Source organism: Steroidobacter sp., from assembly GCF_036402275.1.
Classification (GTDB): domain Bacteria; phylum Pseudomonadota; class Gammaproteobacteria; order Steroidobacterales; family Steroidobacteraceae; genus Steroidobacter.
Map to the genome: position 1 here is coordinate 1 of NZ_DASWTF010000009.1, position 57,671 is coordinate 57,671.

Consider the following 57,671-nt stretch of genomic DNA (forward strand, 5'->3'; position numbering starts at 1 on the left):
CAATGCCGCGACCGGTCGCGCCAGCGTGACCTGGGACAGCTCACAACTCGATCTTGCACAAGTCATGCGCACGATCGCGCAACTTGGATACGTGCCGCATCCGCTATCCGATGAAACGGTAAGCCGAGCCTTGCGTCAGGAACGGCACGACAGTCTGAAGCGACTCGCGGTCTCGGGCTTCGGCATGATGCAGGTCATGATGTTCGCAGTGGCCGTGTACTCGGCCGAGCTGGGGAACGAAATCATGGATCCGGCGATCCATGGCTACTTCCGCATCGTGAGCCTGCTCGTCGCCACTCCAGTGATGTTCTATGCAGGCGCACCGATTCTGCTGAGCGCATGGCGCAGCGTGCGCAGCCGCGCGGTCGGCATGGATGTGCCGGTGAGCATCGCGCTGCTGCTCGCTTACGCGGCCAGCGTCTGGAACACATTCACCGGTTCCGCCGGCGAGGTGTACTTCGATTCCGTCACGATGTTCATTTTCTTCCTCACGCTCGGCCGATTCGTGCAGATGAGCGTGCGTCAACACACGGCCGGCGTCACCGATGCGCTGGCAAGGCAACTGCCATCCATCGCGCATCGCATCCGCGCAGATGGCGTTGAGGACGTGCCGGTGACCTCGTTGCGCGTCGGCGATGTGATCCAGGTTCGCCGAGGCGAAGTGCTGCCGGCCGATGGCGAGCTACTCGACGCCGAGGCGCAGCTGGACGAAGCCATGCTCACCGGCGAGTCGCTGCCCGTACGAAGGCGCCGAGGCGAACGAATCGTTGCCGGCACGCTCAACGTCGATGAGCCCGTGCGCATGACGGTGAAGGCGCTCGGCGGCGATACGGCGCTATCTCACATCGTCTCACTCATGCAGCGTGCGCAAACGTACAAGCCTGCGCTGTCTCGCAATGCCGACGCGGCGGCCGCGCGATTTCTCAACTATGTGTTGCTTGGAGCGGGACTGACCTGCGCGCTGTGGCTGGCCATCGAACCATCGCGAGCGTTCGCTGCCACTCTCGCGGTGCTGGTGGTGGCATGTCCCTGCGCCTTTGCCATTGCGATGCCGGCTGCTCTCGCCGCAGCTACGGCGAACCTGGGACGCCATGGCATTCTGGTCACCGACGCAGACGCCCTCGAAAGTCTGGCAAAAGTCGATCACATCGTGTTCGACAAGACGGGAACGCTGACCCGAGGCGAACTGCGCGTTTCCAACTGTATTTCCTTGGCTGGCATGAGCGAAGCGCAGTGCCTGCGAACCGCGGCGCTGCTCGAACAATCGTCCGAGCATCCATTGGCGCGCGCCTTCGCGCCCTATCGCGAGAGAGGCGTCGTCGATGATATGCAGACCGTCGCCGGTCGCGGCGTGCAAGGCCGAGTCGAGGGCCGCTTGTTTCGTATCGGCAGCCCGGACTTCGTTGCCGAACTGCACAACCAACCCTCTCCTCCAACATCGCCGGCCGGACTGGTGGGCAGCGTCATCATGCTCGGAGACGAGCATGAGGCATTGGCCTGGTTCGAACTTGCCGATTCCCTGCGGCCGGCGGCCGCCGAGACGATCGATCAGTTGCGCTCGCTGAACATCGAGCCGCAGATCCTGAGCGGCGACGGCTACACCGCAGTGGCGAGTGTGGCGCGCCAGTGCGGCATCACGGAGCACTTCGCCAGCCGTACCGCCCAGCAAAAGCTCGCGCACGTACTGTGGTTACAGAATGAAGGCAAGCGCGTGGCCGTCGTTGGCGACGGGGTCAACGACGCTCCCGTGCTGGGCGCCGCGAATGTTTCTATCGCCATGGGACGAGGAGCCGCTTTGGCGCATGCAAGCGCCGAGCTGGTGCTGGTGAGCGACAATCTTTCGGCGCTGCCCGAAGCCGTCCTGCTTGCTCGGCGCACGCTCCGAATCGCGAAACAGAATCTGTTGTGGGCCGCCGTTTACAACCTCGCTTCGATTCCGTTGGCGGCGCTGGGCTTCATTCCACCCTGGCTCGCCGCGTTGGGCATGTCCATCAGCTCAGTCGCTGTGGTGCTGAATGCCACACGCCTCCTGCCTCGGGCGCCCGAGCAAATTCCTGCACCGATCGTGACCTCACTGCAACCACGGGAGTTAACGGCATGAACATTCTTTTCGTGCTGATTCCTCTGAGCCTGGCGCTGGTCGTGCTCGCGGGCTGGGGTTTTTTCTGGGCCGTCGGCGCGGGGCAGTTCGACGACCTCGAATCGCCCGGCTGGGATGCGCTCCGGGATGAATGATTCGACTGCCATCAGCCTTTCCGCCGCGTTCATCGCGGGTGTGGCGGGCAGTGCGCACTGCTTTGCCATGTGCGGTGGTCTGGCAGGAGCGCTCGGTATGCGGGCTCGCGTTACCGCGAACAGCGCCGGTGCAGCCTTCAGCAACGCCCTTTCCTATCACGTGGGCCGCCTGAGCGGGTACACCCTCGCCGGCGCGATCTGCGGCTTGATTGGCGCCACGCTGCAAACAGTGCTGGACCTGGCGCGTATCGGCGCGACGCTTCGCATCGCGAGCGGCGTATTGCTGTTGTCGATTGCGCTGCGAATGTTGTCGCCCTGGAATCCGCTACGATGGCTAGAAACATTGGGTGCAAAGTTCTGGCGCAGTCTGCAGCCATTTACTCTCAGCGCTGGCGCTCGTAGCGGAAGCGCCCACGCGATCGCGCTGGGTTTTCTGTGGGGCTGGCTGCCGTGCGGCCTGGTCTATTCGATGCTGCTGTTTGCCGCGCTCAGCGCCGATGCATGGAATGGATCCGCCATCCTGCTCGCGTTCGGCCTCGGCACGTTGCCGTCGATGCTGACCAGCAGCGTGCTCGCTGCGCAAATGCAGCGGCTGCTGAAAAATCGCTGGCCCCGCTATGCCAGCGCGGTGTTGTTGCTGACATTCGGCGCCTGGATGATCTGGGTGTCGTTACCGGCACGCGGTCATGCCCATTACCACTAAGCGGTCCCGCGGATTCATGCGGCAGCGCCGAAACAAACAAATCGGAATAGGTGTCAGTCCGTAGTGACGATCTGCTGCTCCTGCGGGACCCTCGGCCGACATATGCCACTGTCCGCTTCTCTAAGTGCAGCTACGGAATCTGGCGAGCGCGCACACGCACAACCCGGGGGGCAGTCGCCGCCGCGAACGTGGTACCGCCCGCTACTCCAAGCGTGCGCGCTACTAGCCAGGCCGTTCGTGGGCGGACTCAGAAATCGCGTCGAACAGCTGGAAGCGGAGCTCGACGTGCTGAACAGCTGCAGCATCGTTTCCAGCACCGACGCCAGCGGCCGCATCACTCAGGTGAACGAGCTGTTCTGTCGCATCAGTGGCTACACGCGCGAGGAGCTGATTGGCCGTAACCACAGCCTGATCAACTCCGGTCATCACGATCGCAAATTCTTCATGGATATGTATCGCACCATCGCCACCGGTCAGTCGTGGCGCGGTGAGATTCGTAACCGGGCCAAGGATGGCAGCTATTTCTGGCTGGACATCACCATTATTCCGACCACCGACAGCTCCGGCCGTGTGACGCGTTACACCTCCGCGTGCGTGGACATCACGGCTCGTAAGAGCGCCGAAGATATGCTGGCCAAGCTGCGAGAGCGTCATAAGCTCGCCATCGACGGCTCCGGCATCTGCCTGTGGGACTGGGATCTGGTGCGCGACGCCCTGCAGTTCGACGGTAACTGGGGCCCGATGCTCGGCCATGGCCGGGAGGAAGTCGGTCCCATGTCGCGCGCCGCGTTGAATCGCGCCGTACATCCCGACGATCTGGCGCATACGTTGCAACAAATCGAGCGGCACTGTCAGGGCGAGACGCCCTTCTTCGAAAGCGAAGCACGAATCCGCCACAAGGATGGGCACTGGGTATCGATGTTGTTTCGCGGCTCGGTCAACAAGCGCGATCAGAACGGCCTCGCGTTACGCATCTCCGGCACGGCCATCGAAATCTCCGAACTGAAACAGGCGATGCGCCTGGCCGAGCAATCCGAGGCGCTGCTGAAGACGGTCATCGACCTGCTGCCCCAGCGGGTGTTCTGGAAAGATCGCGACGGCCGCTTCCTCGGCGCGAACCGCAATTTCAAAATGGACGCGGGGGTGGAGGAAATCGTTGGCAAGACCGATAGCGACGTGCCCTGGGCAGGCAACCAGGTCGACGGCCTGGTCGACACGCTGGCCGACTCGGCCGTGGAACAACACATCATGGATAGCCGTCAGCCGGTGCTGAACCTGGTGCAGCAGTTCACGCAAGGCGAGCACACCGAGTGGCGCACGACCAGCAAAGTGCCATTGATCGACGCGCGCGGCGATGTGTGGGGCGTGCTCGGGACGTACCAGGACATCACGCCGTTCAAGCTGGTAGAAGCCGAACTGATCAAGGCGCGCAACGCCGCCGAGGGCGCCAGCAAGGCCAAGAGCGATTTCCTCGCGACCATGAGTCACGAGATTCGCACGCCCATGAACGGCGTCATCGGCTTCACCGATTTGTTGTTGGAAACATCGCTGACGCCCGAACAGCAGAGCATGGCCAGCACCATCCGCGACTCGGGTCGCGCGCTGATGACCATCATCGACGACATCCTGGATTTTTCGCGCATCGAAGCGGGCCGCGTGACCATCGAACGCGCGCGGGTCGACGCCAGAAAAATCGCGCATGACGTGCTGACGCTATTGCGGCCTCGCGCGGCGGAGAAAAAGCTGCACTTCGAAGTCCAGTGGCCCGACACGATATCGACCAGCACGATCGCCGACGCCGGCCGGCTGCGGCAGGTGCTGGTGAACCTCGCCTCGAACGCCATCAAGTTCACGGACCACGGCCGTGTGACGATTCGCGCCGCTTGCGAAAGCGAGGGCATGGTGCGTATCGAAGTCGAAGACACCGGCATCGGCATCACCCCCGAGCAACTGCCCCGCCTGTTCGCGAAGTTCACGCAGGCGGACTCGTCGACCACCCGCAAGTACGGCGGCACCGGGCTGGGCCTGGCGATTTCCAAACAGCTGGTCGAATTGATGAACGGTCAGATCGGCGGCGCCAGCGAGCCGGGGGTCGGTTCTAAGTTCTGGTTCACGCTGCCGCTTGCACAACGCAGCGAGACCACCGGCAGCCATCGTGTCCTCACGCTGGACGCTTCGCTGGCGCCCGCCAATCAGCAGTCGATCTCGGCAGCACACCCGCGCGTGCTGATCGTCGAAGACCATGCCGTCAATCGCATGCTCGCGACGCGCCTGCTGGCCAAGCTCGGTTGCGAAGTGGATCTGGCCGAGAACGGCCGGTTCGCTTGCGAACGCACGTCGCAGCAGGCTTACGATCTGATCTTCATGGACTGTCAGATGCCCGAGATGGATGGTTTCGAGGCCACGCGCGTCATCCGAGACCGCGAGCGATCAGGCGGCGGCGCGCACACTCCCATCGTCGCGCTCACCGCCAACGCCATGAGCCAGGATCGGGAGCGTTGCATCGAGGCAGGCATGGACGATTACATCACCAAGCCCTATTCCGGCGCGGATTTCGAGCGGGTTCTGCAGCGCTGGTGCCGACCTCAGGCGTTGCCAGCGGTCGGCATCGAGAAATAAACCGTCGCGCCGCGCCCTTCCACGCCCTCCGCCCACGTGCGGCCGCCATGACGCTGCACGATCCGCCGCACGTTCGCCAGGCCCACGCCAGTGCCTTCGAAGTCCTTGTCCGCGTGCAGCCGCTGAAACACGCCGAATAGACGATCGGCATACTGCATGTTGAAGCCGACGCCGTTGTCGCGCACGTAATAAACCACCTCTTCGTCGTTCACGTCGGCGCCGATCTCGATCTTCGCCGGATCGCGCGGGCGCGTGTACTTCACGGCATTCGCCAGCAGGTTGACCCAGACCTGTTTCATGAGCTGCGGATCGCCCACGATGTCCGGAATCGAATGCCGCTCCCAGTCGATGTGCCGGTCGTTGAGCTCCGGCTCCAGCTCCTGGAAAGTTTCGTCGATCAACTCGTCCATGCGAATGCGCTGGCGATGCATGGCGGCGCGGCCGATGCGCGAGAACGCCAGCAGGTCGTCGATCAACCGGGTCATGCGCATCGCCGCCTTCTGCACGGTCTGCACGTGACGCCGTTCTTCGTTATTGAGTTTGCTGCCGGCGGACACCTCGAGCATGGACACATACGAATGGATGTGACGCAGCGGCATGCGCAGATCGTGCGATACCGAGTGACAGAAAGATTCCAGATCCGCATTGGCCGCCAGGAGATCGTCATTCTTCTGACGCAGGGCCCGGTTCAATTCGCTGACCTGCTCGGCGATGCGCACCCGCTCGGCGATCTCCTGCTCCAGCTCGTAACGCGCTTTGTCCAGCTCGACGAACACCGCGACCTTGGCGCGCAAGACCTCGGGCTCCAGCGGCTTCATCAAATAATCGACCGCGCCGGCCGAATAGCCGCTGAAGACCATCTCGGCGGTGCGCATCATGCCCGTGAGAAAAATGATCGGCGTGGCGCGCGAACGCTCGCGCGCCCGGATCAGCGCCGCGGTCTCGATGCCGCTCATGCCCGGCATCTGCACGTCGAGCAGGATCACGGCGAAGTCGTGTTCCAGCACGCACCTGAGCGCCTGTTCGCCACGCGAGGCGGTGATCAGATTCTGACCCAAGCCCTCCAGCACCGCTTCCAACGCGTCCAGATTGGCCTGCTCGTCGTCGACCAGCAGGATGTTCGATTTGTGAGCTGTCTTGGTCGTCATGCGGGATCCTCCAACAACAACCTCGCCGCTAACCCACCTTGCGATACAGGCGCTGTCGCGGCGACAGCAACTCGTAATGCGACTCGTGCTGCGACAAATGCAGCGACTCGCTCTGGCCCAGCCCGAGAAATCCCAGCCGCACCAGGCTTTCGCTGAACAGCTGGTGCACGCGATCGCGCAGCGCTTCGTCGAAATACATGAGCACGTTGCGGCAGAAGATCACATGGAATTCGTTGAACGACGCGTCGCGCGCCAGGTCGTGCCGGAACACGGCGATACGGTTCAGCACCGCCGGATCGAGAACCGCCGACGACTCGCCGCGCGTGTAGTAATCGGACAGACTGCGGATGCCGCCGGCGATCCGATAGTTCTGCTCGTATTCGGCCAGCGAGGCCAGCGGCAGCGAGCCCGCCCGGGCCTGCTCCAGCACCGCCTCGTTGATGTCGGTGGCATAGATACGGCAGCGGTCGTACATCCCTTCTTCACGCAGCAGGATCGCCAGCGAAAAAGCTTCCTGTCCGGTGGAACAGCCGGCGACCCACAAGCGCGGATAGGGATAAGTCCGCAGCACCGGCACGACACGCTCGCGAAACAGACGGAAGAACGACGGGTCGCGAAACATGGTGGTGACCCGGAGCATGATCCGGTCGAGCACCTTGGCGAGAAAGCGCGGATCGCCGTGAATGCGATCGGTCAGCTCGCCCAGACCGGACAGGCCTTCGCCCTTGATCACGCTGCGCAAACGGCGTTGCAAGGCGCGCTTGCCGTAGCCGCTCAGGTCCACGCCGCTCAGATCGAACAGTTCATCCAGGAACTCTTGCAGGTCCGCCTCCCTGCCATGACCCTCGTCGACACCGTCGACGTGCGTGCTGCTTGGAAATTCGCCCGGAGTCATGCAGCTGCCCTGGCGTCGCCCGCTAGCGCTGCCTGTACAGCCAGACGCGCAACATGGAGCGCAGTTGATCCAGATCGACCGGTTTCGCCAGATAATCGGTCGCGCCACACTGCAAACATTCTTCGCGCGCCCGCGCCATTGCTTTTGCAGTGAGCACGATGATAGGAAGATTGGCGTGCCGCTCGATGCGCCGGATGCGACGGATGGCTTCGAAGCCGTCCATCTCGGGCATCATCACATCCATCAGCACCACGTCGAAATGTTCCGGCGACTGCAGGATCTCGATGGCAGCGGCCCCGCTCTCGGCGTAGCGCACGCGCATGTGATGACTTTCCAGGCCGGCGGTGATGGCGAAGATATTGCGGACATCGTCGTCGACCACCAGCACGCTGCGACCTCGCAGCGTGGGATCTTCCTTGCGGGCCCGCTCCAGCAACTGACGACGCGACTCGGGCATCCGTGAGGCCGGGTAATGCAGCAGCAGCGCCGTCTCGTCCAGCAAGCGCTCGGGAGAGCTGGCGTCCTTGATGATGATGGCCTCGGAAACGGCGCGCAGCTCGGTCTCTTCGGTGCGCGACAGAGGCTTACCGGTGTAGATGACTACCGGCGGCGCGTTCTTGCCATGGCGGCGTTGCATGGTGGCGATCAAATCCGCGCCGCTCATATCCGGCAGCACGAGATCCGCGATCATGCAGTGGAACCGGCCTTCGTCCAGCGCCTGCAGCGCCTCGGCCGCGCTGCCTCTGGCGACGATTTCCACATCGGTGGCGCTGAACAGATCGGTCACGGCGTCGCGTTGCCGCTTGTCGTCTTCGACGATCAACAGGCGGCGCGTGGGGTTGTCGAGCAGTTGCAGGGTTTCGCCGAGCACTGAGTCGAGGCTTTCGCGCGTGACCGGCTTGTGCAGAAATGTCAGCGCGCCCTGCATGAGCGCGCGCTCACGCTGATCCTCAACCGAAATGACGTGCACCGGCACATGCCGCAGCTCCGGATCGTGTTTCAAACGATCCAGCACCGCCCAGCCGTTGCTGTCCTTCAGCAGCAGGTCGAGAGTGATCGCACTGGGCTTGAAGCGGCGCGCGGCGCGAAGGCCTTCCTGCGCCGAACGCTCGATGATCACTTTGAAGCCTTTTTCGCGAGCGAAATCGGCGAGCACCGCGGAGAAGCTGCGATCGTCTTCGATGACCAGCAGGATACGATCGCCCGCCACCAGATTGGAACGATCGTCATCCGTCGGCCCCGACGCGTCTTCCAACAACGGGAGCTCCGCTGTTGTCTCTTGCTCCTCCACCGCACGCAGCGTTGCACGGGACATTTGCGGCGGCTCCGGCGCCCTCTGCACGGGAGTATCGGCACTCATTGCAGTAGGCAAATACAAAGTGAACGTGCTGCCGACGCCCGGTGTGCTGTCGAGCGTCAACGCGCCTTGTAACAAACGACTGAGCTCGCGACTGATGGACAGCCCCAACCCCGTCCCGCCGTAGCGCCGCGACGTGCCCGCGTCCGCTTGCCGGAATGCTTCGAACACGATCTCCTGTCGATCCGGCGCGACGCCGATGCCCGTATCGATCACACGAAAGGCGACAACTGCGCCGGCCGCTGCGAGTGTCGGAACATTGTTGCCCCACCCGGACGTGGCGCGCTCGATCTTCAAAGTCACGCCGCCTTTGGAGGTGAACTTGAATGCGTTCGACAGCAGGTTGCGCAGGATCTGTTGCAAGCGCCGGCCGTCGGTCACCAGCGTCGCGGGCACATCGGCCGCGACTTCGACGGTGAATCTCAAATGCGCATTCTCGGCCACATGATCGAAAGCCTGTCGCATCTGCTGCGTGACGTCGCTGACACGGACCTGCGCCACGTCGGCGGTGACCGTGCCCGACTCGATCTTCGCCAGGTCGAGGATATCGTTGATCAGATCGAGCAGATCGTTGCCTGCGCCGTGAATGGTGTTGGCGCGCTCGACCTGCTTGGCCGTCAGCGTGCCCTCGTTGTTCTCCGCCAGGATCTTGGACAGGATCAGCAGACTGTTGAGCGGCGTGCGCAGCTCGTGCGACATGTTGGCGAGGAATTCGGATTTGTACTTGGAGCTCTGCGCCAGCTGCTGGACCTTTTCTTCGAGCGCCCCGCGCGCCAGCTCCACTTCCTTGTTGGCGCGCTCCAGCGCTTCGCGCTGCTCCTGCAAAACCGTCGCGCGTTCCTCCATTTCGACGTTGCTCTGCTGCAGCTCCTCGTTGACCTGCTCCATCTCCGCGTTGGTCTGCTGCAGTTCGGCCTGCTGCTCGCGCAACTTATCCGACAAGTCAGTGGCCTCCGCCAGCAGCTCCTCGGTTTTTTTCGCAGCCTGCAACGCATGCAGCACCGTGCCGAAGCTGTCACAGAAGCGCTGGAGCAATGTCAGCTGCACCGGCGAGAAGCTCGTCAAGGTCGCCAGCTCGATCACCGCCTTGACCTTGCCTTCGAACGCAGCCGGCATCACCACGACCTGCGCGGCAGGCGCGCGACCGAGCGCGGAGCTGACGCGCAGATAGTCTTCCGGAACTTTATCGAGCACCACGCCGGTGCAGTCCCGATAACACTGACCGATCAGGCCCTGACCGCGAATGATCCGCTGCGGCGGATTGTCGGCGGCGTAGCTGGCTTGCAGCTCCAGCACGATGCCCTCTTCGCCAGTGGGCACATAGATGAGCGATTGCCTCGCGCCGACCAGCACCGCCAGCTCGCTCAGGATCTTCTCGGCGAGTTTGTTTGGATCGCGCGCGCCTTCCAGCAAACGCGACAGGCGCGCCAGGCTGGTGTTCAACCAATCCTGTTCCGCCAACGACTGCTCGCGTGCTGCGATCTGTGCGGCCATATTATTGAAGGCAGTCGCGAGGCGACCCAGCTCGTCGTTCCGGCCAACGGCGACCGCGAGCTGATAATCGCCTCGCGCGACCCGACTCGCGCCGGCCGCGAGCGCCGACACGGGTCGCAAGATGCTCCGAGTCACCAACCATCCCGCCAGAGCGATCAGCAACACCGCGACCACGGATCCATACGTGGTGAGCTGCCGGGTCACTGCTTCGGCGGCTTTCGCCCGCGCACGGCGTTCAGTGAGCAAACGATTGTCTTCACTATCGATGGCGCGGGTGAGTCGATCGATGCGGTCCATGATCGCTGTGCCGGCCAGCACCATGGCTTCCGCGTCCGTATGCTGCGGATCGAACAGCTGGCGCAGGTTATCGAATCGTTGTCTCACCACCGGCACCAACGTGCCCACCGCTTGTTGCTGCGTGGAATTATCGGCCGTCAGCGACCTGAGCTCGGCAAGGGTGCGTTCGGCATCGATGACGGTGGCGTCGAACTGTTCTCGAAATACGGGCGCTCCGGTCAATTTGAAGCCGCGCGCCGCGGCTTCGGCCTGCCTGACCAGGCGCAACGCATGCTCGTTCCTGCTCAGCACTCGCAACGAGTGCTGCACCCAGCCGCGTTCCTGCTGGCTGGCGCTCAGGCGGGAATTCACCCCCATGCTCAGCAGCGCCAGCAACAGCAATGCGACGCCGAAGCCGGCGCCGATGCGCACTCCGACGGAGAGCAGCGAACGACGGGTAGGTTCTGGTTGGGTGGCGGCCGCTGGCGCCAGCCCCTGATGGGCCCTGAAATGCTCGGACCCGAGAAGATCGGTCCTGAGAGCGGGGTCAGACAGCCCGGTCTGTCCTAGCGAGCTGGCGTGCATGATCCAGTAAATGTTTCAGCATCAGATCGGTGCGCATCGTTTGGACGCCGCGCGGCACGATAGATACGGAGGGTGCTGCTAGCAATCGGTAGTTAACGCGCCTACAGCACAGCCGCAATTTGTTGCCGCGCCAACGGTGGTGGGCAATCCGAACAGGCGCCAGATGCGTGGTTTTTTTCCAGGCGATGTACACTGCCGGGCAAGACTAAAACATCAGGGAGAGTGGGGATGAATAAAGTAGTGCAGCCGGTCGTCCATATATTGGATGACGACGAAGAAGTGCGAGACGTGCTCACGGCTTTGGTGCAAGCAGCCGGCCATGTCGTGGTTTCTTACAGCCGTCCGTCGCTGTTCCTGGAAAAACTCGATCACGCCACGCCCGGCGCCTTGATCCTGGACGTGCGCCTGCCTGAAATGAGCGGCCTGGAGCTGCAGCGCCATTTGAACCGCATCGGCTCCATCCTGCCGGTGATCCTGATCACCAACCACGCCGATATCCCGATGGTGGTCGAAGCCATGCGCGAAGGCGCCTTCGATTTCCTGGAAAAGCCGGTCAGGCAGCAGGATCTGCTCGATCGCGTCAGCACCGCTTTGAAAAAGGATGCAAACAATCGCGAGAGCATCCGCCGGCATGCCGACATCCGCGCGCGCTTCCTGACGCTGAGCGCTCGCGAGAAGGAAGTGTTGCAACTGGTGGTGGAAGGACGGGCCAATAAAGTGATCGCGCTCGATCTCGGCTTGAGCGAGCGCACCGTCGAGGTTCATCGCGGCAACATCATGGACAAAATGAGCGCACAGTCGCTGGCCCACCTGGTCCGTATGCACATGATCATACAATCCAGCGTAGGCGCGAACTGACCGACGCGGATGTTTCCGCACGCTCGCGACGCGCCTTTTGTTTGTTTTGTTGCGGGTCCAGGCAACGCCTGCGGAACGACCTTTCTTTGTGCGGAATAACATAAGCCAAGTCGTTGTACACAACGATGTGGCGACGCCTGTATTCGGACGTTTGTCCGATACCTTCCCTTAAGCGGAGGTGCGTATAGATGCGGACGCCGCCCCATGGGCGCGCGCTTAGACTGCTCGCAAAATCCAGGGTGCAGCGAAGCCGATCGGAAACGAGGCGCGCGACGAGGAGATCCCCTGAACAACAAACATTCCGAATCCTCCCTGACTCCGGCCCGCGTGACCGCGGCTAACGCGGGTCGGCCGCCGGCCTTCATGCCGTTTGCTCGCACCGTCGCGGTGGTCTGCATGGCGGTGGGCGGCACCGCGCTGGTGGGCTGGTGGCTGTCCAAACCTTTGTTCAACAGCGTGCTGCCCGGCCTGGGCACGATGAAGCCGAACACGGCGCTGTGCTTCGTGCTGAGTGGACTGTCGATCGCGGCGCTTGCACAGTCGCGACGCAATGACGTCATCGATCGCTCGCTGGCGCGGATCCAGCCCGTGGCGGCGCTGCTGTTACTGCTGGTCGCGAGCCTCACTCTGCTCAGCTACGTGCTGAACCTGGCCACCGGCATCGACAAGCTGCTGGTGGCAGATAGCACACCCAACAGCCTGCTCGTGTTTCCGTGGCGCATGTCACCGATCAGCGCCATCAGCTTCAGCTTGCTCGCGGTCGCGATGCTGCCGTGGCCGACGAGGCTCGCGCGACTGTGGCTGGCGATGGAGCTGCTGGTGCTGGTCACCGCCGTAGCCGCGTTCGTCATGTTGCTGGGTTATGCGTACCAGGCGTCCTCGTTGTACTCGCTGCCGGGCTTTTCCGTGGTCGCGTTGCATACAGCGCTGGGTCTGCTGTTACTGGCCGCGGCGCTGTTGACCGTGCACCCGCGCTTCTTATTGGCCGGACAGATCACGGCGACCGATCAGGCCGGCGCGGAAATGCGGCGATTGTTTCCCGCCGCGATTCTTCTGCCCTGTGTGGTCGGCTGGTTGTTGCTGCAAGGTCAGCGACGCGGCTGGTACGACCCCGAAATCGGCCTCGCCTGTTTCACGGCCGCCAACATCCTGATCTTCTCCATGCTGATCTGGTGGAACTCTCGGGCCGTTCGCCGCAGCGACAAAGCGCTGCGCGCCCACTTGCGCCGCGTCGAAGCCGTGGCCGAAATGGATCGCGCCATTCTCGGCATGCGCTCCACCAGGGAGATCGCCGAAAAGGCGCTGGATCATTTGCGTCGCATGGTGCCGTGCGCCTGCGCCAGTCTCATCGTGTTCGATCAAAACTCCGGCGCACGGCGTTTGCTGGCCGCCGGCGCGTTTGGAGATACGAACGTCCTGCCTCGGGCGCATTCCATCGGTAGTTACGAGCAGGCTTTGCGAGAAGCGGACGCTGGCGCAGCCATCCTGCTGGGCAACCTGAACGCCCTTCCCTCGGACTCAGAGCTGTTCGGCGACTTGCGTCGCGCTGGTGCGATGTCTTATGCGGCCCTGCCGCTGCGAGGCGAGCAGCACCTGCTCGGCATGCTGGAGCTGATCGATTCGCGGCCGCATTGTTTTTCCGCGGATCACATTCAAGCGGCGCACAGCATTGCCGACCAGCTAGCGATCGCGCTTCAGCAGGCCTTGCTGAGGGAGAATCTCGACCGGCATACCGCTTCGCTGGAACGTCGCGTGCAGGAACGGACCCGCGAGCTGCAGGTGATGAACCAGGAGCTGACTTTCGCCAATCGCGACCTCGAAGAGTTCACCGCCTCGGCCGCACATGACTTGCGCGCGCCGCTGAACGCCATGGCCGGTCACTGCGGCATGCTGCGCGATCTGATCAAACAATTGCCGGACGAGGAAGCGCGGCATCGCATGGAGCGCATCGATGCGTCCGTGCGACGGATGAACGACGTGATCGACGGCATGCTGGGGCTGGCTCAGCTCACCAAGATCGAGCTGGTGCGCAGGCCGGTGGATCTCAATGCCGTCGCCACCGAAGTGGTGCAGGAACTGCAGCAGCAGTTTCCCAACCATCGCGTGCACTACCGGATCGACGCAGGCCCTGCGCTATTCGCCGATCCGAGGCTGATCCGCAGTCTGTTGTTCAACCTGCTCGGTAACGCCTGGAAATATACAAAGCACGCCGAGCGCCCGTCGGTGGAACTGATCCGCGGCGAGGGCGATGCCGATCCGACCTTCGTGGTCCGCGACAACGGCGTCGGCTTCGATATGAATTTCGCGCAGCATTTGTTCGAGCCGTTCCGGCGCATGCACACGCTCGCAGAATTTCCCGGCGTGGGCATCGGTCTCGCCACATGTGCACGCATCGTGCAGCGATATGGCGGCCGCATCTGGGCCGAAAGCGCCGTCGGCAAGGGCGCCGCGTTTCATTTCACGCTGCCGGACGCTGCGGCATCGGCTGCCGACAGCGTCGCGGCGGTGAATGCTGAGTCCTAGAACTCGTGCCAGTCGCCGCCGCTGGCCTTCGCCATCGGAGCCGGGGCGACCGGCGTGCGAGTCGCTGCTGAAGGCTTCTTGTTAGGTTTGCTGGCAGGCTGCTTGAGCGGCTTGACCGACGCTATCGGCTTGACCGCGACGACCGGCGCGGCGACGTGAGAAGAAACATGGTCGGCGGTCCGGAACTGCCCCACCTGAGCCACCAGTCCCTGGCCCTGCTGCTCGAGCGACTTGCTGGCGGCCGAGGCTTCTTCGACGAGCGCGGCGTTCTGCTGCGTCATCGAATCCATCTGCGCCACGGCGTTGTTCACCTGATCGATGCCCTGCGCCTGCTCCTCGCTGGCCGCGGCAATCTCGGCCACGATGTCGCTGACTTTCTTCACGGCTTCCATGATGTCCGTCAGGGTGCGGCCCGACTCGTCCACCAGCTCGGTGCCGGCGCGCACCTTGCCGACTGAATCGTTGATGAGATCTTTGATCTCCTTCGCGGCGCTGGCGCTGCGCTGGGCGAGACTGCGCACTTCGGACGCGACCACGGCGAAGCCACGCCCCTGCTCACCCGCGCGTGCCGCCTCGACTGCTGCGTTCAACGCCAGCAGGTTGGTCTGGAATGCGATTTCGTCGATGACGCCGATGATGTCGGCGATCTTGCGGCTGGAGGCATTGATCTCTTCCATCGCGCCCACGGCCCGTTGCACGACCTGGCCGCCTTTCTCGGCATGCGACCGCGCGTTGCTGGAAAGCTGATTGGCCTGGCGCGCGTTGTCCGCGTTTTGTTTCACCGTCGCCGTCATTTCTTCCATGCTCGACGCCGTTTCTTCGAGCGCGGCCGCCTGTTCCTGCGTGCGCTGATTGAGATCGTCATTGCCGCGGGCAATCTGCAACGCGCCGCTGGACATCGACGCCGACAGAGACTTAGTGGTCGAGATGATCTGGTGCAACTTGCCGATGAAGCCGTTCAGCGAGCGCGCGATGTCGCCGAACTCGGCGTCCATTTGCGGCAACTGATAAGTGAGATCGCCGTCGCCGGCGCGCAAATCTTCAGTCGCGCGCAACACCTGACGCAACGGATTCACGATGCTGCGTGCGATGGCAATGGCGAGAACGATGGACAGGATCACGGCGATGGCGCCACCGCCGATCAACACCGTCGCAGCGAACTCTCTCGCTTCCTCGGCGGCTGCGGCGCGCTCTTTCAACAGGTCCTGCTCGATTTTATCGAGGTCGGCGAGCATGACACGCATGGCGTCCATGCCTTTCTTGCCGCGCGCTTCACGTTCCAACGCGACCACGTCCGACATCGTCGCGTCGCCGGTGGTCACTTCGCGCCTCAGACCGATCGCGGGCTCCACGGCGTGCGCCATCCAGTCCGCCTGCGCAGCGCGTATCGCTTGCAACTTCTCCAACACCTGCGAATCTTTGGTGGACTGCTCGATGTTCGCAGCGTGTGTTTCGAACTCCTGCCGCCCGTTGGTCAGCGGCTCGAGGAACGAATCGACGCCCGTCAGCAGGAAGCCGCGCGCGCCGGTCTCCATGTTGATGAGCGCATCGCCCAGACTGTTGACCTGTTCGATGATCTCGTAGGTCTCGACGTTTGCGCGCTCGGCCGCTTCCTGCTTGCCCTGGCTCACGGTGGCCACCGCGATCAATGCGATGAGAATGGCGACCACGACCGCGAAGGCCGCGATCAGTCGCGTATTGATGCTGAGTCTGGACAAGGCCACGACAACTCCCGAAGAAAATCAACAAAGGGCTGCAGCGGTTTATCGGTCAGGGGGTCGTCAGCTTGATCGACTGTCGAGGGATTCGGGGATTGGCCTAGGCGATCTCGCCGAATAACGCCAGGGTGGAGCGGCTCGCCAGGAATTTCTTACAGTCAGGGAACTTATTGCTTGACTTGCGCAATCCAGGCGTTCCGCGAATGTGACAGATTATCGGCGGCTGCCCAGCAAGCAGGCGCAAGTGACTGACGCCGCAGAAAAAGAATATCGGGCAACCGCACCAGAATGGCGCACGGACCTGGAAGTTGGCGGCTGGCGCCCCCACTACGGCTAACATGCGCGCGCCGATGAATATGTCTTCGAAAACACACCGGAGGGATCATGACCGTCTTGCGCAATAACGCAGGTGATCCGGCCAAACAGCAACAAGCCATCGAAGCTCTCGCCAAGGAGAGCGACGCCCCGGTCGAACATGTGCGCGAGCTGTACGAAATCGAACATGCGCGCCTGAATTCGCAAGCCCGTGTCAAGACGTTCGTGTCCGTGATCGCCACCCGCCTCGTGCGCAACGTGCTGCACGCGGAACGGACCAATCACAGCTGATGACCCCGCGCGGTCGGGCGGATCGTCATCAAGCGATCATCCAACCGCAACCTCGTTTGAACTTCGCCGGCGTATCAGTAGGCCGGTTCGCGACGCCTCATTAAGTAAATTGCAAGGCAGGCGGCGCCGAACCCCCTACTCATTCGCAGGAGAGTTCAATGCCCCATCCTTTGCAGTTGGCCGCGCCCGCGGCTTTGCTGGCCGCGCTCTGCTCCTTTGCCTCGTTGGCTGGCGACCACGGTCGCGACGACGGCCACGATAACCATCACGATGGCCGCGGCCCGCGCCACTCGGTGCAAGTCGGCGACCGTCCGTTTTATCTGGTCGACGGGCTCGACGACGGGCGCCTGAAAGACAAGCTGCAACGTTGCGAGAACGGTCCGTTCTACAAGACCGATTTCTCCATCGCTCACCGCGGCGCGCCCCTGCAGTTTCCCGAGCACACCAAGGAAGCCTACGAAGCCGGCGCGCGCCAGGGCGCGGGCATCGTCGAATGCGATGTGACTTTCACCAAGGACGGCGAACTGGTGTGTCGGCACGCCGAGTGCGATCTGCACACCACCACCAACATCGTCGACACCGAATTGAACGGCCAATGCACCAAGCCGTGGTCGGGCCCGGGCTCCAACCCCAAGTGCTGCGCCAGTGACATCACGCTCGCCCAGTTCAAGACGTTGAAGGGCAAGATGGACGCGTCCAATCCGAACGCGACCACCGCGAAGGGTTATCTCGGCGGCACCGCTTCCTGGCGCACCGATCTCTACACCGGCCGCGGCACTCTGCTCACGCTGCGCGAGAGCATCGAGCTCAACAAGAAGCTGGGCGTCAAGCACACGCCGGAGCTGAAGTCTGGCGATCCGCAGCGCCTGCAGACAGTGTTCGGCGGTCAGGAGAACTACGCGCAGAAAATGATCGACGAATTCAAAGCGGCGGGAGTGAATCCCAAAGATGTGTGGCCGCAGTCCTTCGACATTCGCGACGTGCTGTACTGGATCAAGAACGAGCCGCGCTTCGGTCAGCAGGCCGTGTATCTCGACGACGTCGATCCGTCGGCCAATCTGCCGCGCCTGTCGCTCGACGAGCTGAAGCAGCTCAAGAAACAAGGCGTGAAGATCATCGCTCCGCCGATGGGCGTGCTGCTGGCGGTGAACGACGCGAACGAGATCGTCCCGTCGCAGTATGCGGTCGATATCAAGAGCCTCGGCTTCGACATCATCACGTGGTCGTTCGAGCGGGCAGACCTGCGTAACGGCGGCGTCGGCGCGGGCTTCTACTACAGCTTCGATCCGACTGGCCGCGCGCTGAAGAAAGACAGCGACATGTACAAGGCGCTGGACGTGCTGGCGCGCAAGGTCGGCGTCATCGGCATCTTCTCCGACTGGCCGGCGACCGTGACTTACTATGCGAACTGCATGGGACTGAAATAGCCGATTGTCTGTGAGAGCCGGCGGCCATTGCGCCGCCGGCGCTCAAGTCGGAAAACGAACGTTTTTAGCCAACGCCTGCGCCTGCCGCGAATTCAACATCGAAACGAATGCCAGCTTGCCGCGCAGCTTTCGCCACCAACTAGCATCGCCGCCTTGACGTTGAGCCCGATGCAGCTCCGCCCTCAACAAACGCCGACGACGTCGCGACAATCCCATCTCTCGATTGACCACGACGCCGGTCACGAGCTGCGCGCCACGCTGAGTCATCACTCGAGTCTTTGCGTCGTTGAGCGCAAACCCCTCGGCGTGCACGATGCGCTGGCAGCTTCGAATCAGCTGGCGCGCTTTGTCGCTGTCGTCTCCGCTGAAGGTCAAATCATCTGCATAGCGCGTGTAAGTGAAGCCGAACTGTCTCGCCACGCCGGCGAGCCGGCGGTCGAGCGTGATCGCCAGTGCATTCGCGAGACCCGGACTGGTCGGCGCACCCTGCACGGCGTGGCGACCGCCGACCGGCGCATGGAATAGTTCTTCGCCCACTCGCACCGGCTGACGCACAGCTTCCGTCATCAAGGTCGCCAATGTCGCAGCGACCGGATAGCTGTACCCCAGAGCGATCAACAGGCCCCGCACCCGTCCGACATGCAGCGATGGAAAGAAATCCTTCAGATCCAGCCGCACCACCACTTTGCGACCGACATGAGCAGCGGCATGCGTGGCAATCGAACGGGCCTTGCGAAATCCGTGCGCGTATTCGGACACCGGCAACTTGGCGACCAACAGTTGATCGAGCTGACGCTGCAGTTTCTTCAGCTCGCGCTTCGGAGCCATGATGATGCGTTCGCCGCCACTGCGCTTGGGAATCGCAAAGCTCACGTAATGAGCAACGCGCTCCTTCTCGCGATGAATGCTGTAATGGCGCATGCGTGACACGCCGATGCCCAGCGCGCGGGCGACGTCTTCCTCCGACTTCCACAGCGGCAGCCCGTAACGTTCCAATTGATCTTCGTCGCTGCGCAGATCGCGCAGCTTACGATTCTTCGTCCGCAGCGTGCCGGCAAACAGCCGGGTCGCCTCGTCCATGGCCATGACTTTCGGCTTGGGCTTCGGCGGCCAGGTGTGAGCGCGCGGCTTCGGTTTTGGCAGCAGGCGGGCGTCGCGCAGAGCCAGGCGGCGATGTTTTTCTTTCAGCGGACCGCCGTCGACGTCCACTGTCTCCAGCACTTCCTCTTCGGCGGCCTCGTCGTCATCGGACTGGAGTCGGGACAAATCGCGCGTCGCGCGTTTCGGCCAGTACCTGTTGATCAGGTACCAGAGCGCATAGCCCACAAACATGATCAACAGGAGCCTCATGCGGCACCTTTTGCGATTGCGAGCTCGAGCGGAAGGGAAAGACCCGGCGGCGAGGCTACCTGCAAGGCTGTGGACTCATGGCTTCCCGCGTTACGTACGTGGGAACCGTGGCGAAGTAATACGCTCAAGGCGCCGCCCTGGCGAAACACCAGGGACAGATGGCTAGCTGCAGGCCGCCGGGCGAGGCGACTATCGGCGATGGTCGCGCGCGTTGTCAACGTACTGTGTCTCATTCGAGCACCCGCTGTGCCGCGCTGGCTTGATACAAGGCCAGCATGTGCGCGCAAGGACCGAAATTCATGACGTGTTCCTTGAAGAACTCGCAGCCGCACTGTCCGAAGATGATCCGCTCCTCGGCATTTACAACAATGCTCGTGCGCTCGCCCTCGCAGCTGCCGCCAATGCGCCACTGGCGAAACACGAGCTCGCGCTCCACCTTTTCGCCCGTATTCGGGTTGACGTAACGGCGCGCCTTGCGGGCGTCTTCGGCGGTGACCTCGATGTCACTCAGTCCTTGCGCCAGCAACCGATCGGCGGCTTCACGACGCGGGTCCGGCGGATAGAAACGAACCGGATCGATGGGCGGATCGAACAACTCACGATAGCGCCAACGCTGCGCTTCGAGGTCGTACATCGCTCGCCCTGCGTAGCTCAACGAAGTCAACGTTCTGGCGGCGTCAGCCACTGGAATGTTTGCACGCTGAGCGACTTCCGCCGTGCTCAGGTGGAAGGCCGGTGCAAGCGCGCTCAGCACGGCGGGAGCGTGTGAGTTGTCCTGTGTCGGCGTGGTGAGATCGAAACCGGAGGAGCCGCCGAATCCGCCTTCGCCTCCAAAGCTGCTCAGGCCCAACAGGAAGGTCATGCCCGGGAGCTTCACCGCATAGAAACTCGGCAACGCGCGGCCCTTGAGATAGATATCGACGCGCTCAGCGAACGGCAGCAGCGGCTCGATCAATCGTAGACGACGACGCCCCCAGGTGCGGATGACGCGTTTCTCCGTGTAGCCATGCGTCGCGCCTTCGAGCGGCACGACGTGATCCCAGGGCTCGATCACCAGCTGCGCGAATTTCTCCGGCTCCATCTCGTAACGCAGGGCGCGCGGACTGATCTTGGCCTTGTTGAAGCGCAGGAAACGAATCGCGGACAACAGATCCACGGCACGGACTGACAGGCGCGTGCCGGGCAACGCCATCGCGCCCTGCACTTGCAAGAAGCCGCGCACCCACGCGTCGGGAATATCGACCTTGCTTTCGAAGCGCCCGCCAGCCGAACTCGTACTCACTTCGAAGCCTTCCGCGCCGACTCGAAAGTGCGTGCGCCGGCTGGTGCGCATTTCATCCAGCGCGCCCCACAGCCATGCTGTGAAATCGATATTGGTGGTGCCGTAGCTCGGCGTTCCTTCCAGACGGAACGAATCCGGATCGACGATCAGCGCGGAGTACACGCTCATGTCTTGGCTGAAAGCCTCGAACCACAAACGATCCGGGTGGACGGTGATGACGGGATCGAGGATGCGCGAAACGAAATCCGCCTCGCTGTCCCAAACGTCCTCGGACCAGATGGCCGAGCCCAGCGCGCGCAAAGCAACCCGCAGCGTGAAACCGTTGCGAACGACCTCGCCGTGAAAGCTCACCGGCCGCGTCTGCGACGCCGCTATCGATAGATCCGCCCGCTCGCGCGTGGAGTTGAAAGCGCTGGGACTGGCGTAAGCGATGGAAGCAAACATGCTGAGTTACCCGGCGCGACGATAGATCACACGTTGCTCGCGAGGCCCGCCAAGCTCGGGATAGCGCGCCAGAATTTTCGCGATCACGCCGACCAGCTGCTCTTTGGGATAACGCTTGTCGGGCAAAGCGAAGGCCGCACGCGCCTTCTCCAATACGCGTCGCGCGCAATCCAGAGTCGTCGCGGCGTTGACGAGAGCGCCGAACGCCGCGAACCGGGTACGACGATGCAGCGGACGCAGCAGCGTGCCGATCAGAATATCCAGATTGTCGCGGGCCAACTCCTCTGCCCGCCGATCTTTGCTCGACAGAACTCGATACGCGAGCTGCTGGACGTGAACCTCGCCGCCCTCGACCAGGTCGCGCACGGCGGCGGGCGAGCTCAGAAAGCTCTTGATCGAGCGCTCGAACAGCAATCGAGCGAGCCGGTTCTCGCGCACCAGATGGTTGTAATTGAAGATCGAGTAAGCCGGCACCAGCGTCAGCACATTGGCCGCGCGGCGCGCGAAGTCCGTGTCCTCGAGCTTCAATGCCACGAACTTGTCGGCGACCAGCTCGTTGATGCTGTTCTTGGTGCGCTTGGAAAAATAGTTCCGCGTGACATAGCGACTGGCGAGATAGTCCGCCAGCTCCTCGTCGCCCTGTTCCCAGGCGCGTTCGAACAGCTCGAAATGACCGTCCGACCACGCGGGCGTCAGGTGCGCCTTGAACGTCTGGCGCAACATCGCCGGATAGCGCTCGTACAACTCCAGCGCATTGGGCTCGTCCAGCTGTTGCACCCTGGCGATGCCCCACCCCAATCCATTCCACTCGCTCGAAACGCCGGAGAGCAGCAACAAGCGCCGCACGCGCTCATCCTCTGGGAGCGAGCTGCTCTTGAGCACTTCACGGATGGCTTCGTTGTACTGCTTGGGCTGACCGCAGGTCACGATGACCGCGGCCCACAGATCCAGCCAGTCGCGCTGTTTGGCGAGCGCGACGATGTCGCCATAGGCATCGCTGCGGCCCCAACCGAAAATGCGCCGCAGGTGCTTGCGCACGTAAGGCATGACATCCCGGCCGCGCAACTCGAGCAGTTTGTAAAACTGTTTGCCGAGCCCGTCCCACGTGCCTTCGGGATGATGCTGTTCCAAAGCCGCCACGAGCGCGTCCGCATCGGGGATCTTCGCGCAAAGCTCCAGCGTGTCGCGCTGCCAGTCCGCCAGTGGGATCTGTGCCCGATAGAGCTTGAAATAGAAGTCCGTAGCGCCGCGCTGTCGGGCAAGGTCCGCCAGTTCGCGCCACAACTGCCGCTTGGTGTCCTCGCCATACCAGCGACGCGGCACGTGCTTGAGAATGAAAGGGCCGGCGAGATTGGCATCCGCTCGATACAAAGCAAGCGCGCTCGCCTCGTCGAGCTCCGCGTGCATATCGAATAACTGCAACACCTGCGATCGCTGCGCCGCTGAACTGTCGCTGAAGCGCTGGAGCAGATCCTTACGCCATTCCTCGGTATTCAATCCCCAGCCCTTGGCGTGGCGATGCTTCCATTCGTAAAGGCGGCGGAACAGGCGCGCCTCGCCGCGCTTCTCCAACTCACCCATCCAGGGATCGAGCGCCGCCGCGACTTCGCCGCTCCAGGCGATGGCGTGCCAGCGATTCTTGTCGGGATCGACGAAATGTTCGGCGAAATGCTGCTGGATGAACGGCAGGAACACGGCGCGATTGCGCCGGTACAGGGGCGGCGCCCAATACCAGCCCAGCGCCTTGAAGCGCAATGCCGCGGCCATGCCCTCCAGCCGGTCGCGCAGCGCGCGATCGTCGGTGACATTCGCCAGGTGCCAGTCAAATGATTCTCTGAGCTGCTTCGTTTCGGCAGCCTTGAGCCAGTCGGCCATGCCTATCCTCCCAGCGCGGCAGCGTAGCCGCACCGGCTGGCTGAATGGAAGCATGCCGCCCCAGCCGCCGACTGTGACGTGCTGCGCGAATCGGTGGGTGCGACCAGGCATCAGGCGTCATAGTCCCGTCACGACCGGCTGCGCAGAATTCGTCATCCCGGCTTGCATTTCGTGCAACACTGGTTCGAGGCCACGCTGCCCTGGAGCGGCGCCGGGTCTGTTATTCATGCCAGTGTTCCGAAATGTCGTGGATGTATCGATGAAGCCACTCGTCGCACTGCTGCTTGCCACCGTCCTGCCCTGCTCCACCGTCTACGCGTGGTCCCGTCCCGGCCACATGGTGAGCGCAGCCATTGCTTATGAGGAACTGAGCGCGCAGGAACCGCGGATCATCGACAAGATCGTGGCGCTCGCGGAGAAACATCCGGATCGCGGCGCATTCGAAGTCGCCATCGGCCGTGCCAAAGGCGAAGAACGCAGCCGTCGCCTCTTTCTCGAGCTGGCGCGCTGGCCCGACGATACTCGCGGCAGCATTCACGATCATCCGACGTGGCACTACTGGTCGCGGCCCATCGTGGATTCCTCGTCGCCCCCACCGAAGCTGCCGGAAGACCGGCCGGAAGGATCGTCGATGGAGGCGTTCGCGCTCAATCTGAGCGTTGCTTCGGACCCGCGCGCCTCGGCGGGCGAACGCGCGGTCGCGCTGTGCTGGATATTCCATCTGGTCGGCGACATGCACCAGCCGCTGCACAGCGTGTCGCAAGTTTCCAAACGATTTCCCGAAGGCGACCGCGGCGGAAGCTTGCAATTCGTGCTCGATCCCATCGATAGAGAGCCCATCAGCCTGCACTGGTTCTGGGACGATATCGTCAGCCGCGACGGCGAGCCCGAGATGGCAACGCGTCGCGCCAGCGATCTCACGCGTCGGTTGCCGCGCGCGCAGTTCAAGGAATTGCAGCCGTTCCAGAATCCGGCGGAGTTCTCTGCGTGGGCACAGGAGAGCCATCAGCTCGCCACGTCATTGGCGTATGGCCCCGATCTGCGCGCCAGCGATTCCGCGAAAAAGGCGCCAGAGCTGCCCAAGCGCTATCTAGATCAATCCATGCAGGTCGCGGAGCAACGGCTGACGCTGGCCGGTTATCGTCTCACCGAAGTGCTGCGCTGGGTGTTCCGCGCCGATCCGGAGCGCTGACCGATTCATCCAATTGCAACACAAGGGCTCGATGCTAGGTGGCTTCGCTGTCTGGCCCCCTCCCTTGCGCAGAAAAGCTCCACCGCTGGAATTCATCGAAGCCTTTGTCGCCGCCGCCCGCACCGGCAGTTTTCGCGCGGCCGCCGACAAGCTGGCGCTCAGCCCGTCCGCGTTCTCGCGGCGCATACGCAATCTCGAAGAGTTCCTGCACGCGCCCTTGTTCGATCGTAGCCAGTCGAGCGCGCGGCTGACTCCGGCCGGGCAGCAATATCTACAAGCCATCGAGCCGGCGATGGACGCGTTGTTTCGCGCCACGCTCGATTTTCGCGGCGAGCAACCCGCCGGCGTTCTTCGCATTCGCGCGCCGCATTCGTTTGCGATCAGTTGGCTGTTGCAACGGACCGCGACCTTCATGGCGCTCAATCCGGACATCGAAGTGGAAGTCACCATCGGCCGCGGTCTGGACGAACTGCGGGCCGGGAAAGTGGATGCGGTCATCGCTATCGGCCCGAACGAGCCGCACGGCTTTCCGCAGGATCGTTTGATCGAGCTGGAGGCCACGGTGGTCGCTGCGCCGACATTGTTGAGAGGCCGAACGCCGCCTCGTCATCCGCAGGAGCTTGTTGGGCATCATGTGCTTTGTGAGGAACATGCTCCCCGCCTCTGGTACACGTGGCTATCGGCCGCCGGACTCGACGCCACGGGCTCGTGGTCCTTCACTTGTCATGAAACATTACTGATGATGTACGAGGCGGCGGCCGCGGGTCTCGGTGTGACGCTCGGCCTGCCGCTGTTCATGGAGAAGTATTTTGACGATGGCCGGCTGCAGGCCTGCTTCTCGCTGAAACAGCCCATCGATTACTGGTACTCGATGGTCTATGCCAGCGAAGCCATCAGCCGACGGACCGACATGCGACGGTTTTCGCGTTGGCTGCACGGCGAGATCGCCCGCTCGCAGCAGCACTTCGCCGACGCGGTTGCCCGCGCCGGCGGTTTGGAACACGCAAATGTTCCGCCGGTGCATCTTCCCTCTACGCGCGTGGCTCAGAATCCTGCCCACAGGCGCGCGTAGTATTCACGCCCGTCGCTGCCCAGACCGCCTGCTTCCGAATATTGCAGACTGCCGCCTTGTAACAAAGCGCGCTGAGCGATCTTGTCGGGGTACTCGTCGTTCAGGTTCACTACCCCCACACTCAATCGCAGCGACGGTGTGATCTCGTAGTCGACGCCGAGATCGACGGTGGTGACCGCGCCGTACACCTGTTCTGCTACGACAGGCACGTTGCGGTACTCGCCGAACCGGGCCACGTCGACACGCAACTGCCATGCGCCCCATGACTGCATCGAACTGAATGTGAGTTTGTCCTCTGGCTGCGCCTCGGTCAGTAGATCGATGGAAGCCAGACCCAGCAGTGGAACGGAAGGAATGACCGGGTTGGTCTTCACGCGTTCCAGCTTCGTATCCGCAGACATGTAGCCCAACGTCAGCGCGCTGCGCACGGAGTCGAACCAAGTTCCTTGCCAAGCGGCCGTGAGCTCGTAACCTTCCGTCTGCGTGTCGGCGGCGTTGGTGAAGAACCTCACCTGGCTTGCGTTCGTGATGCCTGCCTGCTGCAGAATCGCGGTGACTGCTGCGCCACTCAACGATTCGCTCAGAATAATGCGGTCTTCGATATCGATGCGGAAGGCATCGAGAGAAAGTGTAACGCCTTCCATCGGCGTCAGCACGATGCCGGCGCTCACATGCTCGGATGTTTCCGCCTGCAACGACTGCGCGCCCAGGGCGCGGGATACCGGATCGTCGACTGCGAACGTGCCGACGTTTACCAGCACGCCGCCGCTGGACTGGCTGCTGACAGTGCTGAAATATTGTTGCTGCAAAGACGGGGCCCGAAAGCCGGTGCTGCCCGTGGCGCGAAAAGCGATGACGGATGTTGGCTTGAACATCGCGGACAACTTGCCCGTCACTTCGTCGCCGAAGTCGTCGTAGTCTTCATAGCGAGCCGCCGCGCCGACCGTGACCGCTGGCGTCAGATGGAACTCGGCGTCGACGAAGGCGCTCCAGGCGCTGCGGCTCTCGTCAATGGGGCTTGTCGGGTTGAAGCCCGGGAATCCTTGCGCCCCCGCGCCGACGAGCGAAGCCTGTTCGCCATTCTCGATCTTGAATGCTTCGTATCGGCTTTCGAGACCGAACGCCAGGTTCGCGCCGGACAGCACATCGAGCGGTCTCGTCAGCGTCACGCCCAGCACGTTCTGTTGATATCGCGTACCGCCGGCGTCAAACGATGTCGGGCTCGCCGCGCCCAACGATGTGTTCACACTGTCGCTCACTTTGAAATCTGCGCGGTTACTGCCGAAGGTGTTGCTGATATCCAGCGTCCACGCTGACAGCGGACGGGACCAACCTACTGTGGCGGCCATATCCAGCATGTCTAGATCGATCAATGGCAGGAAACCGTTGGGGTACAGCGGCGATACGTTAGGAGCGCGATACTGAGCGGCGCTTTCCGAATCGCGCCGTGACACGATGAGGTTGCCGTATAGATCGTTGTCGCCGACCGGCAAGCGCGCATTGACGACCATTCCCAGATCGAGAGATTCCGGGTCGCCCTGACGATTGGTGATGCGGCCGACGCGACCGTCGATCCCCGCGCTGTTGGTGAAATCTCGATATCGCGATTCGGCGGTGACCGTTACGCCGCCCTCGCCCACATCGAAGCTCGTACCCGCGGCAACGATGGCGGTTTCGCCATCGCCATTCTCGGTGGCGCCGCCTTGAACCGACGTAAACGATTGCGATCCTTCGCCACGCAAAACGATGTTCACAACGCCAGCGATCGCATCCGACCCGTACTGCGCGGCCGCGCCGTCGCGGAGGATTTCCACTCGTTCGACCGCAGACAGTGGAATGGTGTTCAAATCCACTGGCACGGTCCCGCGACCCACCACGTTGTTGAAATTCAACACCGACGACGCGTGCCGACGCTTGCCGTCGACCAGCACGAGCACTTGATCCGGGCTCAATCCGCGCAAGGTCACTCCTCGCGTGTTTGCTGCCGATGGCGCCGTCGCCGAACGCGGGAAGTTCACCGAAGGCGCGAGGAACTGCAGCGCCTTACTCAGATCGTTGAACCCCGTCGCCCGCAGCTGTTCCCCGTCGATCAAATCAATCGGCGACGCAGCCTCCGTCACCAACCTCGGCGTCCCACGACTACCCACGACCACCACTTCCGCCAGTTCCAACTCAGCGTCCTGCGCAGATGCAGCCGTGCCCAACACCACGGAGACCGCTGCGCAGAGAGAGCGACTCAGGGAGGGACTAAATGAACGCATGAATGCTTCTCGAACTTGCCAGGATCCACCAAGCTTCGATCAGCCCATCACGACAGGCGAGCGCACAGAGCGCTACTCGCGTTGCAAGCAATGCAACCTGGCGTCATCAAATTGCAATGAATCGCCTGCCTCATACACCAAATTCTTTGGCGTAGCGATTCATGTACGCTCGTAGCTCCTGCGCGGATCCGTCTTCGGAGCACATGTCGATCGGTATTCGATTTCTCAGGTGAACGCAGGGTTGATTCAGCCACTTCCTGGCGGCGCCGGCACTGCGCTTCACGCGTTTCGCCTCTTCATAAACAGGCATGAGCAGATCCGGCCGAGGGTACCAAGTGATGGGCTTGTGGATGGCGCCGTTCTTGGAGCGGACCATGTGTGGCAGCTGGCTACGGGCGAATTCCTCGTCGCGGATATGTTTCCGCGTCCAGTGGGCATACTTTTCGATCTCAGTGTTGACAGCGCCGCGGCCATCCCTGACCGGTGCAATCAAGCCAACGATCGCAGATGTATGCTCACGGAGCATACGCATCGCTGGCACGAAATCGCTGTCGTTTGTCAGAACGACGATCTGATCGACTTCCTCCCGTATGGCGTCGCTATAGGCGTGCAATGCAAGCGCCACGTCGGACTGCTTTTCTTCGAGCTTCCAGATGTCGATCTTGGGGCACTCTCGCGCAACTTTCCCTTCTTCCCACTGGTGAGCGCGGGCGGGCCTCGCATCGTGATAACCCTTGATGATTTGAAGCTCTCCCTGAAGTTGACCTTGCAGGGCAGCGTGATAGTGACTCTGACACGCCATCGAATCATTGGAGGTTGCAAATGCTTCCAGAATCGGCGCGGTGAAGTACTTGACGGCGGGCGTTTGAAAACGATAGCGAATAGGCTCGCCATTCTGCTGGTAAAGAATGCCAGGAAGGATGGATTCGACGAGCGCCCGAGGGTCGAGCCACTTATCGAGCGAGCGCTTGAGACAACCGTAGTACAGGTTATAACCGTCGATATAGACCCGCGTTCTAAGCGCGTTTTGTTCTTCGGTGCCTTGCTGCATCCGCGTAGGCTTTCTCTGGCCCAGATGTGCAAAAACCGCCTCGCGGCGGCTTTTGCGCCCGGTCGCTTTTCCGTTCTTGTCGGATTGGCAGGCCGGGAGGTTGCAGAGATTGGATCACAACACCAACGCTACCGTCAATTGAGGCGTCTCACGTCAGTAGGTTCCTTGCGCCGTCAGTGATTCTTCACGATCCCCGCGACGAACTCGTGCACGGCCATCTTCTCCAGCTTGCTCCGGTCAGCGAACGTTGCCTTGATGGCTTCGCACTGCTTGGCTGAGAAGTGGGCGGCGAGAGACGCTTCGAACTTCTGCACGAGAACGGGCATGCCTTCGGCGCGGCGTTTGCGGTGGCCGAGGGGGACGTCGATTTGAACGCGTTCGGTTCGAGTGCCGTCCTTGAAGAACACCTGGATCGCGTTGCCGATGTGCCGTTTATCGGGCGCGTAATACTCCTCGGTGAACGTGGCGTTCTCGCTGACGACCATTTTCTCTCGTAGAGCGTCGATGCGCGGATCGCTGGCGACGGCGTGTTCATAGTCTGACGCCTGCAGCCGTCCAAAGATCAGCGGCACAGCGACCATGTACTGAATGCAGTGATCGCGATCCGCGGGGTTGGCGAGCGGGCCGGTCTTGTCGATGATGCGCACGCCCGACTCCTGCGTCTCGATCACGATTCGTTCGATGTCATCGAGATGACGCTTCACCTGCGGATGCAGCTTCATCGCCGCCTCCACCGCCGTCTGACCATGAAACTCCGCGGGGAAGGAAATCTTGAACAGGATGTTCTCCATGACATAGCTGCCGAACGGCTGCGGGAACGACAGCGGTTTGCCTTTCATCAATACATCCTGGAAACCCCACGTCGGCGCTGTGATCGCCGAGGGATAACCCATTTCCCCCGCAATCGCCATCAACGCGTGACGCACAGCGCGGCTGGTCGCATCGCCAGCCGCCCAACTCTTGCGTGAGCCTGTGTTCGGCGCGTGGCGATAAGTTCGCAGCGCGCCGCCATCGATCCACGCATTGGAAATCGCATTGATGACCTGCTCTCGCGTCCCACCGAGCATCACAGTCGCGACCGCGGTCGACGCAACGCGCACCAACAACACATGATCCAGGCCGACGCGATTGAAGCTGTTCTCCAGCGCCGCGACACCCTGAATCTCGTGCGCCTTGATCATGAAAGTCAGCAGGTCTCGCACCTTGAACGAACTCTTCCCCTGGGCCGCATTCCGCCGGGACATGTAATCCGCAACCGCCAGCAGAGCGCCGAGATTGTCCGAAGGATGTCCCCACTCCGCCGCCAGCCACGTGTCGTTGAAGTCGAGCCAACGAACCATGGCGCCGATGTTGAACGCAGCTTGCACTGGGTCGAGCTCGAAGCTCGTGCCCGGCACTCGCGAGCCACCCGGCATCACCGCCCCCGCCACCACCGGCCCAAGCAACTTCGTGCAGGCCGGGTACTGCAGCGCTTGAAACCCGCACGCCAACGTATCCATCAAACAGTAATACGCCGTCTCGTAAGCAGCCTCGCTGCTCACCTGGTACGACAGCGCGTAATCGGCGATAGCGGTCAGAACATCGTCAGGCGCGGGGCGCTCGGCGGATTTGATGTCGTGGAGAGACATGACGTTAGAACTTATTTCCGTTGATCCAAAGGCACGAACTCGAGATTCTCCGGCCCGATGTAATTGGCGCTCGGACGGATGATCTTGCCGTCCTCGCGCTGCTCGATCACGTGGGCCGCCCATCCCGTGGTGCGCGCGATCACGAACAGCGGCGTGAACATCGCCGTCGGCACTCCCATCAGGTGATAGGACACGGCGGAGTACCAGTCGAGATTCGGAAACATGTTCTTGACCTCTTTCATCACCTTTTCCAGGCGCGCGGCGATGTCGAACATCTTGGTGTCGCCCGCGTCCTGCGCGAGCTGGCGCGCCACATCCTTGATGACTTCATTGCGCGGATCCGAAATCGTATAGACCGGATGTCCGAAGCCAATGATCACTTCCTTGTTCGCCACCCGCTTGCGAATGTCCTCATCCGCCTGATCGGGCGAGTCATAGCGCTGCTGGATTTCGAATGCGACTTCGTTCGCCCCGCCGTGCTTGGGCCCACGCAGCGCGCCGATCGCGCCTGTGATCGCGGAGTACATATCCGATCCCGTGCCAGCGATAACGCGCCCGGTGAACGTAGACGCATTGAACTCATGCTCGGCATACAAGATGAGCGATGTATGCATCGCATGCACCCACTCACGCGACGGGGTCTCCTGATGCAACAGGTGCAGGAAGTGGCCGCCGATGGAGTCGTCCTCCGTTTCCACGTCGATACGACGGCCGCGATGGCTGTAGTGATACCAGTATGTGAGCATCGAGCCGAGGCTCGCGATCAAACGATCGGCGATGTCACGAGCGGATGAGGCGGCGTGATGCTCGGGTTCCGGTAACACGCAACCAAGCGTGGAAACACCAGTACGCATCACATCCATCGGATGCGCCGCGGCTGGCAATTCTTCCAATACCGATTTCACCGCCGCAGGCAGGCCGCGCAGGCGCGCGAGCTTGGCCTTATAACCGGCCAGTTCGGCGCGATTCGGCAGCTTGCCGTGAATCAGCAGGTAGGCGATTTCCTCGAACTCGCAACTCTTGGCGACATCCAGGATGTCATAGCCGCGATAATGCAGATCGTTGCCGCTGCGGCCGACCGTGCACAGCGCGGTGTTGCCAGCGGTCACGCCGGACAGTGCGACGGATTTTTTCGGCTTGAAGCCGGCGGTCGAGCTTGCTTCGGTCATCGCGTACCCCCTGAGTTTCCGCGGAATGAGTGACGCCTGATATCAGGCGTCCATACCACTTGATATCAGGCCCACTTTATATCAGGGCCACACACTATGGGGCTGTGCCGAAGCCGGCGCCGCACGGCAGCGCTGTCAGGCGGGAGCGGTGGCGGCCTGCACGGGCGGAGCCAGCGTCTTCAGCGGCACCGTTTCATCGGCGAGCGCGGCCGGATCGAACGGCTTGCAGGCGGCGACCATGCGCTTGGCGATCATGAACTCCTGCGCACGATTGACGGCGTCGCAGGCGATCAGCCGGCCCTCTTTCAAATAGAAGGCGGCAAACGACTTGTTTTCCATCGAGCCGCGCAGCACGAACTGATCGTAGCCCTGCGACAGCCCCGTCATTTGCAACTTCAAATCGTACTGGTCAGACCAGAACCACGGCACCGAGTCGTACACGCGCGGCTTGCCAGCCAGGTACGCAGCAGCCACGCGCGCCTGCTCAACCGCATTCGGCACCGATTCCAGACGTATGCGCCGACCGCAGAATAGGCTGGGGTGATTGGTGCAATCGCCGGCGGCGACGATATGCGGATCGGATGTCACGGCATGCTCGTTGACCACGATGCCGTTATCCACGTCCAGCCCGGCGGCCTGAGCCACCTCGGTGTTCGGTAACAAACCGATGCCGACCACCACGAGGTCCGCCTGAATCACGACGCCACCAGTGCAGTGAACTGCGGTGACGGCGTCACCCGCCGCATTGAATTCCAGCCCGGTCACTTCGACGTTGGTGCGCAGATCGACGCCGGCGTTCCGATGCACCTGCTCATAAAACGCAGACATCTGCGGCGCCGTCACACGAGCCAACACGCGCGGCAGCGCTTCGAGCACCGTGACATTCAAATCACGCGCGATGGCTGAAGCCGCGACTTCCAATCCAATGTAACCGCCGCCCACGATCACCAGGCGCTGCCCCGCTTCGAAGCGCGAGCGAATCGCCATCACGTCGTCGATGCTGCGCAGGTAATGGAAGTTCTTGGTGCGCTCGGCGCGAGCCGCATCGTTGATGGTCATGCGACGCGCGCGCCCGCCAGTCGCCAGCGCGAGCTTCGAATACTTCACCTCGCGCCCATCGTCGAACACCAGCTTCTTGCCCGCCCGATCGATGCGCTCCACACGGCGGCTGAGTAACAAACCGATGTTTGCTTTTTCGTAAGCGGCCTGTTGTCGCAAGTATAGCGACGGCGCTTCGCACTCGCCTTTCAAATACGCTTTGGACAGCGGCGGTCGTTGATACGGCAGATGCGCCTCTTCGCCGATGACCGTCAGCGGTCCGGTATAGCCTTGCTGACGGAGCGCGAACGCGAGCTCGCCGCCGGCATGACCCGCGCCGACGACGTAAACGTGATCTTCGGTGTGCGTATCGGTGGACATGAGCGATAGTTCTACTGCGCGATCATTCTTCCGGGGCGAGCGTCAGGCGCAGCCCGTTATATTCCGGCTTCAATTGCACCTGGCACGACAGACGCGAGTTGTCCTGACGGAATTGCAACTCGGCGAGCAGATCCCCTTCGTCGCTCTGCCGCGCCGGCAACTTGTCGAGCCATTCCGGAGCGATGTACACGTGACAAGTGGCGCAGGAACACATGCCGCCGCAAATGGCTGCGACACCGTAGTCCAGCTCGCGCAGTGTTTCCATCAAGGAGCCTTCCGGCGCCGTCTCCACCTCGTGCTCGCCGCCGTTGCGGTCCACCACGTTCAAACGAATACTCATTCAATTGCTCCAACCGACTCTGTGCCAGGCTGTCTATTTAATGGTGTCGCGGGGCTCGCGACCAAGCGCGCCATTGTGACCCAGACTGCGCATCGCGCACACCCCACCGCCGCGAATTTCCGCACGCGCGTCAGTGGCCAGACCAGCCGTTCGATAGGTGAACGGCCGCCCCCGAAGGTCACAACCTGCCGAATGACCTGGCGAATTCCAGCACCTCGCGAGCCAGTCGCTGCTTGTCCGCAGGCGTTTTCATGAGCGTCGCGGTCACGTGCGTGGCCACGCCGATCTCGGGCGCCACGTGCGCCTCGGACTTGTCTATCACGAACCCGTCGATGATGCCTTCGTAGAACCTCGCGATCGAAGCCGAGGAAAGCTCCATCTGCAGCTCGCTCATGATCTTGGTCGTGGGCCCTTTCACGGCCTGGCCGTTGACCAGTGGTGATACTGCGATCACCGGCGCGGTCGCTTCGAGCAACGCCTCCCGCCACGCCGGAATTTCCAGGATGGGCGCGATGCTCAGCCAGGGATTCGACGGGCAGATGACAATAGCTTGTAACGACGGATCTTGCAGGTCTTCCTGCAACAACGCCGGCAGCCGCGCGTCGGCTGCGCCCGCATAAGCGATGCCTTTCACGACCGGCTCGCAGCGGCGCGCCACGAAATAGTGCTGAAAATCCAGCGTGCCTTCGTCGGTGATCAACATTGTGCGCACCAGGTCGTTCGACATTGGCACCACCCGGCCCAGAACGCCGAAGTGACGCGCGTGGTCGGCCGTGACGCCCGACAGCTTTTCGCCAGCATTCAGCCGGCGCGTGCGCTCGATGTGGACCGCCAGATCCTTGTCGCCGAGTCGGAACCAGTTCTCGCCGCCCAGCCGCTCGATTTCCGCCATGAAGTTCCAGCTGTCGCCGGCGCGGCCCCAGCCCAGTTCCGGGTTCGACATCCCGCTCAGTGTGTAGATCACCGTGTCGATGTCCGGCGAGATCGACAGACCCAGGTGCTCGAAATCGTCGCCTGTGTTGACGGCGACGGTGAGGTCGCCGGGCGGCAGGATATGTTGCAAGCCGAACGCGAGCTTCGCTCCGCCGATGCCTCCTGAAAGCGCCACTACCTGCGTCATCGGAACAGGTCCTGTTCCATGGGTCGCAGCAGCGCCGCCCCATTCCGTTCCGACGCCGTCCACTCCAATCCTCGTGCGATCACCACTGGGGTTCCCTCATTTGCCTCACCCATGACCAACGCGGCGCCGGCGGCAATGGCGTCGGCCAAAGCGACCTCCGTCATTTCCAGCGCGCGACCTTCCCGGTCATATTCGCCTCGGCGGTCCAGAATGGATGGCAGGCCGGCGACGCCGAGCGCCACATTGACCACGCCGTGACGCCAGGCGCGGCCAAAACTGTCGCTAATCAGCACCGCCACGGGGACTTGCCAGCGGGTCATGAGCTCGTGACGCAGACGAGCGGCGGACGCGTCGGGGTCCTCGGGCAGAAGCAGCACCCGATCCTGATCGGCCGCGGGCACATTGGACCGATCGACGCCGGCATTCGCCATCACATAACCCAGCCGATGCCGAACGATGAGCACGTTGGGCACGGCCCGCAGAACTTCCTGAGACTCTGACAGAACAACCTCTACAAGGCGCGGGTCCTTGCGGGTCGTAGCAGCCAGCTCTAGACCGCGCGGTGACGGCGTGACGGTGCGAAGGTCGACCACGCAGCCTTCGGCTTTGGAAACGATTTTCTGCGCGACCACGACCACATCGAACGGCGCCGGCGTAAGCCCGGCGCGCTCGACGGCAGCAGCGATGAGCTGCGGGAGATCGGCGCCTGCCGCGATCTCCGGCAATCCAGGCAAGGCAGTGAAGGCAACCGATTTCACACGCAGTGTGTCTGGATCAGCGCCCCGTGAACTTAGGCGGACGCTTCTCGAAAAACGCCTTCACGCCTTCGCGGAAGTCTTCGCTGTCGATGCAGTCTTTCTGAATTGCGCCCTCCGCGAGAATAGCCTCGCCCAGTTCCATGGACGGGACGGTCCGAAGCAGGCGCTTCGTGCCAGCAACTGCCAGCGGCGCGGCATCGGCCAATTTCTCGGCGAGCGCGCAAGCCTCGTTGAGCAACTCGGCGTCGGCAACGACTTTGTTTGCAAGTCCCAGCTCGACACAACGCGCCGCCGGAATTCGCTCACCGCTCAGCGCCAGCTCGAAAGCCAGTCGCGCACCGACTCGTGCGGCGAATTGCCAGGTCAGGCCGCCATCGGGCACCAGCCCGATCTTTGCGAACGGCAACTGTAAAAATGCTTTCTCGCCCATCAGAAGCATATCGCTCGCCAGCGCGTAGCCCGCGCCGATGCCGCTGGCAAAACCATTCACCGCGGCGATCACGGGCTTGGGCAGTTCGGCGATGGCCAGGATGCCCGGGCCGAATTCTTTTTCCAGCAGGCCGGCGACTTCGACGCCGGACGGCGGCAGGCCGTTGAGGTCCGCGCCCGCGCTGAAGCCCCTGCCCGCACCGGTGAGCACGACGGCGCGAACATGATCCGCGGCAGCAAGTTTCTTGAAAGCATCGATGATGCCGACGCGCATCTCGTGCGTGAAAGTGTTCAGCGCGTCCGCTCGGTTGAGGGTGACGATGGCAATCCGTCCCCGCTCTTCATACTGCACATCGGTCATTGAGAATCTCCCCCGCGAACCACTGACTCGGCAGGATGGCCCGAAGAGGCCCCGCACGCAATGGTGTGGGCCGACTGACAATGACCTTATACGACAGCGGGCTATTTCGGACGAGCACTCGGCGGCACGCTCTCGCGCAGATCGCCTCTTCGCAGCCGACCCACCGTCGCCAGCAAGTGACGAGCCGCATTGCGAACTTCCTGCTGAATGGCTTCGTCCCGGTCCAGCGCTTCGTGGCTGGTGGCATAGGGTTCGTAGTAGCCAATGTAGCGGTCGATGTTGGCGTCGCCGCCGGCGGGCACGAGCTGCATGTCACACAGCCAGTCGTGGAGATTGCGACGTAATGTCTCGGCGCCGACCGTGTCGCCGTGGACGATCACCGAGAACGCACGTCCCTTCAGATGACGTGGATAATCCCAACCTTCCAGCTCGATGGCCTTGGCCTTCTTCGCGTTCTTGCCGTCGGTGCGCGTGGGATCGGGATTGCCGCCGTCGGCGCAGACCAGGCGATCTATCATCAACTTCAACGCCGCCGGCGCCTGGTACCAATACACCGGCGACACGATCATCACGCCATGTGCCGCGACCCAGCGCGGATAGATTTCGTTCATCCAGTCGTTGACCTGGCCCAACGAATGATTCGGATAGCACGAGCACGGCCAGTGACACAGCGGCATTGCCGTGGCCACGCACGCCTTGCAGGGATAAATCACGCGCCCGTACTCGGCCGCTAGATGGCCGAGATCGAGCAGATCGACATCCGCATGCTCCGCCACCAGCGTCTGCTCGGCGAGCTGACACAATCGATAGGACTTCGACACTTCACCGGGACATGTTTGCTCGTGGCGTGCCGCGCCGCTGATGATTAATACACGCGGTGGCCGGCTAGGGTCTTCGTGTAGTTTCTGCGCCTTGCGAATCTCTTCTCGGGCCTGCAGCCACTGTTCGGAAAGCTGATATTCCGGGTTCGCGAACTCGGGACCTGCGGCACGCGTGCGAGGCGCTTTGCGGCCCTCCTCGTACGCTTGCCAGGCGATCTCCGCGAGCGCATCGATCTGCGCTCTCGATCCGTCGAACGCGGGATCGTAGAAGCGCTCGTGAAAACGCGTCAGGAACGTTTGTTTGTCGACCTGCGCCGACACTCCGAGCTTGCGCGGCTCGGGCACGTGAATGGAGCGTTTGTCTCGATTCGTGGGCACTGTGACTCGGGGGCGTCGGGCTACGCACGACGGAATTTCGGGGATTGCTGAAGCAACGCGGACATAAATAGCGGTGTTCCTTCGAACTTTGCGGCGCGTGCGTGGTTAATCAGGGATGCGCGGCGCACCCTGGTCCGCGCATTTGCTTTATGACGGAGACCTCATGCAAGAGCTGAGCGCGGCCTTCGCCAGTCTCGACGGAGCGACGATCACCACAGTCGGACTCGCACTCCTCGGCCTGGCGCTGGCGCATGTAATTCTGAGCTGGTGTATCAAGTACAAAGCGGCACGCGAGGTAAAGACGCACATGCCGCTGGAAGACGGCACGCAGGCCGCGATCCGTCGCTGGATCTGGCGAGGCGCTACTCGGTGTATTCGTCCACTTGCGGTACTGATCTGGATCAACGGCCTGCATTTCGTGGCCGCGACGTTAGTGGCCGACCTCGAGGAATATCGATTCTCTATCGACATGCTGGCCACGCTGAAGTGGTTTCAGGGCATCGGTAACCTGGCCGCGATCACGTGGTTGATGATTCGCATCGGCGTCACGATAGACGAGGCTCTGCGCAAGATCGCGGTCCGTCGCGATAACAATTGGAGCGTGATCCTGGTGCCCTTCGCCGGCCGCGCCGTGCGCTGGGTGCTGCCTTTGATGGCGATCCTGCTCGGCGCGCCCGCACTGGCCGTGTCGCCCCGGACTGAGCTGATCGTGCAACGGTCGATCAGCATCCTGATCATCGCGACGCTGGCCTACATCGGCCTGCAATTGATTCAGGTCGGCACCTCGCTGATATTGCAGAAACAGCAGCTGAAGGTGAGTGACAATCGCCGGGCTCGCGAGATCTATACGCAGGTGACGATGCTTCGAAAAATCGTCACATCCGTGCTCGCATTGATCGCGATCGCTTCCATGCTGATGGTGTTCGATTCGGTCCGTCACTTCGGCACGGCCATCATCGCCTCGGCCGGCGTCGCCGGCATCATCCTCGGCTTCGCCGCGCAGAAAAGTATCGCGACGCTGCTGGCGGGCGTGCAGATTGCGTTGACTCAGCCGATCCGGATCGACGACGTGGTGATCGTCGAAGGCGAATGGGGCCGCATCGAAGAAATCACGCTGACCTACGTGGTGGTCTGCATCTGGGACTGGCGGCGGCTGGTGCTGCCGATCTCGTATTTCATCGAAAAGCCATTCCAGAACTGGACGCGCACCACCGCCGAAGTGATCGGCTCGGTGTTTCTTTATCTCGATTACAACGTGCCGCTGCAGCCGCTGCGCGCCGAGTTGCAGCGGATTCTGGATGCCTCGCCGCTCTGGGACCGGAAAGTGTCTGCATTGCAGGTCACCGACACCAAACAACACACCGTCGAAGTGCGCGTGATCGTCAGCTCACCGGACGCAGGTCAGTCATTCGACTTGCGTTGTGAGATCCGCGAAAAGCTCATCGCGTTTCTGCAGAAACAGCATCCGGACAGCCTCCCGCAAATCCGCGCAACCCTCACACGCGACGCTGGCGGAAAGGCGCTCGACGCACCGGCGTATCGCGCCGAGCGTCGAGACCAACACGCCACCGTCAACTCTTGATCGGCAGCCACACTTCGAACCCGCCCTGCCCGGTTCGCGAATCGAACTCGGGGCCGTAGACCTCGAGCGTGGGCGCATCGACCACTTCGTGGCCGGACTCGGGCAGCCACTTGCCCCAGATCGCGGCGAACGTGCCGCTGATGGTGGACACGTGCTCGCGGTGTTTGAAGATGGCGTAACGTTGCGGCGGAATACGCAGCGGGGCGAGCTCTTGCGGAGTGCGACTGAAATCCCGCACCTGCACGCCGCACAGATACTCCATGTTGCCGGCATCGTCCACGTTGTGCACCACCCCGTACGCGACGTTACCGACTTGATCGGGAATGTGTCCGAAGTAGCTCATCAAACGTTCCCACTGCGACGGGATGCCCGCCTTGTTGTCGCATTTGTAGCGCGCGGCGACGCCGGCGATGAGCAGCGCCTTGCCCTGTTCGAAACGCGGCGGCTCGAGCTCGGTGAGTTGCTGATGAGTCATGGCGATAGGCTCCACGATGGCAAGATTGTCGATGTGGCGTTGTCCGCGCACCGCCTCGGGAGTGAGCCCGAACTGGTCGCGAAACGCTCGCGTGAATGCCTCGTGAGAGCCATAGCCCGCCGCCAATGCAACCGACAGCACATCGGGCGCACCATCCGCCAGCAAGCGCGCGGCCATGCTCAAACGGCGGCCGCGCACGTAACGCATGATGGGCAGGCCCGACAGGTGATGGAAGGCGCGCGTCAGGTAATACGGTGAGACTTTGACCTGCGCGGCGATGGTTTCGAGCGACAGGTCAGTCGTCAGATGGCTTTCGATATACCAAAGCGCGCTGTTGATTGGATTCATGACGGATGCTCACGAGGCACGACGCCATTCTCGTGCCTGCCACCCGCGCGCGTTTGATCGGTCTTGCGGTCAGCGCGCCGGCGCGTTCACCAGGGCTTGATCGAGAATGCCGCGGTCGGCGAAATGGGTTTTCATCACCGCGTCCCACCCCCCGAAAACCTCCTCGACGGTGACTAGTTTCACCGGCGGGAACTGTGCGGCGTACTTCTTCGCGACATTGGCATCGTGAACCCGGTTGTAGTGCCTGGCGATGATCTCCTGTCCTGCCGGGCTATACAGATAACGCAGGTAAGCGGTGGCGGCGGCGCGAGTGCCCTTGCGATCCACCACTTTGTCCACCACCGCGACGGGGAAGTCGGCGCGCAGGCTCATCGAAGGAACGACTTCCTGCAGGTTGCTCTTGCCGTATTCGCGACGGATGGCCGTGATCTCACTTTCGAACGTCACAAGAACATCGCCGATGCCGCGTTCGATGAACGTGGTCGAAGCGCCGCGTCCGCCAGTATCGAACACCGGCACGTTCGCGAGCACCCTGGAAACGAAATCTTTCGCCTTCGCGGCGTCGCCTTTGTTCTGCGCCAGCGCGTATGCATACGCGGCGAGATAGGTGTAACGACCGTTCCCCGACGTCTTCGGGTTGGGAAACACCACTTGAATGCCGGGCCGGGCGAGATCGGACCAGTCCTTCACCTGCTTGGGATTGCCCTGGCGCACCAACAGCACCGGCAAGGAATAGAACGGCGAGGAATTGTTGGGCAGACGTTGACGCCAGTCGGCGCCGACCAGTCCTCGGGTATGCAGTAACTGGATGTCGGTGACCTGATTGAACGTCACCACGTCGGCGGGCAGTCCATCCGCAACCGCTCGTGCCTGCTTGGAAGAGCCGCCGTGCGACTGGCGAATCTTCACCTTCTGCTGGGACGTCTTGTTGTACTCGGCGATAAACGCCGGATTGATATCGTCGAACAATTCACGCGCCACGTCGTATGACGCGTTGAGCAGCTCCTGCGAGAACGCCGCCGGAGCGAGCAACAAGCCGAGCAGAACCCACCAGGGACGAATCTTCATACACGCCGCGCGATAGTTTCAGGAGCAGCGATTCTGCAGGCGCCCATGGGGCGTGTCAGTAACGTCGCGGTGATAAGGACGTTATCGGCGGTTATGAGACTTCGGCGGGATTGTTTTAGAAATCGAGGCGGCGTCACTGTGACGCCGCCCCTTTGCTCCGCGATCGAACCAACTCGGGTCGAAAGATTACTGCGCCGGCGGAGGCGGCGTAGTGCCCTGATCGGGCGGCGGCGTAGTGGTGTCCGTCGGCGGCGTCGTCGTATCCGGCGGCGTATCCGACGGAGTCGGGCTCGGAGCCGGTTCAGCCGGCGCTGGCGTCGTCGGCGCGGTATCGGCCGGCGGCGTGGTCATGTCCGCACTGTCATCCTTTTTAGCGCAACCGGCCGCGAGCAACAGAGCTGACACGGCAAGCAAAGCGTAGGCACGCATGTCTTCATCCTCCACAGAGTGTCCGATGGATTCGGGTCCCCTACTAAGCGGTCAACCTCACCGATGGTTCCAAAACGGTGTGCATTGATAATGAATGTCAATGTTTCGTCAATGACGTCCACTGCGTCGACCGTCTCGCGATCTTTATAATGCCTGCATCACACACACGCCAGTCGTCGCAACGATGCAGCAGAGCACACGCTTGATCGAGCTGAGTCACGTCATCGAAGACGGCATGCTGACTTATAAAGGCCTGCCTGCGCCGGTGATCTGCGATCACATCAGTCGGGCCCAATCCAGACAGACCTATGCAGAAGGCACGGAATTTCAGATCGGCAAGATCACGCTGGTCTCCAACACCGGCACTTACATCGATACGCCGTTTCATCGTTTCGAAGCCGGTTTCGATCTGTCCGGCCTGCCACTGGAGTCCATCACCGAAGTCGAAGGTGTCGTCGTTCGGCAACTGAACAGATCGTCGCGCGCCATCTCACGAGCTGCGTTCGAAACGGTGGACGTGGCGGGCAAGGCCGTGCTCGTTCATACAAACTGGGCGATGCATTGGCGGACGGATCGATATTTCGAGGGGCATCCGTTCCTCACCAGCGACGCCGCCGAATACCTGCGCGATCGCGGCGTGACCCTGGTGGGCATCGATTCCTATAACATCGACAACACGGACGACGGCCACCGCCCCGTTCATACAGTGCTGCTCGGCGCTGGCATTCCCATCGTCGAGCACATGCGTGGGCTGGAACAGTTGCCCGATTCAGGGTTTCGCTTCTCGGCCGTGCCGCCAAAGATCAAGGGAATGGGCACGTTTCCGGTGCGCGCCTATGCGGTGTTGAAACCATAAGCCTTTCGCCAGGGATCGACCGAATGTCCGCAACCGCCCGCGCCATTTTGCATGCCTTCCTGGAGCGCGAGTTCATCCGGCAAGTGGAATTTCTCGCCGAGCTGGTGCGCGTGCCCAGCGACAATCCTCCCGGCGATTGCTCCTCCGCGGCTGAACGGGCGCATGAGCTGCTGGAAAGTCTGCTCGATCTGGAGGTCGAAACAGATGTAGTACCTGCAGCCACCGCGAAAGCAGCTGGCATGATCTCGGCGACGAATCTCATCGTGCGCCGGCGCTTCGGTCACGGCGGACCGACCATCGCACTCAACGCGCATGGGGACGTCGTCCCACCTGGAAACGGCTGGACGCGCGACCCTTACGGCGCGGAGATAATCGACGATCCGGAGCACGGGTTGGTGATGTTCGGCCGCGGCGTCGCCGTGAGCAAATCGGATTTCGCGACTTACACGTGGGCCTTGCTGGCATTGATCGAGTTGCAAAAACAAGGCGTGCCTTTGAACGGCGTCGTCGAGCTGCACTTCACCTATGACGAAGAAACGGGCGGCAACGTCGGCCCGAAACGCCTGCTCGAACAGCGGCTGAGCAAACCGGACCTCGCGATCTGCGCTGGCTTCTCTTATGCCGTGACGAGCGCGCACAACGGTTGTCTGCATCTGGAAATCGTCGTCAACGGCAAAGCCGGTCATGCGGCCCTACCGTCCTCGGGCGCGGATGCGCTGGAAGCGGCGACGGATATCCTCAATGTTTTATATGAATATCGCGATGAGCTGTCGCGACGTCATTCCAAGGTGCCTGGCATCACGGCGGCGACGCTCAACGTCGGTCTCATTCAAGGCGGCATCAATACCAACGTCGTGCCCGATCAAGTGACGCTGCGCCTCGACCGTCGCATCATCCCGGAAGAATCAGGCGCGACGGCCGAATCTCATTTGCGCGAGCTGATCTTAGACGCCGTCGCTCATCGCCCCGACATCACCGTCGACATCAAACGCATCCTGCTCGCCGAACCGTTGCTCGAACTCCCCGGCGCCGCTCGCATGATCATCTCGCTGCGCACGCATGCCGAAGAAGAATTCGGCGTCGCAATTCCCGTGCACGGCGTGCCGCTGTACACGGACGCAAGACACTACTCCACTGCTGGCATTCCCACCGTCCTCTACGGCGCTGGCCCGCGAACCTTGCAAGAAGCCAACGGGCACGGGCCTGACGAATGCCTGCGCCTCGACGACCTCAGAAAGGCCACCGCTGTAATCGCACTGACGCTCGCTGATCTAATGCGAGGAAACTAAGACAAGAAGAAGTCTTCCCCGACCGGCTTGTTCGCAAGGATCTCTTCCCGAGTCAGCCCCTGAAGCTCGTGAGGGAACACCAACCATTGATCCGTCTCGCGAACGTAGTAGTCCGGCCGCAGCGAGCTCTTATTCCGGGTGGGTTTGTAGTAAACCGTCGCGATCCTCACATGCTCGGGCATGTTGCGGCGGCAACGGCGCTGCAACTCGGCGACGACGGCTTCGAGACTGCGACCTGAGTCGAACACATCGTCGATCAACAGCAACCGGTCCTCGAAGGTCAACCTCGACACCAGATAGTCGATCGCGTGCACGCGCACGGTTTTCGCCTGCCGATCCATCGCCGTGTAAGACGAGGTGCGAATCGAGATGTGATCGCACTCGATGCCGTTGAACTCCAGCACCTCTTGTACAGAGATGCCTATCGGCGCCCCGCCACGCCAAATGCCCACCAGAAACGACGGGCGAAAGCCGCTGCGCACGATCTGCAAGCCCAGCGCCAGCGAGTCCCGCAGCAGGGATTCGGCCGAGATATAGGTTTTTTCCATGGCCTGATCATACATCGTCCGCCGAACTCGCTTACACTGTCGACCTGCTTTCGTAGACGAGGTTGACAGCATGAACTGGCTCGAACGCGACGCCGCCGCCGTGTGGCACGGCTTCACTCAAATGGACTGCTACGGCGCGAACAGCCCCGTGATCGTGGAGCGGGCCGAAGGCCGGGAGCTGATCGACGTCGAGGGTCGCCGCTACCTGGACGCCATCTCGTCGCTATGGGTCACGACCCTCGGTCATCGAGTCCCCGAGCTCGACCAGGCCCTGCGCGACCAGCTCGATCGCGTCGCTCACTCCACCATGCTCGGCAACGGCAATCGCATCGTCATCGAGTTCGCAGAGGCGCTGGCGCGGGTCGTGCCCGTCGATCGAGCACACACATTGTTTGCGTCCGACGGCGCGGCCGCCGTCGAGCAGGCGCTGAAGATCGCGTTTCAGTACTGGACCAACAAGGGCGAACAGGGCCGCACCACCTATCTCGCCTTCGGCGATGGTTATCACGGCGACACCATCGGCTCGCTCTCTTTGGGCGGCGGCGGCTTCGGTACTCAGATCTTCGATCCACTGCGCTTCCCGGTGATCCGCGCCCCCTCCTTCTCCGAGCCCGGCGCCCTGCGCGCCGCTGCCGAGATGGTTCGTGAGCATCATCGCAAGCTCGCCGCTGTGGTCATCGAACCGCTGGTGCAAGGCGCGGCCGGCATGTTGATCGCGCCCGCCGATGATTTCGCCGCGCTCGGCAAAGCGTGTCACGAGACTGGCGTGCTGCTCATCTGCGACGAGGTCGCGACGGGCTTCGGCCGGACCGGCACTTTGTTCGCATCGGAACAGTGCGGACTGCGCCCGGACCTGCTGTGTCTCGGCAAGGGAATCACCGGCGGTTATCTGCCGATGTCGGCAACGGTCGCGTCCCAGCGAGTGTTCGCTGCCTTCCTCGGACCTGATCTAAGCGAGAAGACGCTGTATCACGGCCACTCCTATGGCGGTAATGCGCTCGCCGCCGCGGTCGCCCTCAAGCATTTACAGCTGATGACGTCTCTGCCCGTCCTTGACAACGTTCGTGAGCGCTCCAGCCAATTGCGCGTGGCGCTGGAGACGCGGATCGGCCCGTTCAAGCGCGTTAAACAAATTCGGCTCGCGGGACTGATGGGCGCGGTCGAGTTAGATACGAGCGACGACCCCAAGCTCGCGCGCCGAACCGGTGCAGCTATGGTGAAGCGAGGCGTTCTTTCGCGCTCCATGGGGCCCGTGATCACCATTGTTCCGCCACTCACCATCACCGCAGCGGAGATCGAGCGCATCGTCGCCACTCTGGCCGCAGCCCTCCAGGAGACGACATGAGCGCTTGGAACCTCTGGGCCGAACGCGAGCTCGCCGGCCTGCGCGCCATCAGCAGATATCGCGAGCCGATCCCGTTCGACGGCGACGGTCCCTTGGGCCAGGTGGGCGATCGAGCGCTGATTTCGTTCGCATCCAACGATTACCTGGGCCTGGCGTCGCATCCGCAGGTCAAGCTCGCCGCGATTTCGGCGATCGAGCGCTTCGGCACGGGGGCGATGGCCTCCCGTCTGGTCGTCGGCACGCGCAGCCTGCACGTCGAACTGGAATCCGAGCTCGCGGGATGGAACCTTTCGGAGCGCGCACTCGTGTTCTCGTCCGGGTACTCGGCGAACCTCGGCGCGCTAACAACTTTAGGCGAACAGGATGTGACGCTTTTCAGCGACGAGCTCAATCATGCTTCCATCATCGACGGCTGCCGCCTGGCGAAGGCGCGCACCGCGATCTATCGCCATTTGGATCTCGAGCACCTGCAGAGCCTGCTTAGACAAACTCCAGGTCGCAAAGTCGTGGTCACCGAATCGGTGTTCTCCATGGATGGCGACACCGCGCCGCTGTCGGCGCTCGGGGAATTGTGCGTGGAGCACGGAGCATTACTCGTGATCGACGAAGCGCACGCCGCGCTCGGCCCCAAACTCCGGCCGATTCGCGGGCTGGAGGTCTTGCACGTCGGCACGCTTTCGAAGACGCTAGGCTCCTTGGGTGGGTTCGTGGCTGGGTCCGGGCGCCTGATCGAGTTACTCGTCAATCGCGCGAGGACGTTTATTTTCACCACGGGCCTGTCACCCGCCGACACGGCCGCCGCATTGGCGGCAGTGCGAATCGTTCAAAGCCAGGAAGGCGACCAATTGCGAGCAAGGCTGCGTTCTCTCATCGACAGGCTTCGTCCGGGTCATCCGTCGGCCATCGTGCCGGTGATCCTCGGTGAAGACGCCGCGGCGCTGGCTGCGGCCGCGGAGCTCAGAGCCATGGGCATCCATGTGCCGGCGATTCGCCCACCGACCGTTCCCAAGGGAACGGCACGGCTGCGCGTCGCGCTCTCCGCCTCGCATACCGAAACCATGGTCAGCTCGCTGCAAGGCGCGCTCGCTAAACTCAACTCCGTTCACTCGACTCCGCTCCACGCATGACTCTGATTGTTTCCAGACCTTCCCTATTGATTGGTGTCATCGGTACGAACACGGAAGTAGGAAAGACCTGGGTGACCTCGCAGCTTTTGGCGACGCTGAAGCTGCGCGGTGCACGAGTAGCCGCACGAAAACCGGTGCAGTCGTATGCGCCGGACGATATCAATACCGACGCTGCCCGCCTCGCCGGCGCGAGCGGCGAAGACGTAGCAGACATTTGTCCCGCGCATCGTTGGTATCCGTTAGCGCTGGCTCCGCCGATGGCGGCTAACGCGCTGGGGCGCGGCCCGGTGTGGATGTCGGAAATACTCAGCGAGCTTCGGTGGCCGGCGAATGTCGACATCGGATTCGTGGAGACAGCGGGCGGCGCGCGCTCGCCGCTCGCATGCGACGGGGACAGCATCGATCTGCTGCGGCGATTGGAAGTGGATCAGATCTTGCTGGTGGCCGACGCCGAGCTCGGCACCATCAACTCAGTGCGATTGACGCTGGCGGCCGTCGGCCAGATGCCGACCGTGGTTTATTTGAACCGTTTCGATCCTAACAACGAGCTGCATGAATTGAACCGGCGCTGGCTGATCGAGCAGGACAAGCTCACGGTGATCACCAACGTGCACGCGCTGGTCCTCAGCATCGAAGAGTCTTGCAGGACGACCACCGGTCAGAGCAAAGCACGCACGCCAAGGCCGGACTGCTGCGCGCGATGATAGATCGCATGGGCCGCGGCCAGATCCTGTGCCGCGATGCCCAGCGATTTATACACGGTGACTTCATCTTCGGCGGTGCGGCCCGGCACGCTGCCATTGAGCACTTCACCGATCTCACCCCGAATGTGTTTGGCGGCGTTCGAGCCCATCGCCCCCAACAGCTCGCCGGCTTGAGCCAGCGCCGAGCCGCGAAAGTCGACGAAGAAGCTGCTGCGCAAGACTAACGCGTCGTCGGCTTCGCGCGCGGCGGCCGAACTTGCGCCAACCAGATTCACGTGCGCACCTCGAGCGATCCATGCGCCTTCGAGGATGGGCTCGCGCGAGCCCGTCGTCGTGCAGACGATATCGGCATCGGCCACGGCATCGCGAATCGTCTCGCACACTTCGATGCGCGGCTGCCCAGGAAGTGCCTCGCGATCGGCGAACGCGCGTGCTTTGTCTGCCGATCGGCCCCAGACGCGAATCGAACGCAGCTTACGAACGATGCTGATCGAATGCAGATGCGCAGCCGCCTGCTCGCCCGTGCCGATGATCGCAAGATCGCCCGCGCCTTCCGACGATAGCGCCTTGGTGGCCACTGCGGTGGCAGCCGCCGTACGCATACCAGTGATCGACGCAGCGTCGATGACTGCGAGCGGCACGCCTTCACGCGGATCGAACAGAACGACCACGCCCATGTGCGACGACAGGCCGCGCTGCGCATTCGATGGATAAACGGCAATGACCTTCGCGCCCATGCTGGCTGGCTCGTCGAGATAGCCAGGCATCACCGCCATGATGTTTTGAGTTCCCGGCGGGATGCAGCCGATGCGCAATGGCAGTTGCGCGCCGCCTCGCGAGACTTCGCGCATGGCGCTCTCGACGACGGGAATGCAATCCCGCATGGACAACAAGCGCCGAACATCGGCGCCGCTGATGACTAGCAGTTCCGTCGAGGTGGTATGACTCATGAAACTGGAGGTTCCCGGTATTCGCGCAATCCGTCCGCGAGTAACGCCAGGCCCGCGGCGAGCTCCTGATGAGATTGACCGAATCCCAAGCGAATGTGACCGGGGGCGCCAAAGAAATCGCCGGGCGCCAGGCCCAATCGTGACCGTTCCCACATCCAGGAAGCAAAACGCCGCGTGTCCTTGACCTGCGTCAGGCGCGGGAAATACATGCAACCATACTCCGGAACCGCTCCGGCCATCAGCCCTTCGGCCTGCAACCGACGCACCGTCTCGACCAACAACGGTCGATTGCGCGCCAACACCGAGCGCCAGTGCGCTCCGAATTCCGCGATGTCGTCGAGGATCAGGGCCGCGATGCCATGAGTGATTTTGGAGGAGCCGATTTCAAATTCGGCATACACCGGGCGCAAACGTTGTAATACGTCGTCAGCGGCGATCAGCCAGCCGCACTTCAAACCGTGCAAGCCATACACCTTGGTGAGGCTGCTGACGCTGATGAAACATGGGTCGATGCGCGCCGCCGGCCCGCTGCGAACGTTACTCGGCACGAAGTCGCCATACACCTCGTCGACCAGAACCGCCACGCCATGTTTGTTGGCGACACGGGCGATGTCACGAAGGGCGGCGTCGTCGAGATAGGCGCCAGTGGGATTGTGTGCGTTGGTCAGCACGATCAGCTCGGTGTTGGGCTGAATCAATGCCTCCAGTTGCTCGAGGTCGACGCCATGGCCCGGCTCGAGTCTCGGCAGGAAACTGATGCTCGCGCCACGGCTCTTGGCAAAGCGTGGCAACAATTCGAAATAAGGCCGTTCGATGATGACGTGCGCGCCCGCCTTGAGATACGCCGTGTAGACGTGCCAGATGGCGCCCGTGCAACCCGTCGTCGTGAGGATGCTGCGCTCATCGACGCCGTAACGCTTCGCGATCGCGGCGATGAGCAGCGGGCTGCCCCAACCGAAGGTGCTGCGGAATGGCGAGGGTTGGCCAGCGTCAAACGCCTGACGCGCCCGTGAATATAACTGCGCGGTCGGCTCCAGGATGGTGCTGTCGAACAGCAGCCGGCCCTTCTCGCCCGCGGTCAGCAGCGCCGACAGCTCGCGATACCAGCCGACATAATCCGGATTCGCGAACACGTCGTCCGCCGGGGCTCGTGTTGCCGGCCGCCCCGACTTGGAACGCGCTGGTTCGCTCGATGGCGGGGCCGGCGGCCGCACCGATTCCTCTTGCAAGACAGATCTCCCACGCGGGACTTCGTTCATTGTCGGATTCACCCCGGGAGATTTCTTTTCGTTTTTTCCCACCGAGGCCCTCCACCAGGGATTGTTCATGCACGGGGCAGTGTGACGTGCTGCCACCTATGCGCTGCCCGCGCCAGTTCGCGCCCTACAAGGGCAAGAAATTTCTCGACGCGGTCCGTACTCTGGCCGCCTTATGAAAACCAGACTGCTGCATGCTGTTGCCATCGGGGTCGCCACCCTTTCCACTCCGCTGTGTCCCGCGGCTCTGGCCCAGCCTGAAACGCAGGCGCAAACGCCCGCTCCGCTACGGGCCTTCACCACAGAGCACCGCGGAACCTTCAACGGCGTCAAGCTGCGGTACAGCGCCAACGTCGGCGAAATCATTCTGCAGGATGAGACCGGCACACCGACGGCGAGCCTGTTCGCGACGTCTTATGTTCGTAAAGACGTTAAACCGCGGGATATTCCACAACGTCCCGTGTTGTTCTTGTTCAACGGGGGGCCAGGCGCCGCGTCGATGTGGTTGCACGTGGGCGCGTTCGGTCCGAAACGCGTCAAGTTGCCGCAAGACGTTGCCGCCGATGTGACACCGCCGTTTCAGCTCGTGGACAACAGCTATACGGTGCTGGACGTGGCCGATGTCGTATTCATCGATCCGCCGGAGACCGGCTATTCGCGTGTGCTCAGCGGCGTGGATCCGAAGCAGTTTCGCTCGGCTGCCGGCGACGCCAAGGCCATCGCGCAGTTCATCGTCAAATGGAGCGAAAGCAACAGTCGCGACGGCTCGCCTAAATATGTCTTGGGCGAAAGCTACGGCACCATTCGCGCCACGCTGGTCGCTGAGGAGCTTGCGAAGCAACGTCCGCTTGCGGGTGTGATCCTGTTCGGCCAGGCAGTCAATATCGTCGAAACCGTCCAGCGCTCCGGCAACATCGTGGGCTACGCAGTCAATCTGCCCGCGCTCACCAGCATCGCTGCGTATCACGGCCGCATCGATGTCGCGGGTCGTTCGCAGCAGGCGTTGATCGACGAGTCCTATGACTTCGCGATGACCGACTATCTGACCGCGCTCGCTCAGGGAAATCGATTGTCACAGCCCCGCCGCGAGCAGATCGCCGCGCGTCTGGCCGCTTTGACGGGCATCGGCGCCGAGTATTACCTCGCCAACGGTCTGGCGATCTCCAAGGAGAAATTCCGCTCGGAGCTGTTGAAGGACAAGGGACTGATCGTCGGCATGTACGACGCTCGTTATACCGCTCCTGCGGCGGAGCCCGGCAAGCGCGCAAGCGATCCTTCGATGAAGGTGCAGCCTGCATTCGTCGCTGCCGTCACGGATCATCTGAAGAACAATCTGCGCGTGACGTTGAACGACGAGTACCGTTCCGTCGATGCAGCGATTCGCGGACCGAACGCGTGGGATTACGGCGCGCCGCCCTCGCCCTTTTCCGATTACGACTTCCCGGCCGCGATCTCACATGTGATGAGCGCGCAGCCGGAGTTTCGTTTGTTCATCGGCACCGGCGTCTACGACACGACGACGACGTTCGGTCCGGTGCGATACATGGTGACTCGCAGTAACTTTCCCGCCGCTCGCGTCGTCGTGCGTACTTACGAAGGCGGCCACATGGCGTACACCAGCGAGGCCGCCTTGAAGGCGCTGACCGACGATGTGCGTCAGTTCATCGGCTCACGATGAACGCACGCACCGCCTGAGTGAATCGATCGAGATTCTCGTCGCCATCGAACACGGTGTGGCCGGTCGCGAACTCCGCGACCACCAGCCGCTCCGGCGGAATGCCGGCGTGATCCAGGATGTAACGTCCGGCGTATAGCGGCGTGGTGATGTCGTAGTAGCCGGCGCCCCAGAAGGCACGCAACTCGGGGCGCTCCTTCATGGCCTTGCCCACCAGGCCGGCGGGATTCGCCAGTGCGTCACCCTTGAACTGCCACTTCGAATTCACTTCCAGATTCAGCGTGCGGTAGTTGTCCGTCGCTGGGAATTTAAGCTCGCGTGTGAAGTAGTCGTGAACCAGCGGCGCGGTCGAGCCGCCCGCGAACATCGAAGGATCATCACGCGGCGGCTTCTTGTCCGCGTACTCAGCGAGTGCACCGGTCGCACGAGCATCGAGTTGGCCGGTGCGCAGGCCGCGATCCTTGAGCAGGTTCAACATGAACTCCGGCTTGCTGATGCGAAGATTGCTGTCAGCGATGAAGTCGGCAGGCAGACCGATGCGCCTCGATAATTCCTGCGCGATTCGTGACTTCTCCGCAGCGGGCAACGAATCGCCCTGAATCAATGCCGCGATGTAATCGGTGCGCGCGAACTGCACTGTCTCAGCGAAGATCTGCGCCGGCGAACGCCCTTGCGCATCCGTCTTGCCATGGAATGCCGCGGTGACCGCGAAGGTGGGCAACGTGATCACGTAGGGCATGTCGGGGCCGTCCGGACCACCGGTCATGGACAGCAGCAACACGCCGCGCAACGGCAGGTCGGGCGCCGAGCTCACAATCTGGGCCGCACGCGTCGTGCCGTAGCTCTCGCCACAAATAAACAGCGGCGACGCCTCGCGATTGTTTTCTTTGCGCCACTTCTTGATGAAGGTGACGACCGAAGCCGCATCGCCCTCGATGCTCCAGAACGGCTGACCATCGACGCCCGGCAAAGGCCGCGAGAAGCCGGTGCCGACGGGATCGACGAACACCAGGTCAACTGTGTCGAGCGGGCTGTAGAGATTGTCGATGAGCTTGCGCTCGGTCGGCTCGCCGCCGATTCGTCGTGGGCCGAACGCACTCATGTGCAACGGCGACGATGACGCACCCGGGCCGCCGTTGAACACGAACATCACCGGCCGGCTGGCGCGATCCTTCACGTCCTCGCGAACGTAGGCCGTGTTGATCATCGACGCAGCCGCCTTGCCGTCCGGACCATCGAGAACGGTCTCGGCGACCGTCGCCGAGTACTTCACCCGCTGCTTGTTGAACGTGCCGACGTGTTTGGTCACGGCCGCCACTGGCTCGCGGGCCGCTTCGGAGGCGCTGGCCGCGCCGGCAGTGGCCAGGACCATGGCCAGGATCAGGACGATGCGCTTCATGGACATAGACGAGAGGCGTCCTTTACGGAGGGTGTCGGCGCGAATCCTATGCGGCACGGTCAGGTATTTCTTTTCGTTCAAAGCGCATCTACCTTGAGTTGAAGCATGCGTTATACTCCAGCGAGCCTGCTCGGAACATAAGCTATGCCATCCGAACTCGACACCATCGATTTGAAGATCCTGAGTCTGATGCAGCAGGACGCGTCGCTGTCCACGGCCGAGCTGGCCGAACGGGTCGGCCTGTCCCAATCGCCGTGCTGGCGGCGCATCCAACGAATGCGCGAGGAAGGCTACATCAAGGCGCAGGTGGTGATCGTCGACCGCCTCAAGCTCGGCTATCACATGCAGATGTTCGCGCAGATGAAAATGGCGCGACTGAGCGAATCGGAACGCGCCGACTTCGTGCGCGCCATCCAGAACATCCCCGAGATCCTCGAGTGCTACACGGTGTTCGGCGAGATGGACGTGATGCTCAAGATCATCGCGCCCGATGTCACCTGGTATCAGGAATTTATTTTCTCCACGCTGCTCAAACTGCCGGGCGTGCAGGACGTGCGTTCCATCGTCACGCTGGTGGAAACCAAGAGCACCACCGCCATCCCGCTCAAGGCGCGAAAACTGCGATGAACCTCACCCGACGAGCGGTGCTGGCCGGCGCCGCGGCCCTGCCGGCGATCTCCAAAGTTGCGGTTGCCGAAACCGTCGCGCCCGCGATGTTGCCGGCAAAGTCGGCGTTCGCTCGCATGCCGATGACATATCTCGATTCGGGCTCGACGCACCCGATGAGCCTCGGCGCGAAGGCCGCGCTGGAAGAGTATCTGCGCTACAAAACGCAGGATGGCTCGCTGCCCGGCTACAGCGTCAGCGCGATGGAAAAAGCCGTGCTTGCCAGCTTCGGCCGGCTGATCGGCGCGCAGCCTGAAGAGCTGTGCTTCGTGCAGTCGACGACCATGGGCGAGAACCTGGTGTTGCAAGCGTTAGGTTTTCCGCAAGCCGGCGGCCGCATCGTCACGGATGTGCTGCATTTCTTCGGCTCGTTCTACACCTACGGTGAGCTCGGCAAAGCAGGCATGGATGTTGTGACGCTGCCCATGACGAGCGAGGGACGCATCGACATGGCCGAGCTGGAGAAAGCGGTCGACGATCGCACTCGGCTCGTGTCGGTCAGCCTCGTGTCTACGATTAACGGCTTCCAACATGATTTGAAACGTGTGTGCGATATCGCGCACGCGCATGGAGCTTATGTTTATGCCGACATCGTGCATGCGGCTGGCACGGTGCCCACTGACTTGCGAGCCAGCGGCGTGGATTTCGCGGCGTGCTCTTCATACAAATGGTTGATGGGCGACTTCGGCCTCGGCTTTTTATATGTGCGGCGTGAAGTGCAGGACAAGATCCGTCGGCCCTGGTGGGGCTATCACCAGCTCGCCAGCTTCCGCACGCACGTCTTTCCCTTCGACGAACCCGGCCCGGGCGTCGCCAGTTATTCGTCATCTCCTGACACCGCTGGCCGGTTCGCCATGGGCACGACGTCATGGACCGGTGTCGTGCACTTGAATCACTCACTCTCTTGGCTGGAGAAAGTCGGCATCGCACAGATTCAGGCGTGGCGACAGCCCATGATCGATACCCTGCAAAAAGAGCTTCGCGCCCGCGGCTATCAACCAATGACGCCTTTGGACTCGAAAACTTCCATGGTCGCCTTCGCCCTGAAGGACGCGCGGACGAAGCTTGCCGACAAGCTCAAAGAAGCCAACGTCCGCATCACGGTGTCGCAAAACCGCTTCCGAGTGTCGGTCGCTGTGTTCAACGACATGAACGACATCGACCGACTGTTGGAAGTTCTGCCCAAGAAGCCGGCTTGATTCTGTATTGCCTGCCCCCCGAAAGAGTGGCACTAGCCGGGGTGCTGGCTCTGCACGGTCGGGGTGGGTCGGCGGACATGGGGCGGGCGCGCTTCAATGATTTCGAGCTGAAGACAGCTCGAAATCATTGGCGAGCCTTGCGCGACGGAGAGTTCGGCGTCACGGGTGTCAGTTGAGCCTTCCCACCTCTCCAGCCGCCGAACTGCAAACCGTCGCGCGGCGGCGCCCGCCAAATGTCCGCCGACCCACCCCGACCGTGCAGAGCCAGGCCCGTGGTAACTTGAAACGCCCACCGGACTTTGGAGTGGCAACCCCCTCCCGTGCACGGGAGGGGGTTAGGGGGTGGGTCTGCAACGCCGCGATTACAGCTTCGCCGGATCCGCGTCGAGGATCGCGGCGGCGCCTGACTTAACGACGCGAGCCAACGTCAACGCTTCGGGCAGAAGATTCGACGCGTAGAACCGTGCGATCTGCTGTTTGGCGGCGAAGAACTCCGGATCGTCCGACGCCTGGCGGACGGCGAGGTCGTGGGCTTTGGCGGTGAGCCAGCCGCCGACGGCGACGCCGCCGAGCATGAGATAAGGAACGCACGTTGCGAGCGCGCCATCAGGGTCCTTGAGGATCGCTGCTGTCGCTTCCTTCAGCGCGGCCACGCCTTCGAGTGCTGCGGCCTTGCTCGCGGCGACGCCTGCGTCGTTGGAAGAAAGCTTTTCAAGCTCCGCCTGCATATCGGCGATCAGCGCAAACATCGCAGCGCCATTGTCGCGGCCGACTTTGCGACCGACTAAATCATTCGCCTGGATGCCCGTCGTGCCTTCGTAAATCGGCGCGATGCGCGAGTCGCGCAGGGTCTGAGCCGCGCCGGTCTCTTCGATGAAACCCATGCCGCCGTGAACTTGAACACCGAGCGAGGCCATCAACACGCCCAGTTCGGTAGACCAGCCTTTGACGATGGGAATCAGCAAATCGCCGCGCGCCTGAGCCTTGGCCTTCTCATCGCCATCGGGCAGCTGCTTACCAAGATCCAACTGCAACGCCGCGTACAACGCGACGGACCGCGCCGCATCCGTATACGCCTTCATGGTGAGCAGCATGCGCTTGATGTCAGGGTGATACGCAATCGGCTGCACCTTCCCCTCAGGCACATTCTTCGTCTTCGGCTTACCTTGAACCCGCGTGCGCGCATATTCGAGCGACTGCTGATAAGCCCGCTCAGCAAGCGCATAGCCTTCGAGGCCAACGGACAAACGAGCGGCGTTCATCATGATGAACATATATTCGAGGCCGCGATTCTCTTCGCCGACCAGATACGCAATCGCCCCTTCCTTGTCACCGTACGACAGCACGCAAGTCGGGCTCGCATGAATGCCCAGCTTGTGCTCTATGGACACACATCGCACGTCGTTCCGCGCTCCGAGACTGCCATCGTCGTTCACCAGCACCTTGGGCACGATGAACAACGAGATGCCACGCACACCCGCAGGCGCGCCTTCGACGCGGCCGAGCACCATGTGAATGATGTTCGACGTGTAGTCGTGATCGCCGTAAGTGATGAAGATCTTCTGGCCGTACAAGCGATAGTGATCCCCTTCACGCACGGCGCGAGTGCGAATCGCCGCCAGATCAGACCCGGCCTGAGGCTCGGTGAGATTCATGGTGCCGGTCCATTCGCCGCTCACCATTTTCGGCAGGTACTTCTGCTTCTGCTCTTCAGTGCCGCAGCGATCGATGGCTTCGACCGCGCCCTGCGTGAGCATGGGACAAAGCTTGAAGGCGAGATTCGACGACGCCCACAGCTCTTCGACCGCCGTGCCCAGCATGATCGGCGCACCCTGCCCACCGAACTCCGCGTCGGCACGCAGCTGAGTCCAGCCGCCCTCGACGAACTTGCCGTACGCCGCCTTGAACTCGGCCGGCATGCGAACGCCCTCGGCAGTCCACTTGGCGCCAGTGCGATCGCCCACGCGATTGATGGGATCGAGCACCCCTTCGGCAAAGCGGGCGGCCTCCTCCAGCACGGCGTCGGTGAACTCGGTCGAATAGTCGGGCAGCCCCGGCAGTCCCACCAGCTTCTGGTCGCCAATGAGCTGGTGGATGGCGAAGCGGAGCTCTTTCAGAGGTGCTTTGTACATAGGAATATGAAAACTATCAGGGGCTACATGCTGCGCCGATACTGCCCGCCGACTTCGTACAGCGCGCGGGAGATCTGGCCAAGGGAACATACCTTAACCGCGTTCACCAGCTCGGCAAAGACATTGCCGCCCGACGTAGCTGCCTTTTGCAGCTTCGCCAGTGCCTCGGCCGTGTGAGCTGCATTGCGCTGCTGGAAGCTTTTCACGGACGCGACCTGGAAGTCCTTCTCCTCGTCGGTGGACCGAATCAGCGCGACGCTCTTGGTCGCTTCGGTGGCGTCGGTCTCCGAGAGGAACGTGTTCACACCGATCAGCGGCAGCGAGCCATCGTGCTTACGCTTCTCGTAATACATGCTCTCTTCCTGGATCTTGCCACGCTGATACATCGTCTCCATAGCGCCGAGCACGCCACCGCGTTCGGACAGCGACTCGAACTCACGATACACGGCCTCTTCCACCAGATCCGTGAGCTGCTCCAGGAAGAATGAGCCCTGCCAGGGATTCTGGTTGTTGTTCAGACCCAGCTCCTTATTGATGATGAGCTGGATCGCTACCGCGCGACGCACGCTCTCCTCCGTCGGAGTTGTGAGCGCCTCGTCATACGCATTCGTGTGCAGAGAGTTGCAATTGTCGAACAGCGCGTACATGGCCTGCAGCGTCGTCCGGATGTCGTTGAACTGAATCTCCTGCGCGTGCAGCGAACGACCCGACGTCTGCACGTGATACTTGAGCATCTGACTGCGCGGACCCGCGCCATACAGATCGCGCATGGCGCGCGCCCAAATACGGCGAGCGACGCGACCGATGACAGCGTACTCGGGATCCATGCCATTGGAAAAGAAGAAGGACAGGTTCGGCGCGAAGTCGTCGATCTTCATGCCGCGAGCGAGGTAGTACTCGACGATGGTGAAGCCGTTCGACAACGTGAACGCCAGCTGGCTGATCGGATTCGCACCCGCCTCGGCGATGTGATATCCGGAGATCGACACCGAGTAGAAGTTCCGCACCTTGTTGTCGATGAAGAACTGCTGCACGTCGCCCATCATCCGCAGCGCGAACTCGGTCGAGAAGATGCAGGTGTTCTGCGCCTGATCCTCCTTGAGGATGTCGGCCTGCACCGTGCCCCGCACCAGCGACATGGCCTCGGCGCGCAGCTTAGCGTGCTCTTCGGCAGTCAGCACGCCCGGCGCGATCAACTGATCGCTGGTGATGCCCAGCAAGGCAATACC

45 protein-coding genes (1 of these 45 running past the window's edge) are annotated in these 57,671 nt (G+C 62.3%); 19 read left to right on the forward strand and 26 right to left on the reverse strand.

What is annotated here, in order from left to right; all coding sequences use genetic code 11:
• The 4 genes from VGD45_RS02650 to VGD45_RS02665 all read left to right on the forward strand — a co-directional run.
• A partial coding sequence (locus VGD45_RS02650; RefSeq protein ID WP_331153715.1) for a cation-translocating P-type ATPase occupies positions 1–2,101 on the forward strand: 2,101 nt, incomplete at its 5' end.
• Positions 2,098–2,235, forward strand: coding sequence for a cbb3-type cytochrome oxidase assembly protein CcoS (gene ccoS, locus VGD45_RS02655; protein WP_331153716.1), 138 nt, complete (start codon positions 2,098–2,100; stop codon positions 2,233–2,235). The genes VGD45_RS02650 and ccoS, both read left to right, overlap by 4 nt.
• Positions 2,228–2,938, forward strand: a complete 711-nt coding sequence (locus VGD45_RS02660) for a sulfite exporter TauE/SafE family protein (protein ID WP_331153717.1) — start codon at positions 2,228–2,230, stop codon at positions 2,936–2,938. The genes ccoS and VGD45_RS02660 overlap by 8 nt, the downstream gene beginning before the upstream one ends.
• Before the next feature lie 237 nt (positions 2,939–3,175).
• Positions 3,176–5,557: a PAS domain S-box protein gene (locus tag VGD45_RS02665; RefSeq protein WP_331153718.1), complete on the forward strand. Its 2,382-nt coding sequence runs from the start codon at positions 3,176–3,178 to the stop codon at positions 5,555–5,557.
• Here VGD45_RS02665 and VGD45_RS02670 read toward each other — a convergent pair.
• Genes VGD45_RS02670 through VGD45_RS02680 form a run of 3 tightly spaced genes read right to left on the reverse strand, consistent with a single transcriptional unit; the run spans position 5,524 to position 11,159 of the window.
• Complete coding sequence (locus VGD45_RS02670) at positions 5,524–6,705, reverse strand: sensor histidine kinase (protein WP_331153719.1); 1,182 nt, start codon at positions 6,703–6,705, stop codon at positions 5,524–5,526. The two genes, VGD45_RS02665 and VGD45_RS02670, sit on opposite strands and share 34 nt — an antisense overlap.
• Positions 6,706–6,733: 28 nt before the next feature.
• Positions 6,734–7,600 (reverse strand): protein-glutamate O-methyltransferase CheR, encoded by an 867-nt coding sequence (locus tag VGD45_RS02675; RefSeq protein ID WP_331153720.1) that lies wholly within the window; start codon positions 7,598–7,600, stop codon positions 6,734–6,736.
• 22 nt (positions 7,601–7,622) lie between these two features.
• The gene (locus tag VGD45_RS02680) at positions 7,623–11,159 is read right to left on the reverse strand and encodes a response regulator (protein WP_331153721.1); all 3,537 of its coding nucleotides are present in this window, start codon (positions 11,157–11,159) and stop codon (positions 7,623–7,625) included.
• Between the two features lie 381 nt (positions 11,160–11,540).
• On the opposite strand from VGD45_RS02680, the gene VGD45_RS02685 reads away from it, so the two are divergent.
• Both VGD45_RS02685 and VGD45_RS02690 read left to right on the forward strand, forming a co-directional pair.
• On the forward strand, positions 11,541–12,170 hold the full coding sequence (locus tag VGD45_RS02685) for a response regulator transcription factor (RefSeq protein WP_331153722.1): 630 nt from the start codon (positions 11,541–11,543) through the stop codon (positions 12,168–12,170).
• 327 nt (positions 12,171–12,497) lie between these two features.
• Positions 12,498–14,693: a sensor histidine kinase gene (locus tag VGD45_RS02690; RefSeq protein ID WP_331153723.1), complete on the forward strand. Its 2,196-nt coding sequence runs from the start codon at positions 12,498–12,500 to the stop codon at positions 14,691–14,693.
• Here VGD45_RS02690 and VGD45_RS02695 read toward each other — a convergent pair.
• On the reverse strand, positions 14,690–16,417 hold the full coding sequence (locus VGD45_RS02695; RefSeq protein WP_331153724.1) for a methyl-accepting chemotaxis protein: 1,728 nt from the start codon (positions 16,415–16,417) through the stop codon (positions 14,690–14,692). The genes VGD45_RS02690 and VGD45_RS02695 overlap by 4 nt on opposite strands.
• Positions 16,418–16,795: 378 nt before the next feature.
• Between VGD45_RS02695 and VGD45_RS02700 the strand changes: the two genes are divergently transcribed.
• A complete protein-coding gene (locus VGD45_RS02700) occupies positions 16,796–17,017 on the forward strand; it encodes a DUF3562 domain-containing protein (RefSeq protein WP_331153725.1) in 222 nt (73 codons plus the stop codon).
• A 158-nt stretch (positions 17,018–17,175) separates the two neighbouring features.
• The gene (locus VGD45_RS02705) at positions 17,176–18,444 is read left to right on the forward strand and encodes a glycerophosphodiester phosphodiesterase family protein (RefSeq protein ID WP_331153726.1); all 1,269 of its coding nucleotides are present in this window, start codon (positions 17,176–17,178) and stop codon (positions 18,442–18,444) included.
• Between the two features lie 42 nt (positions 18,445–18,486).
• On the opposite strand, the gene VGD45_RS02710 is transcribed toward VGD45_RS02705, so the two are convergent.
• The 3 genes from VGD45_RS02710 to VGD45_RS02720 form a co-directional block, all read right to left on the reverse strand.
• Positions 18,487–19,794 (reverse strand): reverse transcriptase family protein, encoded by a 1,308-nt coding sequence (locus VGD45_RS02710; protein WP_331153727.1) that lies wholly within the window; start codon positions 19,792–19,794, stop codon positions 18,487–18,489.
• Positions 19,795–20,023: 229 nt separating this feature from the next.
• Positions 20,024–21,520 (reverse strand): hypothetical protein, encoded by a 1,497-nt coding sequence (locus VGD45_RS02715; RefSeq protein ID WP_331153728.1) that lies wholly within the window; start codon positions 21,518–21,520, stop codon positions 20,024–20,026.
• Positions 21,521–21,526: 6 nt separating this feature from the next.
• Positions 21,527–23,395, reverse strand: coding sequence for a hypothetical protein (locus tag VGD45_RS02720; RefSeq protein ID WP_331153729.1), 1,869 nt, complete (start codon positions 23,393–23,395; stop codon positions 21,527–21,529).
• 259 nt (positions 23,396–23,654) lie between these two features.
• On the opposite strand from VGD45_RS02720, the gene VGD45_RS02725 reads away from it, so the two are divergent.
• Together VGD45_RS02725 and VGD45_RS02730 are read left to right on the forward strand one after the other, a co-directional pair.
• Positions 23,655–24,587 carry a S1/P1 nuclease gene (locus VGD45_RS02725; RefSeq protein WP_331153730.1) on the forward strand — a complete coding sequence of 311 codons (933 nt, stop codon included), beginning with the start codon at positions 23,655–23,657 and terminating at the stop codon, positions 24,585–24,587.
• Between the two features lie 64 nt (positions 24,588–24,651).
• A complete protein-coding gene (locus tag VGD45_RS02730; RefSeq protein ID WP_331153731.1) occupies positions 24,652–25,659 on the forward strand; it encodes a LysR substrate-binding domain-containing protein in 1,008 nt (335 codons plus the stop codon).
• On the opposite strand, the gene VGD45_RS02735 is transcribed toward VGD45_RS02730, so the two are convergent.
• The 10 genes from VGD45_RS02735 to VGD45_RS02780 all read right to left on the reverse strand — a co-directional run bounded on the left by VGD45_RS02735 (position 25,632) and on the right by VGD45_RS02780 (position 37,394).
• Entirely contained in the window at positions 25,632–27,920 is a 2,289-nt protein-coding gene (locus VGD45_RS02735) for a TonB-dependent receptor (RefSeq protein WP_331153732.1), read from the reverse strand. The two genes, VGD45_RS02730 and VGD45_RS02735, sit on opposite strands and share 28 nt — an antisense overlap.
• A gap of 130 nt (positions 27,921–28,050) precedes the next feature.
• The gene (locus VGD45_RS02740) at positions 28,051–28,971 is read right to left on the reverse strand and encodes an NYN domain-containing protein (protein WP_331153733.1); all 921 of its coding nucleotides are present in this window, start codon (positions 28,969–28,971) and stop codon (positions 28,051–28,053) included.
• Positions 28,972–29,144: 173 nt separating this feature from the next.
• Positions 29,145–30,599, reverse strand: a complete 1,455-nt coding sequence (locus VGD45_RS02745) for a bifunctional 2-methylcitrate dehydratase/aconitate hydratase (protein WP_331153734.1) — start codon at positions 30,597–30,599, stop codon at positions 29,145–29,147.
• 11 nt (positions 30,600–30,610) lie between these two features.
• A complete protein-coding gene (gene prpC / locus VGD45_RS02750) occupies positions 30,611–31,768 on the reverse strand; it encodes a bifunctional 2-methylcitrate synthase/citrate synthase (RefSeq protein ID WP_331153735.1) in 1,158 nt (385 codons plus the stop codon).
• A 135-nt stretch (positions 31,769–31,903) separates the two neighbouring features.
• Entirely contained in the window at positions 31,904–33,187 is a 1,284-nt protein-coding gene (locus tag VGD45_RS02755) for an NAD(P)/FAD-dependent oxidoreductase (RefSeq protein ID WP_331153736.1), read from the reverse strand.
• Positions 33,188–33,209: 22 nt separating this feature from the next.
• Complete coding sequence (locus VGD45_RS02760) at positions 33,210–33,527, reverse strand: 2Fe-2S iron-sulfur cluster-binding protein (protein ID WP_331153737.1); 318 nt, start codon at positions 33,525–33,527, stop codon at positions 33,210–33,212.
• Positions 33,528–33,705: 178 nt separating this feature from the next.
• Complete coding sequence (gene cofD, locus VGD45_RS02765; RefSeq protein ID WP_331153738.1) at positions 33,706–34,647, reverse strand: 2-phospho-L-lactate transferase; 942 nt, start codon at positions 34,645–34,647, stop codon at positions 33,706–33,708.
• Positions 34,644–35,405, reverse strand: coding sequence for a coenzyme F420-0:L-glutamate ligase (cofE, locus tag VGD45_RS02770; protein WP_331153739.1), 762 nt, complete (start codon positions 35,403–35,405; stop codon positions 34,644–34,646). Before cofE ends, cofD begins: the two co-directional genes overlap by 4 nt.
• 16 nt (positions 35,406–35,421) lie before the next feature.
• Positions 35,422–36,195: an enoyl-CoA hydratase/isomerase family protein gene (locus tag VGD45_RS02775; RefSeq protein WP_331153740.1), complete on the reverse strand. Its 774-nt coding sequence runs from the start codon at positions 36,193–36,195 to the stop codon at positions 35,422–35,424.
• Between the two features lie 101 nt (positions 36,196–36,296).
• On the reverse strand, positions 36,297–37,394 hold the full coding sequence (locus VGD45_RS02780) for a flavodoxin family protein (protein WP_331153741.1): 1,098 nt from the start codon (positions 37,392–37,394) through the stop codon (positions 36,297–36,299).
• Positions 37,395–37,557: 163 nt separating this feature from the next.
• Between VGD45_RS02780 and VGD45_RS02785 the strand changes: the two genes are divergently transcribed.
• A complete protein-coding gene (locus VGD45_RS02785; protein WP_331153742.1) occupies positions 37,558–38,976 on the forward strand; it encodes a mechanosensitive ion channel family protein in 1,419 nt (472 codons plus the stop codon).
• Here VGD45_RS02785 and VGD45_RS02790 read toward each other — a convergent pair.
• The 3 genes from VGD45_RS02790 to VGD45_RS02800 all read right to left on the reverse strand — a co-directional run bounded on the left by VGD45_RS02790 (position 38,966) and on the right by VGD45_RS02800 (position 41,296).
• Entirely contained in the window at positions 38,966–39,799 is an 834-nt protein-coding gene (locus VGD45_RS02790) for an AraC family transcriptional regulator (protein ID WP_331153743.1), read from the reverse strand. The genes VGD45_RS02785 and VGD45_RS02790 overlap by 11 nt on opposite strands.
• 69 nt (positions 39,800–39,868) lie before the next feature.
• Positions 39,869–40,867 carry a sulfate ABC transporter substrate-binding protein gene (locus VGD45_RS02795; protein ID WP_331153744.1) on the reverse strand — a complete coding sequence of 333 codons (999 nt, stop codon included), beginning with the start codon at positions 40,865–40,867 and terminating at the stop codon, positions 39,869–39,871.
• 186 nt (positions 40,868–41,053) lie between these two features.
• Positions 41,054–41,296 (reverse strand): hypothetical protein, encoded by a 243-nt coding sequence (locus VGD45_RS02800; protein WP_331153745.1) that lies wholly within the window; start codon positions 41,294–41,296, stop codon positions 41,054–41,056.
• Between the two features lie 184 nt (positions 41,297–41,480).
• Here VGD45_RS02800 and VGD45_RS02805 point away from each other — a divergent pair, with 184 nt between their 5' ends.
• Together VGD45_RS02805 and VGD45_RS02810 are read left to right on the forward strand one after the other, a co-directional pair.
• Positions 41,481–42,152, forward strand: a complete 672-nt coding sequence (locus VGD45_RS02805; RefSeq protein WP_331153746.1) for a cyclase family protein — start codon at positions 41,481–41,483, stop codon at positions 42,150–42,152.
• Positions 42,153–42,175: 23 nt separating this feature from the next.
• Positions 42,176–43,441: a M20/M25/M40 family metallo-hydrolase gene (locus tag VGD45_RS02810; RefSeq protein ID WP_331153747.1), complete on the forward strand. Its 1,266-nt coding sequence runs from the start codon at positions 42,176–42,178 to the stop codon at positions 43,439–43,441.
• On the opposite strand, the gene VGD45_RS02815 is transcribed toward VGD45_RS02810, so the two are convergent.
• Positions 43,438–43,989, reverse strand: a complete 552-nt coding sequence (locus VGD45_RS02815; protein WP_331153748.1) for a phosphoribosyltransferase — start codon at positions 43,987–43,989, stop codon at positions 43,438–43,440. The two genes, VGD45_RS02810 and VGD45_RS02815, sit on opposite strands and share 4 nt — an antisense overlap.
• Positions 43,990–44,059: 70 nt before the next feature.
• Here VGD45_RS02815 and bioA point away from each other — a divergent pair, with 70 nt between their 5' ends.
• From bioA to VGD45_RS02830, 3 genes are read left to right on the forward strand one after another with little or no spacing between them, the layout of a single operon-like run.
• On the forward strand, positions 44,060–45,334 hold the full coding sequence (gene bioA, locus VGD45_RS02820) for an adenosylmethionine--8-amino-7-oxononanoate transaminase (protein ID WP_331153749.1): 1,275 nt from the start codon (positions 44,060–44,062) through the stop codon (positions 45,332–45,334).
• Entirely contained in the window at positions 45,331–46,461 is a 1,131-nt protein-coding gene (locus tag VGD45_RS02825; RefSeq protein ID WP_331153750.1) for an 8-amino-7-oxononanoate synthase, read from the forward strand. The genes bioA and VGD45_RS02825 overlap by 4 nt, the downstream gene beginning before the upstream one ends.
• Positions 46,458–47,165, forward strand: a complete 708-nt coding sequence (locus VGD45_RS02830; protein ID WP_331153751.1) for a dethiobiotin synthase — start codon at positions 46,458–46,460, stop codon at positions 47,163–47,165. Before VGD45_RS02825 ends, VGD45_RS02830 begins: the two co-directional genes overlap by 4 nt.
• On the opposite strand, the gene VGD45_RS02835 is transcribed toward VGD45_RS02830, so the two are convergent.
• Both VGD45_RS02835 and VGD45_RS02840 read right to left on the reverse strand, forming a co-directional pair.
• The gene (locus tag VGD45_RS02835; protein WP_331153752.1) at positions 47,120–48,115 is read right to left on the reverse strand and encodes an ornithine cyclodeaminase family protein; all 996 of its coding nucleotides are present in this window, start codon (positions 48,113–48,115) and stop codon (positions 47,120–47,122) included. The two genes, VGD45_RS02830 and VGD45_RS02835, sit on opposite strands and share 46 nt — an antisense overlap.
• Positions 48,112–49,344, reverse strand: coding sequence for a pyridoxal phosphate-dependent aminotransferase (locus VGD45_RS02840; RefSeq protein WP_331153753.1), 1,233 nt, complete (start codon positions 49,342–49,344; stop codon positions 48,112–48,114). Before VGD45_RS02840 ends, VGD45_RS02835 begins: the two co-directional genes overlap by 4 nt.
• A gap of 202 nt (positions 49,345–49,546) precedes the next feature.
• Here VGD45_RS02840 and VGD45_RS02845 point away from each other — a divergent pair, with 202 nt between their 5' ends.
• Entirely contained in the window at positions 49,547–51,049 is a 1,503-nt protein-coding gene (locus tag VGD45_RS02845; RefSeq protein WP_331153754.1) for a S10 family peptidase, read from the forward strand.
• Here the strand turns inward: VGD45_RS02845 and VGD45_RS02850 are convergent.
• Positions 51,033–52,445 (reverse strand): S10 family peptidase, encoded by a 1,413-nt coding sequence (locus VGD45_RS02850; protein ID WP_331153755.1) that lies wholly within the window; start codon positions 52,443–52,445, stop codon positions 51,033–51,035. The two genes, VGD45_RS02845 and VGD45_RS02850, sit on opposite strands and share 17 nt — an antisense overlap.
• A 144-nt stretch (positions 52,446–52,589) precedes the next feature.
• Between VGD45_RS02850 and VGD45_RS02855 the strand changes: the two genes are divergently transcribed.
• Entirely contained in the window at positions 52,590–53,072 is a 483-nt protein-coding gene (locus VGD45_RS02855) for an Lrp/AsnC family transcriptional regulator (protein WP_331153756.1), read from the forward strand.
• A complete protein-coding gene (locus VGD45_RS02860) occupies positions 53,069–54,310 on the forward strand; it encodes an aminotransferase class V-fold PLP-dependent enzyme (RefSeq protein ID WP_331153757.1) in 1,242 nt (413 codons plus the stop codon). Before VGD45_RS02855 ends, VGD45_RS02860 begins: the two co-directional genes overlap by 4 nt.
• 362 nt (positions 54,311–54,672) lie before the next feature.
• On the opposite strand, the gene VGD45_RS02865 is transcribed toward VGD45_RS02860, so the two are convergent.
• Both VGD45_RS02865 and VGD45_RS02870 read right to left on the reverse strand, forming a co-directional pair.
• A complete protein-coding gene (locus VGD45_RS02865) occupies positions 54,673–56,442 on the reverse strand; it encodes an acyl-CoA dehydrogenase (protein WP_331153758.1) in 1,770 nt (589 codons plus the stop codon).
• Between the two features lie 23 nt (positions 56,443–56,465).
• Positions 56,466–57,671, reverse strand: the end of a protein-coding gene (locus tag VGD45_RS02870) for a methylmalonyl-CoA mutase family protein (RefSeq protein WP_331153759.1). The gene runs 2,286 nt beyond the window's last position; only the last 1,206 of its 3,492 coding nucleotides appear in the window; the start codon falls outside the window, past its right edge — the gene reads right to left on this strand; the stop codon is at positions 56,466–56,468.

Excerpts from the sequence above, each read along its gene's own strand:
- VGD45_RS02805 (WP_331153746.1), top strand. The coding sequence starts at position 41,481 with ATGCAGCAGAGCACACGCTTGATCGAGCTGAGTCACGTCATCGAAGAC.
- VGD45_RS02800 (WP_331153745.1), bottom strand. The coding sequence starts at position 41,296 with ATGCGTGCCTACGCTTTGCTTGCCGTGTCAGCTCTGTTGCTCGCGGCC.
- VGD45_RS02810 (WP_331153747.1), top strand. The coding sequence starts at position 42,176 with ATGTCCGCAACCGCCCGCGCCATTTTGCATGCCTTCCTGGAGCGCGAG.
- VGD45_RS02685 (WP_331153722.1), top strand. The coding sequence starts at position 11,541 with ATGAATAAAGTAGTGCAGCCGGTCGTCCATATATTGGATGACGACGAA.
- VGD45_RS02850 (WP_331153755.1), bottom strand. The coding sequence starts at position 52,445 with ATGAAGCGCATCGTCCTGATCCTGGCCATGGTCCTGGCCACTGCCGGC.
- VGD45_RS02710 (WP_331153727.1), bottom strand. The coding sequence starts at position 19,794 with ATGAGGCTCCTGTTGATCATGTTTGTGGGCTATGCGCTCTGGTACCTG.
- VGD45_RS02860 (WP_331153757.1), top strand. The coding sequence starts at position 53,069 with ATGAACCTCACCCGACGAGCGGTGCTGGCCGGCGCCGCGGCCCTGCCG.
- VGD45_RS02815 (WP_331153748.1), bottom strand. The coding sequence starts at position 43,989 with ATGGAAAAAACCTATATCTCGGCCGAATCCCTGCTGCGGGACTCGCTG.
- VGD45_RS02735 (WP_331153732.1), bottom strand. The coding sequence starts at position 27,920 with ATGCGTTCATTTAGTCCCTCCCTGAGTCGCTCTCTCTGCGCAGCGGTC.
- VGD45_RS02660 (WP_331153717.1), top strand. The coding sequence starts at position 2,228 with ATGAATGATTCGACTGCCATCAGCCTTTCCGCCGCGTTCATCGCGGGT.
- prpC (WP_331153735.1), bottom strand. The coding sequence starts at position 31,768 with ATGACCGAAGCAAGCTCGACCGCCGGCTTCAAGCCGAAAAAATCCGTC.
- VGD45_RS02760 (WP_331153737.1), bottom strand. The coding sequence starts at position 33,527 with ATGAGTATTCGTTTGAACGTGGTGGACCGCAACGGCGGCGAGCACGAG.
- VGD45_RS02720 (WP_331153729.1), bottom strand. The coding sequence starts at position 23,395 with ATGGCCGACTGGCTCAAGGCTGCCGAAACGAAGCAGCTCAGAGAATCA.
- VGD45_RS02855 (WP_331153756.1), top strand. The coding sequence starts at position 52,590 with ATGCCATCCGAACTCGACACCATCGATTTGAAGATCCTGAGTCTGATG.
- VGD45_RS02830 (WP_331153751.1), top strand. The coding sequence starts at position 46,458 with ATGACTCTGATTGTTTCCAGACCTTCCCTATTGATTGGTGTCATCGGT.
- VGD45_RS02675 (WP_331153720.1), bottom strand. The coding sequence starts at position 7,600 with ATGACTCCGGGCGAATTTCCAAGCAGCACGCACGTCGACGGTGTCGAC.
- VGD45_RS02670 (WP_331153719.1), bottom strand. The coding sequence starts at position 6,705 with ATGACGACCAAGACAGCTCACAAATCGAACATCCTGCTGGTCGACGAC.
- cofD (WP_331153738.1), bottom strand. The coding sequence starts at position 34,647 with ATGACGCAGGTAGTGGCGCTTTCAGGAGGCATCGGCGGAGCGAAGCTC.
- VGD45_RS02775 (WP_331153740.1), bottom strand. The coding sequence starts at position 36,195 with ATGACCGATGTGCAGTATGAAGAGCGGGGACGGATTGCCATCGTCACC.
- VGD45_RS02745 (WP_331153734.1), bottom strand. The coding sequence starts at position 30,599 with ATGTCTCTCCACGACATCAAATCCGCCGAGCGCCCCGCGCCTGACGAT.
- VGD45_RS02725 (WP_331153730.1), top strand. The coding sequence starts at position 23,655 with ATGAAGCCACTCGTCGCACTGCTGCTTGCCACCGTCCTGCCCTGCTCC.
- VGD45_RS02790 (WP_331153743.1), bottom strand. The coding sequence starts at position 39,799 with ATGAATCCAATCAACAGCGCGCTTTGGTATATCGAAAGCCATCTGACG.
- VGD45_RS02705 (WP_331153726.1), top strand. The coding sequence starts at position 17,176 with ATGCCCCATCCTTTGCAGTTGGCCGCGCCCGCGGCTTTGCTGGCCGCG.
- bioA (WP_331153749.1), top strand. The coding sequence starts at position 44,060 with ATGAACTGGCTCGAACGCGACGCCGCCGCCGTGTGGCACGGCTTCACT.
- VGD45_RS02825 (WP_331153750.1), top strand. The coding sequence starts at position 45,331 with ATGAGCGCTTGGAACCTCTGGGCCGAACGCGAGCTCGCCGGCCTGCGC.
- VGD45_RS02785 (WP_331153742.1), top strand. The coding sequence starts at position 37,558 with ATGCAAGAGCTGAGCGCGGCCTTCGCCAGTCTCGACGGAGCGACGATC.
- VGD45_RS02795 (WP_331153744.1), bottom strand. The coding sequence starts at position 40,867 with ATGAAGATTCGTCCCTGGTGGGTTCTGCTCGGCTTGTTGCTCGCTCCG.
- VGD45_RS02845 (WP_331153754.1), top strand. The coding sequence starts at position 49,547 with ATGAAAACCAGACTGCTGCATGCTGTTGCCATCGGGGTCGCCACCCTT.
- VGD45_RS02700 (WP_331153725.1), top strand. The coding sequence starts at position 16,796 with ATGACCGTCTTGCGCAATAACGCAGGTGATCCGGCCAAACAGCAACAA.
- ccoS (WP_331153716.1), top strand. The coding sequence starts at position 2,098 with ATGAACATTCTTTTCGTGCTGATTCCTCTGAGCCTGGCGCTGGTCGTG.
- VGD45_RS02865 (WP_331153758.1), bottom strand. The coding sequence starts at position 56,442 with ATGTACAAAGCACCTCTGAAAGAGCTCCGCTTCGCCATCCACCAGCTC.
- VGD45_RS02740 (WP_331153733.1), bottom strand. The coding sequence starts at position 28,971 with ATGCAGCAAGGCACCGAAGAACAAAACGCGCTTAGAACGCGGGTCTAT.
- VGD45_RS02715 (WP_331153728.1), bottom strand. The coding sequence starts at position 21,520 with ATGTTTGCTTCCATCGCTTACGCCAGTCCCAGCGCTTTCAACTCCACG.
- VGD45_RS02835 (WP_331153752.1), bottom strand. The coding sequence starts at position 48,115 with ATGAGTCATACCACCTCGACGGAACTGCTAGTCATCAGCGGCGCCGAT.
- VGD45_RS02755 (WP_331153736.1), bottom strand. The coding sequence starts at position 33,187 with ATGTCCACCGATACGCACACCGAAGATCACGTTTACGTCGTCGGCGCG.